Annotated in this window: 50 protein-coding genes; 24 read left to right on the top strand and 26 right to left on the bottom strand. The window is 69.6% G+C overall.

Features of this window, described 5'->3' with window-relative positions; all coding sequences use genetic code 11:
* Positions 1-67: 67 nt before the first annotated feature.
* A complete protein-coding gene (ygfZ, locus tag FHP25_RS27620) occupies positions 68-982 on the top strand; it encodes a CAF17-like 4Fe-4S cluster assembly/insertion protein YgfZ (RefSeq protein WP_147850211.1) in 915 nt (304 codons plus the stop codon).
* On the opposite strand, the gene FHP25_RS27615 is transcribed toward ygfZ, so the two are convergent.
* On the bottom strand, positions 979-1,764 hold the full coding sequence (locus FHP25_RS27615; protein WP_147850210.1) for an adenylate/guanylate cyclase domain-containing protein: 786 nt from the start codon (positions 1,762-1,764) through the stop codon (positions 979-981). The genes ygfZ and FHP25_RS27615 overlap by 4 nt on opposite strands.
* A gap of 44 nt (positions 1,765-1,808) precedes the next feature.
* On the opposite strand from FHP25_RS27615, the gene FHP25_RS27610 reads away from it, so the two are divergent.
* Positions 1,809-2,522: a DUF1028 domain-containing protein gene (locus tag FHP25_RS27610; protein WP_147850209.1), complete on the top strand. Its 714-nt coding sequence runs from the start codon at positions 1,809-1,811 to the stop codon at positions 2,520-2,522.
* A 183-nt stretch (positions 2,523-2,705) separates the two neighbouring features.
* Here FHP25_RS27610 and FHP25_RS27605 read toward each other — a convergent pair whose 3' ends face one another.
* The 7 genes from FHP25_RS27605 to FHP25_RS27575 all read right to left on the bottom strand — a co-directional run bounded on the left by FHP25_RS27605 (position 2,706) and on the right by FHP25_RS27575 (position 12,310).
* Positions 2,706-3,131, bottom strand: a complete 426-nt coding sequence (locus tag FHP25_RS27605) for an HIT family protein (protein ID WP_147850208.1) — start codon at positions 3,129-3,131, stop codon at positions 2,706-2,708.
* A 30-nt stretch (positions 3,132-3,161) separates the two neighbouring features.
* On the bottom strand, positions 3,162-4,136 hold the full coding sequence (locus tag FHP25_RS27600) for an ArgK/MeaB family GTPase (protein WP_231712499.1): 975 nt from the start codon (positions 4,134-4,136) through the stop codon (positions 3,162-3,164).
* A gap of 6 nt (positions 4,137-4,142) precedes the next feature.
* Positions 4,143-5,291, bottom strand: a complete 1,149-nt coding sequence (locus FHP25_RS27595) for an amidohydrolase family protein (RefSeq protein WP_147850207.1) — start codon at positions 5,289-5,291, stop codon at positions 4,143-4,145.
* A 147-nt stretch (positions 5,292-5,438) separates the two neighbouring features.
* Complete coding sequence (locus FHP25_RS27590; protein ID WP_147850206.1) at positions 5,439-8,639, bottom strand: error-prone DNA polymerase; 3,201 nt, start codon at positions 8,637-8,639, stop codon at positions 5,439-5,441.
* A complete protein-coding gene (locus FHP25_RS27585) occupies positions 8,636-10,321 on the bottom strand; it encodes a Y-family DNA polymerase (RefSeq protein ID WP_147850205.1) in 1,686 nt (561 codons plus the stop codon). Before FHP25_RS27585 ends, FHP25_RS27590 begins: the two co-directional genes overlap by 4 nt.
* Complete coding sequence (locus tag FHP25_RS27580) at positions 10,230-10,958, bottom strand: ImuA family protein (RefSeq protein ID WP_147850204.1); 729 nt, start codon at positions 10,956-10,958, stop codon at positions 10,230-10,232. Before FHP25_RS27580 ends, FHP25_RS27585 begins: the two co-directional genes overlap by 92 nt.
* Positions 10,959-11,230: 272 nt before the next feature.
* Complete coding sequence (locus tag FHP25_RS27575; RefSeq protein WP_178133823.1) at positions 11,231-12,310, bottom strand: acyltransferase family protein; 1,080 nt, start codon at positions 12,308-12,310, stop codon at positions 11,231-11,233.
* A 267-nt stretch (positions 12,311-12,577) separates the two neighbouring features.
* Between FHP25_RS27575 and recQ the strand changes: the two genes are divergently transcribed.
* On the top strand, positions 12,578-14,449 hold the full coding sequence (recQ, locus tag FHP25_RS27570) for a DNA helicase RecQ (protein ID WP_147850202.1): 1,872 nt from the start codon (positions 12,578-12,580) through the stop codon (positions 14,447-14,449).
* Positions 14,450-14,615: 166 nt separating this feature from the next.
* Positions 14,616-15,839, top strand: a complete 1,224-nt coding sequence (locus tag FHP25_RS27565) for an LLM class flavin-dependent oxidoreductase (RefSeq protein ID WP_147850201.1) — start codon at positions 14,616-14,618, stop codon at positions 15,837-15,839.
* A 138-nt stretch (positions 15,840-15,977) separates the two neighbouring features.
* Here the strand turns inward: FHP25_RS27565 and FHP25_RS27560 are convergent, their stop codons facing one another.
* The 4 genes from FHP25_RS27560 to FHP25_RS27545 form a co-directional block, all read right to left on the bottom strand.
* The gene (locus FHP25_RS27560) at positions 15,978-16,955 is read right to left on the bottom strand and encodes a Bug family tripartite tricarboxylate transporter substrate binding protein (RefSeq protein ID WP_147850200.1); all 978 of its coding nucleotides are present in this window, start codon (positions 16,953-16,955) and stop codon (positions 15,978-15,980) included.
* 3 nt (positions 16,956-16,958) lie between these two features.
* Complete coding sequence (locus tag FHP25_RS27555) at positions 16,959-17,891, bottom strand: BKACE family enzyme (protein ID WP_147850199.1); 933 nt, start codon at positions 17,889-17,891, stop codon at positions 16,959-16,961.
* Between the two features lie 81 nt (positions 17,892-17,972).
* Positions 17,973-18,869 carry an HpcH/HpaI aldolase/citrate lyase family protein gene (locus FHP25_RS27550; protein WP_147850198.1) on the bottom strand — a complete coding sequence of 299 codons (897 nt, stop codon included), beginning with the start codon at positions 18,867-18,869 and terminating at the stop codon, positions 17,973-17,975.
* Positions 18,866-19,321 carry a MaoC family dehydratase gene (locus FHP25_RS27545; RefSeq protein ID WP_147850197.1) on the bottom strand — a complete coding sequence of 152 codons (456 nt, stop codon included), beginning with the start codon at positions 19,319-19,321 and terminating at the stop codon, positions 18,866-18,868. Before FHP25_RS27545 ends, FHP25_RS27550 begins: the two co-directional genes overlap by 4 nt.
* Here FHP25_RS27545 and FHP25_RS27540 point away from each other — a divergent pair.
* Both FHP25_RS27540 and FHP25_RS27535 read left to right on the top strand, forming a co-directional pair.
* Positions 19,271-19,933 carry a MarR family winged helix-turn-helix transcriptional regulator gene (locus tag FHP25_RS27540; protein ID WP_218578630.1) on the top strand — a complete coding sequence of 221 codons (663 nt, stop codon included), beginning with the start codon at positions 19,271-19,273 and terminating at the stop codon, positions 19,931-19,933. The genes FHP25_RS27545 and FHP25_RS27540 overlap by 51 nt on opposite strands.
* Positions 19,934-19,984: 51 nt before the next feature.
* Complete coding sequence (locus tag FHP25_RS27535) at positions 19,985-20,986, top strand: Bug family tripartite tricarboxylate transporter substrate binding protein (RefSeq protein ID WP_178133822.1); 1,002 nt, start codon at positions 19,985-19,987, stop codon at positions 20,984-20,986.
* A 141-nt stretch (positions 20,987-21,127) separates the two neighbouring features.
* On the opposite strand, the gene FHP25_RS27530 is transcribed toward FHP25_RS27535, so the two are convergent.
* From FHP25_RS27530 to FHP25_RS27505, 6 genes are all read right to left on the bottom strand, one after another.
* Entirely contained in the window at positions 21,128-21,907 is a 780-nt protein-coding gene (locus FHP25_RS27530; protein WP_147850195.1) for an enoyl-CoA hydratase/isomerase family protein, read from the bottom strand.
* Positions 21,908-21,994: 87 nt separating this feature from the next.
* Positions 21,995-23,293, bottom strand: coding sequence for a TRAP transporter large permease (locus FHP25_RS27525; protein ID WP_147850194.1), 1,299 nt, complete (start codon positions 23,291-23,293; stop codon positions 21,995-21,997).
* Positions 23,294-23,380: 87 nt separating this feature from the next.
* Positions 23,381-23,893, bottom strand: a complete 513-nt coding sequence (locus FHP25_RS27520) for a TRAP transporter small permease (protein ID WP_147850193.1) — start codon at positions 23,891-23,893, stop codon at positions 23,381-23,383.
* A 16-nt stretch (positions 23,894-23,909) separates the two neighbouring features.
* Positions 23,910-24,932 (bottom strand): TRAP transporter substrate-binding protein, encoded by a 1,023-nt coding sequence (locus tag FHP25_RS27515; RefSeq protein ID WP_218578629.1) that lies wholly within the window; start codon positions 24,930-24,932, stop codon positions 23,910-23,912.
* 63 nt (positions 24,933-24,995) lie between these two features.
* Positions 24,996-25,529, bottom strand: coding sequence for a MarR family winged helix-turn-helix transcriptional regulator (locus FHP25_RS27510; RefSeq protein WP_147850191.1), 534 nt, complete (start codon positions 25,527-25,529; stop codon positions 24,996-24,998).
* Positions 25,530-25,714: 185 nt separating this feature from the next.
* Positions 25,715-26,947 (bottom strand): Zn-dependent hydrolase, encoded by a 1,233-nt coding sequence (locus FHP25_RS27505; protein ID WP_147850190.1) that lies wholly within the window; start codon positions 26,945-26,947, stop codon positions 25,715-25,717.
* A gap of 207 nt (positions 26,948-27,154) precedes the next feature.
* On the opposite strand from FHP25_RS27505, the gene FHP25_RS27500 reads away from it, so the two are divergent.
* Positions 27,155-27,829, top strand: a complete 675-nt coding sequence (locus tag FHP25_RS27500; RefSeq protein ID WP_147850189.1) for a nitroreductase family protein — start codon at positions 27,155-27,157, stop codon at positions 27,827-27,829.
* 14 nt (positions 27,830-27,843) lie between these two features.
* Positions 27,844-27,993, top strand: coding sequence for a hypothetical protein (locus FHP25_RS40955; protein WP_178133821.1), 150 nt, complete (start codon positions 27,844-27,846; stop codon positions 27,991-27,993).
* A 12-nt stretch (positions 27,994-28,005) separates the two neighbouring features.
* On the opposite strand, the gene FHP25_RS27495 is transcribed toward FHP25_RS40955, so the two are convergent.
* Together FHP25_RS27495 and phhA are read right to left on the bottom strand one after the other, a co-directional pair.
* Positions 28,006-31,557, bottom strand: coding sequence for a peptidoglycan-binding protein (locus tag FHP25_RS27495; RefSeq protein ID WP_147850188.1), 3,552 nt, complete (start codon positions 31,555-31,557; stop codon positions 28,006-28,008).
* Between the two features lie 131 nt (positions 31,558-31,688).
* The gene (gene phhA / locus FHP25_RS27490; protein ID WP_147850187.1) at positions 31,689-32,549 is read right to left on the bottom strand and encodes a phenylalanine 4-monooxygenase; all 861 of its coding nucleotides are present in this window, start codon (positions 32,547-32,549) and stop codon (positions 31,689-31,691) included.
* Positions 32,550-32,676: 127 nt separating this feature from the next.
* Between phhA and FHP25_RS27485 the strand changes: the two genes are divergently transcribed.
* A complete protein-coding gene (locus tag FHP25_RS27485) occupies positions 32,677-33,168 on the top strand; it encodes an Lrp/AsnC family transcriptional regulator (protein ID WP_147850186.1) in 492 nt (163 codons plus the stop codon).
* Positions 33,169-33,176: 8 nt separating this feature from the next.
* On the opposite strand, the gene FHP25_RS27480 is transcribed toward FHP25_RS27485, so the two are convergent.
* Together FHP25_RS27480 and FHP25_RS27475 are read right to left on the bottom strand one after the other, a co-directional pair.
* Positions 33,177-33,779 carry a gamma carbonic anhydrase family protein gene (locus tag FHP25_RS27480; protein WP_147850185.1) on the bottom strand — a complete coding sequence of 201 codons (603 nt, stop codon included), beginning with the start codon at positions 33,777-33,779 and terminating at the stop codon, positions 33,177-33,179.
* Positions 33,780-33,789: 10 nt separating this feature from the next.
* On the bottom strand, positions 33,790-34,311 hold the full coding sequence (locus tag FHP25_RS27475) for a MarR family winged helix-turn-helix transcriptional regulator (protein WP_178133820.1): 522 nt from the start codon (positions 34,309-34,311) through the stop codon (positions 33,790-33,792).
* Between the two features lie 188 nt (positions 34,312-34,499).
* On the opposite strand from FHP25_RS27475, the gene FHP25_RS27470 reads away from it, so the two are divergent.
* Positions 34,500-35,249: a tyrosine-protein phosphatase gene (locus FHP25_RS27470; RefSeq protein WP_147850183.1), complete on the top strand. Its 750-nt coding sequence runs from the start codon at positions 34,500-34,502 to the stop codon at positions 35,247-35,249.
* A gap of 30 nt (positions 35,250-35,279) precedes the next feature.
* On the opposite strand, the gene FHP25_RS27465 is transcribed toward FHP25_RS27470, so the two are convergent.
* The gene (locus tag FHP25_RS27465; protein WP_147850182.1) at positions 35,280-36,248 is read right to left on the bottom strand and encodes a threonine dehydratase; all 969 of its coding nucleotides are present in this window, start codon (positions 36,246-36,248) and stop codon (positions 35,280-35,282) included.
* 143 nt (positions 36,249-36,391) lie between these two features.
* Here FHP25_RS27465 and FHP25_RS27460 point away from each other — a divergent pair, with 143 nt between their 5' ends.
* From FHP25_RS27460 to FHP25_RS27445, 4 genes are all read left to right on the top strand, one after another.
* Positions 36,392-36,838, top strand: a complete 447-nt coding sequence (locus FHP25_RS27460; RefSeq protein WP_147850181.1) for a hypothetical protein — start codon at positions 36,392-36,394, stop codon at positions 36,836-36,838.
* Between the two features lie 99 nt (positions 36,839-36,937).
* Positions 36,938-38,104, top strand: a complete 1,167-nt coding sequence (locus FHP25_RS27455; protein ID WP_147850180.1) for a M20 aminoacylase family protein — start codon at positions 36,938-36,940, stop codon at positions 38,102-38,104.
* Positions 38,101-39,918 carry a glucan ABC transporter ATP-binding protein/ permease gene (locus tag FHP25_RS27450; RefSeq protein ID WP_147850179.1) on the top strand — a complete coding sequence of 606 codons (1,818 nt, stop codon included), beginning with the start codon at positions 38,101-38,103 and terminating at the stop codon, positions 39,916-39,918. The genes FHP25_RS27455 and FHP25_RS27450 overlap by 4 nt, the downstream gene beginning before the upstream one ends.
* Positions 39,919-40,110: 192 nt before the next feature.
* On the top strand, positions 40,111-41,313 hold the full coding sequence (locus FHP25_RS27445; RefSeq protein ID WP_147850178.1) for an EAL domain-containing response regulator: 1,203 nt from the start codon (positions 40,111-40,113) through the stop codon (positions 41,311-41,313).
* A gap of 121 nt (positions 41,314-41,434) precedes the next feature.
* On the opposite strand, the gene uraD is transcribed toward FHP25_RS27445, so the two are convergent.
* Positions 41,435-41,941 carry a 2-oxo-4-hydroxy-4-carboxy-5-ureidoimidazoline decarboxylase gene (gene uraD, locus FHP25_RS27440; protein WP_147850177.1) on the bottom strand — a complete coding sequence of 169 codons (507 nt, stop codon included), beginning with the start codon at positions 41,939-41,941 and terminating at the stop codon, positions 41,435-41,437.
* A 146-nt stretch (positions 41,942-42,087) separates the two neighbouring features.
* Between uraD and FHP25_RS27435 the strand changes: the two genes are divergently transcribed.
* The 3 genes from FHP25_RS27435 to FHP25_RS27425 all read left to right on the top strand — a co-directional run bounded on the left by FHP25_RS27435 (position 42,088) and on the right by FHP25_RS27425 (position 44,887).
* Positions 42,088-43,104 carry an ABC transporter substrate-binding protein gene (locus FHP25_RS27435; protein WP_147850176.1) on the top strand — a complete coding sequence of 339 codons (1,017 nt, stop codon included), beginning with the start codon at positions 42,088-42,090 and terminating at the stop codon, positions 43,102-43,104.
* 15 nt (positions 43,105-43,119) lie between these two features.
* Positions 43,120-43,917, top strand: coding sequence for an ABC transporter ATP-binding protein (locus FHP25_RS27430; protein ID WP_178133818.1), 798 nt, complete (start codon positions 43,120-43,122; stop codon positions 43,915-43,917).
* Between the two features lie 193 nt (positions 43,918-44,110).
* Entirely contained in the window at positions 44,111-44,887 is a 777-nt protein-coding gene (locus tag FHP25_RS27425; RefSeq protein WP_147850174.1) for an ABC transporter permease, read from the top strand.
* A gap of 52 nt (positions 44,888-44,939) precedes the next feature.
* Here the strand turns inward: FHP25_RS27425 and FHP25_RS27420 are convergent, their stop codons facing one another.
* Together FHP25_RS27420 and FHP25_RS27415 are read right to left on the bottom strand one after the other, a co-directional pair.
* The gene (locus FHP25_RS27420; RefSeq protein WP_147850173.1) at positions 44,940-45,167 is read right to left on the bottom strand and encodes a hypothetical protein; all 228 of its coding nucleotides are present in this window, start codon (positions 45,165-45,167) and stop codon (positions 44,940-44,942) included.
* A gap of 64 nt (positions 45,168-45,231) precedes the next feature.
* Positions 45,232-47,628 (bottom strand): transketolase, encoded by a 2,397-nt coding sequence (locus tag FHP25_RS27415; RefSeq protein WP_147850172.1) that lies wholly within the window; start codon positions 47,626-47,628, stop codon positions 45,232-45,234.
* A gap of 121 nt (positions 47,629-47,749) precedes the next feature.
* Between FHP25_RS27415 and FHP25_RS27410 the strand changes: the two genes are divergently transcribed.
* The 7 genes from FHP25_RS27410 (at position 47,750) to FHP25_RS27380 (ending at position 55,681) form a co-directional block, all read left to right on the top strand.
* On the top strand, positions 47,750-48,232 hold the full coding sequence (locus FHP25_RS27410; RefSeq protein ID WP_147850171.1) for an Lrp/AsnC family transcriptional regulator: 483 nt from the start codon (positions 47,750-47,752) through the stop codon (positions 48,230-48,232).
* A 73-nt stretch (positions 48,233-48,305) separates the two neighbouring features.
* Positions 48,306-49,127 carry a M91 family zinc metallopeptidase gene (locus FHP25_RS27405; protein WP_147850170.1) on the top strand — a complete coding sequence of 274 codons (822 nt, stop codon included), beginning with the start codon at positions 48,306-48,308 and terminating at the stop codon, positions 49,125-49,127.
* A 168-nt stretch (positions 49,128-49,295) separates the two neighbouring features.
* Positions 49,296-49,706, top strand: a complete 411-nt coding sequence (locus tag FHP25_RS27400) for a helix-turn-helix transcriptional regulator (RefSeq protein ID WP_231712498.1) — start codon at positions 49,296-49,298, stop codon at positions 49,704-49,706.
* 443 nt (positions 49,707-50,149) lie between these two features.
* Entirely contained in the window at positions 50,150-50,677 is a 528-nt protein-coding gene (locus tag FHP25_RS27395; RefSeq protein WP_147850168.1) for a hypothetical protein, read from the top strand.
* 212 nt (positions 50,678-50,889) lie between these two features.
* Positions 50,890-52,530 carry a mucoidy inhibitor MuiA family protein gene (locus tag FHP25_RS27390; protein WP_147850167.1) on the top strand — a complete coding sequence of 547 codons (1,641 nt, stop codon included), beginning with the start codon at positions 50,890-50,892 and terminating at the stop codon, positions 52,528-52,530.
* A 220-nt stretch (positions 52,531-52,750) separates the two neighbouring features.
* Entirely contained in the window at positions 52,751-54,445 is a 1,695-nt protein-coding gene (locus FHP25_RS27385; protein ID WP_147850166.1) for an AMP-binding protein, read from the top strand.
* Positions 54,446-54,865: 420 nt separating this feature from the next.
* Positions 54,866-55,681: a type III secretion system effector protein gene (locus FHP25_RS27380; protein ID WP_147850165.1), complete on the top strand. Its 816-nt coding sequence runs from the start codon at positions 54,866-54,868 to the stop codon at positions 55,679-55,681.
* The last annotated feature ends 166 nt before the right edge of the window (positions 55,682-55,847 follow it).

The following is a 55,847-nucleotide window of genomic DNA, read 5'->3' as shown; positions in this document are numbered from 1 at the left end:
CCTTGTGTGGGATGCCACCCTTCACCACTTCGGGGTATAGTGTGCCCGGATCAAGGCAAGAACGACCATGAGCGCGTTGAGGTTTTCCACTGTTGTGCATCGGGGCGCGCTGCGCATCGAAGGACAGGACCGGGTCCCCTTCCTGCAGGGCCTGATCTCCAACGATGTCACCCGCGTGTCGCCGACGCAGGCGATCTATGCCGCGCTGCTGACGCCGCAGGGCCGCTTCCTGTGGGATATGTTCGTCACCGCCACCGGCGACGCGCTGCTGCTGGATGTCGAGCGCGACCGCGCCGCCGAGCTGATGAAGAAGCTCGCGCTCTACAAGCTGCGCGCCAAGGTGGTGCTGCAGAACCCGGGCGAGGGCATCGAGATCGTCGTCGCCTATGGCGAGGGGGCGGCCGCGGCTCTGGGCCTGCCGGCGACGTCCGGCGCGGCCCGCGCCATCGACGATGCCATCGCCTATGTCGATCCGCGGCTGCCGGCGCTGGGCGTGCGCCTGATCGCGCCGGATGGCCATGCCGCGGCGCTGCTGGCGGCGGAAGGCTTCGCGGCGGCGCCGTTCGACGACTACGAGTCCCTGCGCCTGGCGCTGGGCGTGCCCGACGGCAGCCGCGACCTGCCGGTGGACAAGGCGCTGCTCCTGGAGAACGGCTTCGACGAGCTCAACGGCGTCGACTGGGCCAAGGGCTGCTACATGGGCCAGGAGCTGACGGCGCGCACCAAGTACCGCGCCCTGATCCGCAAGCGGCTGCTGCCGGTGACGGTCGAGGGTCCGCTGCCGGCCGCCGGCACGCCGGTGATGCTGGGCGACCAGGAGGCCGGCGAGATGCGCTCCGGCGCGGCCGGCCATGCGCTGGCGCTGCTGCGCCTGGAGGCGGTCGACAAGGCGGCGGCCGGTGCCGGCGCGCTCAAGGCGGGCGATGCCCTGCTGACGCCGCAGATCCCCGACTGGCTGCGGCGGCCCGAGCCGGCGCCCTAGCGCTGGAAGATGCGGCTGGCGCGCCAGGCCAGCAGGAACAGGATGCCCAGCGCCGGCCACTGGAACCAGAAGTGGCCGCGGCCGGTCAGCAGGTTGATCGCCAGCAGCAGGGCGATGATCGCGCCGCTGCGCATGGCGTCGGCGTAGAAGCGCTGCCAGCGCTCGTCGCGGCCCGGCGCCGGGCGGCCCGGTGCCGGAAAGCTCGCGTCGGGCGCCGGCGCGACGGGCGGGTCGGCCGACGGCGTCGACGCGGCGCCGGGCTGCAGCAGCACGCGGTAGGTCGGCACCTGGGCGGCGATGTTCTTCACCGATTGCGGGCCGAGATAGTCGAAGCCCAGGGTGAGCTTGTCCTTGACCTGGTCGAACACGGTGCCGGCGATCAGGATGCCGCCGGGCTCGGCCATCGACTGCAGGCGCGCGGCGATGTTCACGCCGTCGCCGTAGAGATCGCCGCTCTCCACCATCACGTCGCCGAGGTTGATGCCGATGCGGAACCGCATCTGGCGGTCGGGTGCCAGGGTGGCATTGCGCTCGGCCAGCGCCCGCTGGATCGCGACACCGCATTCGACCGCTTGCACGACGCTGGCGAATTCAGCCAGCAGGCCGTCGCCGGCCGTGCTGACCACGCGGCCGCGATGGTCGGCGATCATCGCGGTCATCACCTCGCGGTAGGTCTTCAGGGTCGCGAACGTGCCCGGCTCGTCGGCGGCCATCATGCGGCTGTAGCCGGCGACATCGGCGGAGAGGATAGTGGTCAGCTTGCGTTCGATCGACGCGGCCATGGCCTGTCCTTTGGGCGCCTCGCGGGAGCGGAGGGAGCAATAGCATGACCTGGTCCATCGTCGCACGCGATCCGGCAACCGGCGCGTTCGGTATCTGCGTCGCCACGCGGGCTTTCGCCGTCGGCGCCCGGGTGCCGCATATCGCCAGCGGCGTCGGCGCCATCGCCACCCAGGCCAACACCAACGCGCTCTACGGCACGCGCGGCCTGCGCCTGCTGCGCGCCGGCGTGCCGGCGGCGGATGCCGTGCGGCTGCTGACCGCGGCCGATGACGGGCGCGCGCACCGCCAGCTGCATCTGCAGGACGCCCAGGGGCGCAGCGCGGCGCATACCGGCGCGCGGTGTGTGCCGTGGTGCGGGCATGCCATGCATGACGGCTTCTCGGTGGCCGGCAACATGCTGGCCGGCCCGCAGGTGATCGAGCAGACGGCGCGCGCCTATGCCGCGGCGGCCTCGCTGCCTTTCCCGCGCCGCCTGATCGAGGCGCTGCGCGCCGGTGAGGCCGCCGGCGGCGACAAGCGCGGCAAGCAGTCGGCGGCGCTGAAGATCTGCTCGACCGAGGAGTATCCCGACTTCGACTTCCGCGTCGACGACCATGCCGAGCCGCTGGCCGAGCTGGCGCGGCTGGAGCAGGTCAGCCGCGAGCGCTTCGCTTATGCCCGCCTGTTCAGCCCGCGCCGCGACGATCCGGTCGGCCTCACCGACTTCGACGAGATCACGCGCCGTGTCGAGGCGCTGAAGGCGGCGGAGGGAACATGATCCGTCATCCCGGACTCAATCCTTCCCCCGGAGGGTAGGGCGCATATGGCACGAGGCCGAGCTGCCGCCCCTTCCGTCATCCCGAGCGCAGCGAGGGATCTCCTGCGGCAAGGCGCACGGTGCGCTTTCCGCAGGAGATCCCTCGCTGCGCTCGGGATGACAGATCTTTTGGGAGGCGTGATTTCACATGTTCTTCAGGATGCGCTCGTAGACGGCCTTGATCGCGGCCATGTCGCCGGGCCTGGGGTGCCAGTTGATCAGCAGCCCGTCGTCCTTCCAGCGCGGCAGGATGTGGATGTGCAGATGCGACACGCTCTGCGCCGCGCCCGGGCCGTTGGCCTGCAGCAGGTTGATGCCGTCGGGCGCCAGCGTCTTTTGCACGGCGGCGGCCACGCGCTTGGCCGTGGCGGCGACATCGCCGATCATCTCGGCCGGGATGTCGTGCACCGTCGGCCAGTGGCCCTTGGCGACCGCCAGCGCATGGCCCTCGTTGGCCGGGTTGATGTCCATGAACGCGATCGTCGTGTCGTCGTCGTGCAGCTTGAAGCACGGGATCGTGCCGGCGACGATCTTGCAGAAGACGCAGTCGGCGTCGGTCGGATGCGGCATGGCAGGCTCCTTGGCGCGTGTCGGCGCAGCCTAGCGCGCCGACAGCCGCGCGGCCACCTGGGCGATGCGCGCGAACGGCGAGGCGCCCGGCGCCAGGGCCAGGTCGCCGGCGCGGCGCAGGCCGTCGCGGCCGAAACGCTCGCGCACCGCTTCCTCGACCCAGAGCTGCGCCTGAACATGGCGCGCCTGCGCCAGCCGCCCGTCCTGCCGCAGATGGGCGCCGTGGGCATCGATCGCTTCAGCGAGCGCGGCGATGCCGGCGCGCTGCTGCGAGGAGACCGCCAGCACGCGCGGCTTCCAGACGCCGTCACCGCTCTCGCCCAGGCTCAGCGCGCCGGCGACGTCGGCACGGGCGCGCTCGGCCAGGGTGCCGAGATCGGCCTTGGTGACGGCCACGATATGCGGGATCTCGACGATGCCGGCCTTCATGAACTGCAGCGAATCGCCCGAGCCCGGCTGGACGCAGAACAGCACCGTGTCGGCGACGCCGGCGACGTCGGTTTCCGACTGGCCGACGCCGACCGTCTCGATCACCACCCGGTCGTAGAGGGCGCGCATGATCACCATGGCGCCCAGGGTCAGCTCGGCCAGGCCGCCGAGCCGGTCGCGCGCCGCCATCGAGCGCACGAAGATGCCATCGTCGGCGGGATCGGTGACGAGCCGCGCGCGGTCGCCCAGCAGCGCGCCGCCGGTGCGGCGCGACGAGGGATCGATGGCGATGACTCCGACGCGCTCGCCGGCGGCGCGCCAATGCTGGATCAGGGCCGACAGCAGCGTCGACTTGCCGACGCCGGGCGGCCCGGTGATGCCCACGACATGGGCGCGCGGCGTGGCGTAGGCGCCATCCAGCAGCCGGCGCACGTCGTCGGCGTCGGGCGTCCGCTCCAGCCGCGCCAGGGCGCCCGCCAGCGCCGCCTTGGCGCCGCTGCGCAGCGGCGCCAGTATGTCTTCCGTGTCACGCACGCATTGGAGATAAAGCACCGCGGCCGCGATGGCCACAGGCACGACGTCTCAGTTCAGCCCGTAGAGGCGCTGCACGTTCTCCTTGGTGATCTTGCGCCGCACCGCGGGCGAGAAATTGGCCAGGTTCTCGTCGAGGATCCTGCGCGATTCGGGCCACAGGCAATCCGGGTGCGGATAGTCGGCGCCCCAGATGATGGTGTCCTCGCCGATCAGCGGCACGATCGGCTCCAGGAACTGGTCCTGCTGATAGGTGACAAAGCCCTGGCGGCGGAAATAGTCGCTGGGCTTCATCTTGAAGCCCAGGCTCTTGGCCCGGTCCTCGTACTCGGTGTCGAGCCGGTCGAACACGTAGGGCAGCCAGGTCACGCCCGATTCGCCCAGCACGAACTTGAAGTCGGGGAAGCGCTCGCAGGCGCCCGAGGCCAGGATCGAGACCAGCACCTCCATGGTGTCGAGCTGGAACAGCGCCGAGCGCACCAGGCGGACCTCGGTGAAGTACTCCTTCTCCATCTGCGGGGTGTCGGCGGCGCGCAGCGCCTTGAAGCCGGTGGAGTGGAACGAGATCGGGAAGCGGCACTCGGCCGAGGCCTGCCACAGCGCGTCCCAGTCACGGTGCCACAGCGGCGGCGTCATGCGCTTGAAGGCGAGGTCGCCGCCCTTCAGGCCCAGCCTGGCGCAGCGCCGCACTTCGGCGGCGGCCGCCTGCGGATCGTGGTTGGGGATGATCGCCAGGGGAAAGACCCGGTTGGGATCGGCGCGCCTGGCGAAGTCGGCGACCCAGTCGTTGTAGATGCCGTCGCACCAGCCGCGCAGGTTGGGATCGTTGATCATCTCGTTGATCATCAGGCAGCCATAGACGACCTCGGCGTCGAGCCCGTCGCGGTCGAGATCGGCGATGCGCAGCTCGGGCGTGGTCGGCCGCGGCTTGGCGCCACGCCGGTAGTCCCACTCGAAGCCATGCGCGCGCATCTCGTCGACATGCTTGAACGAGCCCTGCTGGTACTTCAGGAAGCCCGGCCCGACGCCGTTCCACATTCCCTTGTCCTGCGCCTCGACGAACCAGTGCAGGCCGTCGTCGAGCTCCTCGGTGCGCGGCGCCAGCAGCTTCCATTTGCCCGGCGCGGCGGACGACCACAGATCCGGCGGGCAGTAGGTGAGATCGATATGATTGTCGCCCGAGATCAGGTTGTAGGCCATGCTGCGTTCCTCCCGTTCCTGCACGGAAGGCTAGGGCCTGCCCGGGAAGAGGGCAACGCGCGCCGCGGGAGCCTCGCATTCGATAGCGTCATGCCTCCCGCGCCGGAAGCGCGGGCAGCCGGGCTGCCCGATGACGCTGCGATGAGCTCAATGGAAGTCGCGGCTTTTGAGCAGGCGGGCCGCTTGCGGCTCGAGGTGCGGCGGCAAGGTGGATGGCGCGGGCGCTTCCCCGGCGGCCAGGCGCGGCAGCCAGGCGCTGAGGTCGACGAACGCCTCGGCCACGACATGGATCACGATGCCTTCGCGCTGGATCTTGCCGCGCACCAGCAGCAGCTGCGCGTTCATCACGATGCGGCGGTTCGCCTCGAAGACGTCGGGCCACACCACGGCGTTCACGATGCCCGTCTCGTCCTCCAGGGTCAGGAAGATCACGCCCTTGGCCGTGCCCGGGCGCTGGCGCACGAGCACCAGGCCGGCGACGGACACGCGCCTGTCCTTGAGGCTTTCGTCCCTGTGCTCATCGCTGGTGATGACGCCGCGCGCGCCCAGCTCGGCGCGGAAGAAGCTGCAGGGATGCGCCTTCAGCGACAGGCCGATCGCGGCATAGTCCTCCACCACGTGCTCGCCCAGCGTCATGGCCGGCAAGGCCACCGGCGCCTCGTCGAACAGATCGCCCATGCGCGTCGCGGTCAGCAGCGGCCGGCTGGAGGACGTCGCCTGGGCGGCGCGGTTCTGATGCGTGCCGCCTTCCAGGCCCTTGACCGCCCACAGCGCGGCGCGCCGGTCCAGGCCCAGCGAGCGCAACGCATCGGCCTCGGCCAGGCGCTCGAGCGTGGCGATCGACACGCCGCTCTGGATCCAGAAGGCGCGCAGGCTGGCATAGCCCTGGCCGCGCTGCGTCACGATCGCTTCCGCCTGCGCCTCGGGCAGGCCGTCGATCAGGCACAGGCCCAGCCGCACGGCGCGTCGCTGCGAGGCGTCGGTGGCCGGCTCGAGCGTGCAGTCCAGATCGCTGGCGTTGATGTCGGGGTGGCGCACCTCCACGCCATGGTCGCGCGCATCGCGCACCAGCTGCGCCGGCTGGTAGAAGCCCATCGGCTGGCTGTTCAGCAGCGCGGCGCAGAAGACCTCCGGGTGGTAGCACTTGAGCCACGACGACACGTAGGCCAGCAGCGCGAAGCTGGCGGCGTGGCTTTCCGGGAAGCCGTACTCGCCGAAACCCTCGATCTGGCTGAAGCAGCGCTGAGCGAACTCGCGCTCGTAGCCCTTGGCGACCATGCCATCGATGAACTTGTCGCGGTACTTGTGGATCGTGCCGTTGTGCCGGAACGTCGCCATCGCCTTGCGCAGACCGTTGGCCTCGTCGGACGAGAAACCGGCCGCCTTGATGGCGATCTCCATCGCCTGCTCCTGGAAGAGGGGGACGCCCAAGGTTCTCCCAAGGACGGCCTCCAGCTCCTCCGAAGGGAATTCCACCGGCTCGATGCCGTCGCGCCGGCGCAGGTAGGGATGCACCATGTCGCCCTGGATCGGGCCGGGGCGCACGATCGCGATCTCGATGACCAGGTCGTAGTAGGTCTTCGGCTTGAGCCGCGGCAGCATCGACATCTGCGCCCGGCTCTCGACCTGGAACACGCCGATCGAGTCGGCGCGCGACAGCATCTCGTAGACCGCCGGGTCGTCGGGCGACATGGCCAGCGTCAGCGTCCGGCCGTAGTGATGCCGGATGAGGTCGAAGCTCTTGCGGATGCAGGTCAGCATGCCCAGCGCCAGCACGTCGACCTTCATCATGCCCAGCGCGTCGATGTCGTCCTTGTCCCATTCGACGATGGTGCGGTCGTCCATCGCGGCATTGAGGATCGGCACGCTCTCGTCGAGCCGCTGGCGGGTGAGCACGAAGCCGCCGACATGCTGCGACAGGTGGCGCGGGAAATCGAGCAGGGTGCGGGCGATCTCGATGGCGAGCCTGAGCTGCGGATTGGCCGGGTCGAGCCCGACCTCGCGGATATGGCTGTCGGGGATGTCCTCGCCGCTGCCCCACATGGTGTTGGCCAGCGCCGCCGTCACGTCCTCCTTCAGGCCCATGGCCTTGCCGACATCGCGGATCGCCATGCGCGGGCGGTAATGGATCACGGTGGCGCAGATCGCGGCGCGGTCGCGGCCGTAGCGGTCGTAGATGTACTGGATCACCTCCTCGCGCCGCTCGTGCTCGAAGTCGACATCGATGTCGGGCGGCTCGCTGCGCTCGGCGGAGAGGAAGCGCTCGAACAGCACCTGGGTCTCGTCGGGGTTGACCGAGGTGATGCCCAGGCAATAGCAGACGGCGCTGTTGGCGGCCGAGCCGCGGCCCTGGCACAGGATGTCGACGCTGCGGGCGTAGTGCACGACGTCATGGACGGTCAGGAAGTAGCGCGCGTAGTCGAGATACCGGATCAGCGCCAGCTCCTTGAACAGCAGCGCCCGCACCTTGCCCGGGACGCCGTCGGGGTAGCGCTGTGCCGCCTTCTCCCAGGTCAGGTCCTCGAGGTGCTGCTGCGGCGTCTTGCCCGGCGGCACCGGCTCGTCGGGATATTCGTAGCGCAGCGCATCGAGCGAGAAGCGGATGCGCCCGGCGATCCCGCCGGTGCGGGCGACGGCCTCGGGATGCTGCGCGAACAGCCGCGCCATCTCGGCGCCGCTCTTGAGATGGCGCTCGGCGTTGGCCTCCAGGCGGAAGCCGGCATCGGCGATGGTGCATTTCTCGCGGATGCAGGTCAGCACGTCGGCCAGCTTCCGTCGTCCCGGCGCGTGGTAGAGCGCATCGCTGGTGGCCACCAGCGGCGTGCCGGCCTGCTGCGCCAGCTCGGCGAGCAGGCCCAGGCGGCGGCGCTCATCGCCGCGATAGGGGAAGCTGGCGCCGAGATGGACGCGGCCAGGCGCGGCGGCACCCAGCGCCGCGAGGCGCCCGGCCAAAGCCGGCGTCAGCTCGGGCGGCGGCATGACGATGAAGATCTGGCCTTCCTGGGCGTCGCGGATCTCCTCGAACGCGAGGTGGCATTCGCCCTTGGGCGCGCGCCGGTTGCCGGTCGTCAGCAGCCGGCACAGGCCACCATAGGCGGCGCGGTCGATCGGGTAGCAGACGGCCTCGAAGCCGTCGGTCGTGACCAGGCGCGCGCCGACCAGCAGCTTGATGCCTTCCTCCTTGGCCTGCGTGTGCGCGCGCACGACGCCGGCCAGCGTGTTGCGGTCGGCGATGCCGATCGCGCTCAGGCCCAGCGCCTTGGCGCACATCACGATCTCCTGCGGATGCGAGGCGCCGCGGCGGAACGAGAAGTTCGTCATGGCGACGAGCTCGGCGAAGCCGGTCATGGGAAGACTCCGTGGACGAACCAGGGCGGCGTGGGAGTGGCGTCGTAATGGCCGGCGCGGAAGAGCCAGAAGCGGCGGCCGGCGGTGTCCTCGACGACGTAGTAGTCGCGCTCCGTCGCGTCCGGGCCGGGGCGCCACCATTCCGGCGCGATGCGCTCGGGGCCTTCGGCATGCGCGACCTCGTGCAGCACGCCACGCCAGCGGAAGCGTCGCGGCGGTCCTTCGGGCACGCTGGCCAGGACGTCGTCCGTCTTCTCCGGCGGCGCCAGCAGGAGCGGCGGGCGCATGCCGAAAGGCGCCTCGATGCGCCAGTCCGCGGCCGGCGCCTCGGCGGCGGCGCGGGCCACGACGGCGCGCTCGGGGATGTGGCTCTGCTGCGGCTGCAGCCGCCGCACGGCACCGGCGCCCAGCCGGTGCTCCAGCCGGTCGATCAGCGGTGCCAGGCCAGCGGCCTCGCCAGCCTCGTCGGCAATGCCCAGCGATGCCTGCCGCTGGACGATGCGTTCGGCGGCCGTCACATGCAGGGCGGCAGCCTCGAAGCCGAAATCCGCCGCCAGGCCCATCGGCAGGCGTTCCAGGCGCATCGCGATCAGGCGCGCGACATGGGCGACGTCGCGGCTGGGGGCGGCCAGGCCGAGCTGCAGCGCCTGCACCTCGCCGTCGAGGCGGAACAGCAGCAGGCGCAGGATCCGGATGCCGACGCCATCGCGGGCGAGATCCGGCATCAGCCTGCGCAGCAGGCGGGTCGTCGCCTCGACGACATGCGCCTGCAGGGAGATCGCCTCGGCGAACACGGCATGTGTGCGATAGGAAGGTGGCGGCTCCAGCGGCGACAGCAGCTCGGCCTCGCGGCCCAGCGCCTGGTCCAGCCGCAGCAGCAGCGACGCGCCGAAGCGCGCCGCCAGCGGCGCCCGCGGCTGGCGCATCAGCTCGCCGATGCGGCGGAAGCCCAGCCGGCACAGGACAGCCTGCGTCGAGGCATCCAGACGCAGCGCCGCCAGCGGCAGGTCCCGCAGCGTATGCTGCTGTTGGTCGGGAGGGATGATGTGAATGTCTCTCCCCAGCGACAGCTGGGGAGGTGCCCCGCAGGGGCGGAGGGGAGCCGACGTGGTCTCGGTAACGGACATCTCGTCGGATCCCCCTCCGGCCTTCGGCCACCTCCCCCACTGCGTGGGGGAGGTGAAACGTGCCACGGCCCAGGCGGCGCCGGCGGTGTCGGCCACGGCCGGGCGCGGGTTCAGCCCGAAGCGGCGCAGGCGGGTGGCGAGGTCGGCGAGCAGGCCATCCTCGCCGCCGAACAGATGGGCGCAGCCGGTGATGTCGAGGAACAGGCCGCTGGCCTCGCCCGTCTCCCAAGGTGCCACCACCGGCGTGTAGCGCAGGCACCACAGCGCCAGCCGGCGCAGGGCATCGCTGTCGGCGGCGGGATCGGCATCGCGCACCTGGAGGTCCAGCACCTTGGAGCGCGCGTTGGACAGCAGGTCGCCCACCGCCAGGCCGCAGCGCCACGCGGCGGCGTTGAGCGCGACCAGGCGGGCGCCGCCCGTGCCTGATGCGACCAGCACCAGCGGCCGCTGCGGGTCGAGGCTGTCAGACGGCGCGGCGGAGGTTCGGGCGCTCCGGGCCCGCAGCAGACGCGCGATCGGCCACGACTTCAGCCACACCGAAACGATGCGCGACATGATCCCACTCCAGCTCCCATTGGCCGGCGCGACCGTTGCGGCAGCGCTCGAGCGCCACCTGCCAGCGCGTCCCTGCGATCGCACCGAAGCGATCGCGCCGGGCGGGCGCAGCGGCGATGCGCCAGCGGGTCGTGGCGGCGCTGATGCCGGTCGCGGCCGGCGGACGCAGCATCAGCAGGGGCGTGCCGGCCGCGGCAGTCGCCAGGTTCAGGCGCCGGCTCATGGTCAGGTCGAGATCGGTCTCGACCACGCCGGCCACGACGGCCGCGCCCGCGTCGCTGCGCAGGATTTCCTCCAGCGCCCACAGCGCGTCCTTGCCGCTGCGCGCCTCGACCAGCAGCAGCCGTCCGGCATCGAGGCTCAGCGCGCGCAGCCCGTGGCCATAGGGGGTGCCGAAATCCGCGGCCTGGCGCGAGACGACGAGCATGGCCGGACCGCGCCGCGCCCGCAGCGCACAGGCCATCACGGCAAGCGTGAAGCCTGTCGCGGCCGGCGTGTCGGCGTGCATCGCCGCGATCACCTCGTGCAGCGCGCCGCAAGGCAGGCCTGGGCCGGGAAGGTGCTCATGGAGATCCGGCAGGCCCAGCGACAGATAGGCCGGCGGCGCGCCCAGCCAGGTGTTCTCCAGCTGCGCCACGGCCTGGCGCAGGGCGGCGACCTTGTCTTCATTTTCGGACCGCGGGCGTCCACGCCCGCAGTTGCTCGGAACGGAGTGAAGAGCTGCGCCGATGCGCGCGTGGACGCGCGCGGTCCGAAGAAGGGAAAAGACGTTGCTGTTCCGGTCGGGCTGCATAGCCCTTCATAAGAACAAAACAGGAACAAGTCAACCGAGGCGAATCGCTTTCGCTATATTTTTCAATGTGTTAACAAGATATCGCCGGTCGCGTCCGCCGATCCCCAATATCTAGATCACGCCCGGCTCAGGCGACGGGCCAAGCGGCGCCCGGGGGCCTCGACGGCGTAGTAGGTGAGGCCGGCCACCAGCAGCAGCGCGCCATAGAGCAGCGGCACCGTCGCGACATGCGCCCACACCGCCGGCACACGCGCCTGCAGCCACTCGAACAGGCCGTTGCGCGGCCCGATCAGGTAGTCATGCAGCAGGTAGAGCGAATACGAGACCAGGCCCAGCCAGTAGACCGGAAAGCTGCCCAGCACCTGGCTGATCCGGCCGCGATTGCCGTAGAGGCCCAGCACCAGCGCCGCGAACAGCGGGTAGACGACGAGGTCGTGCGCGCCGGCGGCGAAGCCGATCACCAGCAGGGCGATCACCAGCCCCAGGACGCCGTCATGCGCGGCCCAGGCCACCACGCGCGGCGAGCGGCTCAGGCGATAGGTGAGCAGGCCGAGCACGAAGCCGCCGAAGCAGCGCAGCAGAGGCTGCACCGTCGTGCCGTCATAGGCGTCGAGCGGGCCGCTGTGATAGGCGCCGTCATGCATGGTGAGTCCGACCGTCCCCAGGATGACGGCGACGACCGCCAGCACGGCGATCAGCGCCGTGCCGGCGCGGCTGAACAGCGCGACGCCGACCAGGACCGGGAACACCAGATAGGCCGCCCATTCGGTGCTGATCGACCAGGCCGGCCCGTTGATGCTGCGCGTGATGCCCCATGACTGCACCATCAGGAGGTTCGCCACCAGGTCGCGAATGGGCACCGGCAGCCCCACGGCCGGCGCCGGATTGCCCGGATGCAGGTTGCCGTGCGCGACCAGCGTCAGCAGCACCGCGCCGAGGACCAGCACGATATAGAGCGGATAGATGCGGGCCAGGCGGCGGACCAGGAAGTCGCGCCAGCGGCGCAAGCTCCAGCCGCTGGCGAAGAGATGCGCGTAGTTCAGCGCCAGCACGAAGCCGCTCAGGATGAAGAACACGTCGACCCAGAGATAGCCCTTGCCGATGAAGCGGCTCAGCGCCGGCTGCGTGATCGCGTTCGGGGGATAATAGTGATAGGTGGCGACCAGGAGCGCCGCCACGCCGCGCAGGCCGGTCATGGCCTTGATCTCCGCGCCGTCGGCGGGTGCCGGACGATCCGTCGCACGTGAGGGAAATTGCGCGGGCTCTGCGTCGGTTCGTGGAACGGCATCAAGCGTCATGGTGTCGGCTTCGATCAAGGGCGTCGATGTGGGGGAGATGCCGGCGTACGGCCGGCCCGGGTGATGTTGAAACGCGATGCGGGCGTGTCAACCGACCGGCTGTGACCTTCATGCGACGACGGCTTTGGGTTGCGCTTCCTGCCGCTGGGCTGCACAAGGCTGGCCATGGATAATGCCGTCGCCCGTCTGACCGTTCCTGTTCCGATCGATGCGGCATGCGCGCTGCTGAAAAGCGTGTTCGGCTTCGATGCATTCCGGCCCGGCCAGGAAGAGATCGTGCAGGCGCTGCTGGGCGGCGAGGACGTGCTGGCGATCATGCCCACCGGCAGCGGCAAGTCGCTGTGCTATCAGCTGCCGGCGCTGGTGATGGGCGGCCTCACGGTGGTGGTGTCGCCGCTGATCGCCCTGATGCGCGACCAGGTGCGACAGCTGCGCGCGTACGGTATTGCCGCCGCCAGCCTCAACTCGAGCAACGACATCGAGCAGAACCGTCGGATCCACGACGCACTGATGGAAGGGGAGCTGCGCCTTCTCTATGTCTCGCCCGAGCGCCTGGCGCGCGCCGACATGACCGCGTGGCTGCGCGATGCGGGCGTGCGCCTGCTGGCGATCGACGAGGCGCATTGCGTCTCGCAATGGGGCCATGACTTTCGGCCCGAGTACATGGCGCTGGGCCGCGTCCGCGCCGAGCTCGGCGGCGTGCGCACCATCGCGCTCACCGCCACGGCCGACGCGCCGACGCGGGCCGATATCGTCGAGAAGCTGTTCGCGGTCCCGCCGCGCATCTTCGTGCGCAGCTTCGACCGGCCCAACCTGCGGCTGGCGATGGCGCCCAAGACCAGCACGCCGCGCCAGGTGCTGGATTTCGTGCGCACCCACCAGGGCATGAGCGGCATCGTCTACTGCCTCTCGCGCAAGCGCACCGAGGAATATGCCGCCATGCTGGTCGGTGCCGGCTATCGCGCGCTGCCCTATCATGCGGGTCTGGAGAAGCCCGAGCGCGAGGCGAGCCAGGACACCTTCCTGCAGGAGGACGGCGTCATCATCGTGGCTACCGTCGCCTTCGGCATGGGCATCGACAAGCCTGACGTGCGCTTCGTCTGTCATGCCGACCTGCCGCAGAATGTCGAGAGCTACTACCAGGAGATCGGCCGCGCCGGGCGCGACGGCCTGCCGGCCGACACCCTGACGCTCTACGGCCTGGACGAGATGCGCCTGCGCCGCGAGTGGATCGAGCAGGCCGAGGTCTCCGAGGAGCGCAAGCGCATCGACCGGCAGCGCCTCAATGCGCTGATCGCGCTGTGCGAGGCGCCGCGCTGCCGCCGCCAGACGCTGCTGGCCTATTTCGGCGAGCCGTCGGCGCCGTGCGGCAATTGCGATCTGTGCATCAACGGCGTCGAGTCTTTCGACGGCACCATCGACGCGCAGAAGGCGATGTCGGCCATCGTGCGCACCGGCGAGCGCTTCGGCACCGAGCATCTCGTGAACATCCTGATCGGCGAGGCCACCGAGGCGGTGCTGCGCTACCGCCACGAGGCCCTGCCCACCTTCGGCGTCGGCAGCGACCGCAAGGCGACGGAATGGCGCTCGATCTTCCGCCAGATCTACGCCGCCGGCCTGATCGCGCTGGACATCGTGCAGCATGGCCGCTGGACCGTCACCGATGCCGGCTGGCGCGTGCTGCGCGGCCAGGAGAAGATCGAGCTGCGCCGCGACGTGCTGGAGCCGGGCAAGGGCCGGCGCGGCAAGGTCAAGGCATCGACGGCGTCGTCGGCCGACGGACGGCCGGTCGACCAGGCCCTGCTCGACGCGCTCAAGGCGCTGCGCACGTCGCTGGCGCGCCAGCAGCAGGTCCCGGCCTACGTGATCTTCCCCGACCGCACCCTGATCGACATGGCCGCACGCCATCCGACATCGCTGGCCCAGATGCTGGAGGTAGATGGCATCGGCCAGGTGAAGCTGGAGCGCTACGGCACGGCGTTCCTCGAGGTTGTGCAGCGGCACGGCGCGCCGGGCCAGAACAATGCTGAACAATGAGCCGACCCTTCGGGCCGGTGCGCCACTGGAGTGGCGCGCTCCCTGCCAGGGCTCGCTGCGCTCGGGATGACGGGACGGTGACGCATGTCAGGTCGGCGTGGCGCGCACAGCGCTTTGGCCGTGCCGGTTCTATCGTGGGCGGGGTGGAACAGACGGAGCATGCGAGATGAAGTTCGGCATCTTCTATGAGCTGCAGCTGCCGCGGCCCTGGCAGGAGGGCGACGAGCACCGGCTCTACCTGAACGCGCTGGAGCAGATCGCGCTCGCCGACCGGCTGGGCTACGATCACGCTTGGCAGGTCGAGCATCACTTCCTCGAGGAGTACTCACATTCGCCGTCGCCCGAATCCTTCCTGGCGGCGGCCAGCCAGCGCACCAGGCAGATCCGGCTGGGTCACGGCATCGTCCAGCTCACCACCAACCATCCGGCGCGCGTCGCCGAGCGCATCGCCACGCTCGACCTGCTGTCGAGCGGCCGCTGCGAGCTGGGCATGGGCGAAAGCGCCTCCATCACCGAGCTCGAGCCGTTCGGCGTCGCCATGGAGAACAAGCGCGAGATCTTCGAGGAGGCGGTGCGGGCCCTCATCCCGATGTTCAAGGACGGCCCCAGCGAGCATCACGGCAAGCACTTCGACATGCCGCTGCGCATGGTGGTGCCCAAGCCGCTGCAGAAGCCGCATCCGCCCCTGTGGGTCGCCTGCTCGCAGCTCGAGACGCTGGCCAAGTGCGGCGAGTGGGGCATGGGCGCGCTGGGCTTCCAGTTCGTCTCCGCCGACGCAGCGCATGCCTGGGTGCACGCCTACTACAACGCCTTCGTGAAGCGGCAGAAGAAGCTCGCCGACTACCAGACCAATCCCAACATCGCCCTGGTGTCGTTCTTCATGTGCGCCAAGACCGACGAGGAGGCGCGCGAACGCGCCGACGGCGATACCTTCTTCCAGTTCGCGCTGCGCTTCTACGGCCAGTCGACGGACCGGCGGCGGCCGCCGGCCGGTACGGTCAACATGTGGGACGAATACAACAAGTGGAAGAAGGCCAACCCGGAGGCCCATGCCGCGTCCCTGCGCGGCGGCCTGATCGGCTCGCCCGAGACGATCCGGCGCAAGCTGCGCCGGTTCCAGTCGTCCAACATCGATCAGGTCGTGCTGCTGAACCAGGCCGGCAAGAACAGCCACGAGCATATCTGCGAGTCGCTGGAGCTGTTCGCGCGGGAGGTGATGCCCGAGTTCCAGGCCGCGCACCCCCAGCTGCTGCAGTGGAAGCAGCAGGTGCTGAACCGCGAGATCGAGCTCGAGGAGATCGACACGTCGGCCTTCACCGACCGCTACGGCGGCACGATGAAGGCGATCTCGCCGGCCGCAGACGCGCGGCGCGTGCAGGCAGCGGAGTAGGACAAACATCCTCCCCCAACGGAGTTGGGGGAGGTGGCCGAAGGCCGGAGGGGGAGCCGACGAGATCTCTGTTACCAACACCACGTCGGCTCCCCTCCGCCCCTTCGGGGCACCTCCCCACTGCGTGGGGAGGAAAGATCATTCCTTCTCGATCTTCGCGACCTCGACGATCCTGGCCCACTTCGCCGTTTCGCTGACGACGAAGCGGCCGAGTTCGTCGGGCGTGCTGGGGTCGGCAATGCCGCCGATCTTCTCGAAGTAGGCGGCCGCCGCCGGGCCCGAGGCCGCGGCCAGGAACGCGCGGTTCAGCCGCGCGACGATGTCGGCCGGCGTGCGCGCGGGCGCGAAGGCGCCGACCCAGGCCGTGAGCTCGAAGCCCGTCACGCCACTCTCGGCCACCGTGGGCACGTCGGGCAGGGCGGGCACGCGCGTGGCGCCGGTCACCGCCAGCGGCCGCACCGTGCCGGCCTGGATCAGGCCGAGGGCCGAGGACGGATCGGCCGCCACCATGTCGACCTGGCTCGCCACCAGGTCGGCCAGCGCCTGCGGCGTGCCGCGATAGGGCACGTGCAGCATGTCGAAGCCGGCCATCGCCTTGAGCAGCTCGGTCGTGCCGCGGCCGATGGTGTTGCCGCTGCCGAAGCTGAGCTTTCCGGGCTGCTGCCGCGCCGCCGCGATCAGGTCCTGCAAGGAGCGCATCGGGCTGTCCCGGCGCACCACGAAGACGACGGGGATGCGCATCAGGCGCGCCACCGGCGCGAAGTCGCGCACCGGATCGTAGGGCAGCTGCTTGTAGAGGTTGATGTTGGCGGAGTGGGTGGAGTTGGTGGTGACGAAGACGGTGTAGCCGTCCGGCGGTGATTGGGCCGCGGCCTGGGCGCCGACGATGCCGTTGGCGCCGGGGCGGTTGTCGATGATGATCGGCTGGCCCATCGCCTCGCTCATGCGCTGGCCCAGAAACCGCGCCAGCCCGTCGGTGGCGCTGCCGGCGGGGAACGGTGCGATGAAGCGGATCGGCTTGTCGGGATAGGCTTGCGCCGCCGCTGCGTGCGGCAGCAGGAAGGCGCCGGCCGTCAGGCCCGACGACAGCAGAAGGCGCCGTGTGATCGTGCTCATGGCTCAGAAGCCGACGTCGTGGGGGCCCTTGGTCTGCAGGATCTCGCGCGCCTCGGTGGGGCTGGCGATCTCCAGCGACAGCTCCTCGATGATGCGACGGATCTTGGCCACCTGCTCGGCGTTGGAGGTCGCGAGCTTGCCGCGGCCGGCGTAGAGGCTGTCCTCCAGGCCGACGCGGACGTTGCCGCCCAGGATCGCGCTCATGGTCACGAACGGCATCTGGTGCCGGCCGGCGGCCAGCACCGAGAGGTAGTAGTCGTTGCCGAACAGCCGGTCGGCGATGGTGCGCATGTGCAGCAGGTTCTCCGGATCGGCGCCGATGCCGCCGAGGATGCCGAAGATGCACTGCAGGAAGAAGGGCGGCCGCGCCAGGCCGCGGTCGGCGAAATGCGCCAAGTTGTAGAGGTGGCCGACGTCATAGCACTCGAACTCGAACCGGGTGCCGAGATCGCCGAGCTCCTTCAGCCCGCGCTCGATCTGCGCGAAGGTGTTGGAGAGGATGAAGTCCTTGGTCATCTCCAGATAAGGCTTCTCCCAGGCGTGCTTGAATGCCTCCACGCGCCCGCCGGCGCCCGAGATGTTGAAGTTCAACGAGCCCATGTTCATGGACGCGACCTCGGGCCTGGCCCATTTCGCCGCCGCCAGGCGCTCGTCCAGCGACATGCCCAGCCCGCCACCGGTGGTGATGTTGATGATGGCGTCGGACTGCTGCTTGATGCGCGGCAGGAACTGCGCGAACAGCGCCGGGTTCTGGTCCGGCTTGCCGGTCTCGGGATCGCGCGCATGCAGGTGCAGCATCGACGCGCCGGCCTCGGCTGCCGCCACCGCGTCGCGCGCGATCTCGTCGGGCGTGACCGGCAGATAGGGCGACATGCTGGGCGTGTGGATCGAGCCCGTCACGGCGCAGGTGATGATGACCTTCTTGGAGCGTCTCATGTCGGTTTCCTCCTGCGGCCGTCGGCCACGGCGTCATGGGCGCTTGCGCAACCATGTGGCCGTGGCACCGCGGCCATGCCCTCAAGCGTCCTTGTAGAAACGGTGCAGCGCAAGCACGTGCTGCGCCTGGGTCAGGTGCGGGATGTCCAGCATCTTGCCGTCCAGCCCGATCGTGCCGGCGCCCGGCGCAGCGGCAAAGGCGGCCAGGACCCGCTCGGCGAAGGCCACATCCTCGGGGCTGGGCTTGAAGCTCTCGTTGATGGCGGCGACCTGGTCGGGATGGATCGCGATGCGGCCCGTGAAGCCCTCGTGCCGGGCCGCGATCGAGCTGGCGCGCAGGCCCTCGGTGTCGCGGAAGTCGACATGCAGCGTCTCGATCGGCTGCACGCCGGCAGCCTTGGCGGCCAGCAGGCACAGCGACCGCGACAGCCGGTATGTCAGCGCCCAAGCGCCCGACGCGTCGAGGTTGGTGCTGGCGCCCAGCGCCGCGGCAAGGTCCTCCGCCCCCCAGGTCAGGCCGAACAGCCGCTCCAGGCCGGCGTCGGCATAGGCGCCCAGCGCGAAGGGGGCGCGGGCCGTCTCGGTGGCGACGGGCAGGATGCGGACCGTCCCGGCCGCGATGCCGGCGCGCGCCTCGAGCGCGTCGAGGTAGTGCGACAGGCGCTGCACCACCGCCGGCCCGTCGGCTTTCGGGATCATAATGCCGTCCAGGCCGCCGGCCACCACGGCGGCGACGTCCGGCAGGCCGTGCGGCGTCGTGAGCGGATTGATGCGCACCCACAGAAGCGGCCGGCGGGCGGCGCGCGGCTGCGCCAGGAAGCTGGCCACGGCGTCGCGCGCCAGCGGCTTGCGCGCCGGCGCCACCGAGTCCTCGAGGTCGAGGATCAGGGCGTCGGCGCCGGACTGCAGGCCCTTGGCCAGCTTGCGCTCGCTGTCGCCGGGAACGAACAGGAAGGAGCGGATCGGGGCCGTGGTCACGTCGGGGCCTTCATCATGAGGCCGGAGCGCTTGCAGTGGGCCACCAGCTCGTCCTTCTGATTGTAGGCCCGGTGCGCGAAGATCACGATGCCCTGGTTCGGCCGCGATTTGCTCGCGCGCATCTCCAGCACCTCCGTTTCGACCCGGATCGTGTCGCCGTGGAACAGCGGCTTGGGGAAGCGCACCTCGTCCCAGCCGAGATTGGCGATGGTCGTGCCCAGCGTGGTGTCGCCGACCGTGATGCCCACCATCAGGCCCAGCGTGAAGCCGCTGTTGACGATGCGCTGGCCGAACTCGCTCTGGGTGCGGCAATACTCCTCGTCGATGTGCAGGTAGGCGGGGTTGTGCGTCAGCGCGCTGAACCACACGTTGTCCGATTCGGTGATCGTGCGGCGGATGGCATGCTTGAAGATCTGGCCGACGTGAAACTGTTCATAATACAAGCCCGGCATGACGGCGTTCCTCCTTCAACGGCAGTGGCGTCATCTAGTATGGTTGCCTACGACTATGCCAGGGGCAAGTACGACATCCTTGACGGTCGTGCCATGCATGGCGATCAATCCGGCATGAGCGCCGACACCGCCGCGAAACGCACCACCGACCTCGATGCCGCCCTCCGCCAGCGGGACCTGCGTCTGGGCTTCCTCGTCCACGACGTGTCGCGGATGCGGCGCAGCGCCTTCGACCGGCTGATGCGCCCGCTGGGCGTGACCCGCGCGCAGTGGTGGGTGATCGCGCATCTTTCGCGCCAGGACGGGATGATGCAGATCCAGCTTGCCGACATCCTGGACGTCGGCAAGGCCAGCCTGGGCGCCGTCATCGACCGGCTCGATGCGGCCGGGCTGGTCGAGCGGCGGCCCGATCCTGTCGACGGCCGCGCCAAGCGCGTGTTCATGACCCGCAAGTCGCATCGCCTTCTCGCCAAGATGCAGGACCTGGAGCGTGCCTTCAATGCCCGTATCCTCAAGCATCTCGGCGAGGCCGATCGCGACACGCTCATTCGCCTGCTGTCGCTGATCCGGACCGAGCTCGTCGACATGCAGGACGACGATACCAGCGCGTGACACGGTTCTCCCAGATTTAGTATGGTACAATACTATTCTGGAAGGGAGGAGATGATGCCGGGTCCTGATATCGGCAGGCGGGCGGTCCTGAGGGCAGCGGGGGCGGCGCCGGCGGCGGCGTTGCTGGCCGGCGTGCCGGCGTGGGCCCAGCCGGCATGGCCGAGCAAGCCGATCCGCGTGCTGTCGGGCGGCGCGCCCGGTGGCGGCAGCGACATCTTCGTGCGTATCCTGGAGAGCCGGCTGCGCGAGAAGCTGGGCCAGCAGCTGTGGATCGACAACAAGCCCGGCGCCGGCGGCATGGTGGCGGCGGAGGCCGCGGCACGTGCCGCGCCCGATGGCCACACGTTCTTCGTCAGCAACCTGGCCACCAACGGCATCGGCGTGTCGCTGTACAAGCGCGTGCCGTTCGACCCGGCGACCGACCTGCCCGGCGTGGCACGGATATCGACGCTGTCCAACGTGCTGGCGGTGCGGGCCGACCGCGGCATCGGCTCGGTGGCCGAGCTGATCGCGTATATGCGGGCCAACCCCGACAAGGCGTATTTCGGCTCGGCCGGCGCCGGCACGTCGGCGCATCTCTCGGGCCTGCTCTTCGCCCAGCGCACCGGGCTTTCGGTGACGCACGTGCCCTATCGCGGCACGGCCGCCAACCTTGCCGCCCTGCTGGCCGGCGAGGTGCTGTTCTGCCTCGACAACCTGCCGGTCTATGCCCAGCACGCGCGGCAGGGCACGCTCAAGCTGCTGGCGGTCAGCGTCGCCAGGCGCCTGCCGGACCTGCCCGAGGTCCCGACCCTGCAGGAGGCCGGCGTGCGGGATTTCGACGTCTCGTCCTGGTACGGCCTGTCGGCGGCGACCGGCACGTCGCGGCCCATCATCGAGCGCATGAGCGCGGAGATCGTCGCGGCGCTGGGCGACCCCGAGATCATCAAGCGCGTCCGCGACGTCGGGGCCGAGCCGGCGCCGCTGGGGCCCGAGGCCTACGACGCCTTCATCCGCGCCGAGGTGGCGAAGTGGCAGCCGGTGGTGCGCGCCTCCGGCGCCGTGGTGGAGTAAACCATCTCCCCCAACGCAGTTGGGGGAGGTGCCCCGCAGGGGCGGAGGGGGATCCGACGTGGTCCTGGTTACCGAAACCACGTTGGCTCCCCTCCGCCCCTGCGGGGCACCTCCCCAGCTTCGCTGGGGAGGAAAAAATTTTTACCGCCCGGTCCACCGCGGCGGACGCTTCTCGAGGAAAGCCGCCATGCCTTCGCGGAAATCGGCGCTGGTGTAGCACATCGCGACGAGGTCATCGCCTTCGCCCGGCGACATCCGCGCGGCGATGCGGCGCAACGCCTCCTTGGTGGCGCGCAAGGTGAGCGGCGCGTGGCCGGCGAGGGTCCGGGCCAGCGCATCGGCGCGCGCCATCAGCGCGGCATGATCGGGCAGCACCTCGCCGACCAGGCCGATGGCCTGGGCTTCGGGTGCCTCGACGAGCCGGGCCGTGAAGATGATCTCCTTGGTGCGCGCGATACCGATCAATGCCGCCAGCCGCGCGTAGTTCGCCATCGACAGGCAATTGCCCAGCGTGCGTGCGATGGGAAAGCCGAAGCGGGCATTGGCAGCCGCGATGCGCAGATCGCAGGCGGCCGCGATGGCGGCGCCGCCGCCCGTGCAGGCACCCGATACGGCCGCGATCGTGGGCACGCGGCAGCGCTCCAGCGTGTCGATGACGCGGTCCATGCGCGCCTCGTAGGCAAGCCCGTCCTCGGCCGTCTTGAAGTCACGGAACTGCCCGATATCGGTGCCGGCGGCGAACGCCTTGTCGCCGGCGCCGGTCAGCACCAGCGCCTTCACCGCGCCGTTGCCCTCGACCTCGCCGCAGATCGCCGCCAGCCGTTCGTACATGGCGAAGGTCAGCGCGTTGCGCGCCTGCGGCCGATTCAGCGTGATGCGGCCGATGCCGTCGCGCACATCGTAGAGAAGCTCATCGCTCACGTCGAACCTCCGTCGTCTGGTCCCAGGCGCAGCAAGGGATGACACCTTCGCGCTTGCATGACGGACGGGACCATCAGGCGCAAGGCCTCACATGTGCGAGGGCAGGAACGTGGCCAGCACCGGCAGCGCGATGAGGATCGCCAGGCGCAGGATATCGGTGATCACGAACGGCAGCACGCCGTAGAAGATCGTGGAGATCTTGACGTCCTTCACCACGCTCTTGATGACGAACACGTTCATGCCGACAGGCGGGTGGATCAGGCCGAGCTCGACGGTCATGACGATGATGACGCCGAACCAGATCGGGTCGAAGCCCAGCGCCTTGATCACGGGGAAGATGATCGGGATGGTGAGGATGATCATGGCCATCGCATCCATGATGCAGCCCAGCACGAGATACATCACCATGATCAGGATCAGCACGCCGTAGCGGCCCAGCCCGAGGCCGGTCAGGAAGGACGTCACCTTCTGCGGTGTCTGGGTGATGGTCAGGAAGTAGCCGAACAGCAGGGCGCCGATCAGGATGGTGAAGACCGCGGCCGTGGTGCGCACCGTCTCGACGCAGGACTGCCAGAAGCCGGCGCGCGTCAGCCGGCCACGCAGCAGGGCGATGATGAAGGCGCCGCCGGCGCCGGCCCCGGCCGCCTCCGTCGCCGTGAACAACCCGCCGTAGAGGCCGCCGATGATGAAAAGGAACAGCAGGGTCACGGCCCAGATGTCGCGCAGCGCGGCGGCGCGCTCGGACCAGGAGCTGCGTGGCCCGGCGGGCAGGAAGGCCGGCCGCGCGGCGCCGATGATGTTGATGGTGATGATGTACATCGTCACCGCCACGAGCCCGGGAATGATGCCGGCCACGAACAGCTTGCCGATATCCTGTTCGGTGATCAGGCCATACACGGCCAGCACCGTGGAGGGCGGGATCATGATCCCCAGCGTGCCGCCGGCGGCGACGACGCCGGTGGCGAAGCTCTGCGGGTAGCCGTAGCGGCGCATCTCGGGATACGCCACCGACGAGAAGGTGGCGGCAGTCGCCACCGAGGAGCCGCAGATCGCCGCGAAGCCGCCGCAGGCGGCGATGGTGGCGATGCCCAGGCCGCCCTTGAAATGGCCGAGGAAGCTGTTGGCGGCGCGGAACAGCTCGCGGCTCATGCCCGAGGTGGATGCCAGCGCTCCCATCAGCAGGAACATCGGAATGACGGCGAACTCGCCGGACGTGGCGGTGCGGATCGGCGACTGCGCCAGCAGGTTCATCGCCGGCCCGGGGCCGGCGAGATAGCCGAACCCGACCAGGCCCACGAAACCCATGGCGATGCCGACCGGCACGCGCAGCAGCATCAGCGCGAACAGCGCCACGAAGCCGATGACGGCGACACCGTCGGGGCTCATGGCCTGCATCTCCCGGGCGCGCCACAATGCGTTGATGGGAAGAAGAAGGCTGGTGCGCGTCGGCTCGATGGCAGCATGCGCCCAGTCCTACTCCAGCGGCTGCGGGTTCGCGTGGCGCACCGCCCTGTCAGGGCGCAGCAGCAGCCGGACTGTCCGCACCGCCAGGAGCAGGATGGCTGCCGCCAGCCCGATCCAGGCGACGAAGTAGAATATCCAGACCGGCAGGCGCAGGTCGAAGGTCTGCACGTTGTCGTTCAGCGTGCTCAGCACCTTGACTGCCATCATCCAGGTGAAGGCGCCCAGGCAGGCAAGCGTCAGCAGGTCGGCGAACACGTCCATGGCGCGCTTCAGCGCCGGCGGCGCCACGCTCCACAGCAGGTCGACAGTGATGTGCTCGCCGCGGTAGCTCGCCCCGGCGATGCCCCAGAAGATCAGGATGCCCAGCAGCAGGCTGCCGAAATCGTAGCTGTCGGGAATCTGCCAGGCGAAGATGTAGCGCAGTATCACCGATACGAAGGTGATCGCGGTGACGACGGCAAGGAACACCGCCGCCGTCATCTCGATCGCGTCGATGAAACGGTCGACCGGACCGCGGGTCATGGCAACGCCTTGTCGCTCAGTAGGCCGCCTTGTATTTGGTCAGGCTCTCCTGCAGCTCCTTGAACACGGCGTCGGGGTCGAGCCGCACCTTGCGCACGCCGTCGGCCCAGTTCTTGTGCAGCGGCTCGGCCGCCTTGCGCCATTCGGCCAGCTGCTCGGCGCTGACGCCGTAGACCTCGTGGCCGGCCTCGGCCTTGATCTTGCCGCGGCCGGCGGCCTCGAAATCGGCCCATGGCGCCGCCACCTTGAGCGCCCACTCGTTGGTGCAATGCTCGTCGATCACCTTCTTCTGCGCCACCGACATCGAGTCGTAGCGCGACTTGTTCATCACCCAGGCGAAGGTGGTGACGTAGAGCGGTACGTCCATGTGGTACTTCACCACCTTGTCGATGCCGAACAGGGGCACCGAGCCCCAGGGGAAGGTGACGGCGTCGGCGACGCCCTTCTCCAGAACGTCGCGCACTTCAGGCGCGCCGGCCTGCACGTTGGTGCCGCCCAGCTGCGTGACGAAGGCCGCGATGGTGGCATGTGCCGGGCGGATCTTCATGCCCTTGATGTCGCCGGGCACCATCACCTTCTTGGTGCGCGAATGGATGGCGCCCGGGTCATGCACGAAGCCGAGGCAGAACTTCACGTCCTTCATCTCGGCGGCGGCATATTTGCGATACCAGGCGTCGAGCGCCTGCGAGCCGCCCTTGGCGTCGGCGATCAGGAACGGCAGCTCGCCGGCGCCGATCACGGGGAAGCGGCCGGGCTGGTAGCCGGGGTTGATGTAGGTGACGTCGGCGATGCCGTCGCGGGCCATGTCGTAGTGGTCGAAGGCCTTGCCCAGCTGCTGCGCCGGGAACACCTTGTACTTGATCGAGCCGCCGGAGGCCTTCTCGATCGAGGCGCCCCAGTCCTCCATCGCCTTCTGCAGCGGGTGCGACGGCGGCACCCAGTGCGACAGGCGCAGCTCGATCGGCTTGTCCTGCGCAGCGGCGGTGCCGCCCAGGCCCAGCGCCGCCAGCGCGCCCAGCATGATGGCTCGTAGCTTCATCGTTTCCCTCCCATCTGTCGCTCGGCAGTTCATCCGCCGATGTCGATCACCCCATTGCGTGTCTCAGCTGTCCCCCACGTCGTCGTTGAGCTCGGCCGCGATGCGGCGCAGCAGCCGGATCAGCCGCGGCTTCTCTGCCGCGCCCACGATGCGGTCAAGGCTGCGGTCATGGGCTTCGGCATGCCGGGTGAGGCCGGCCAGCACGCGCTCGCCGGCCGGCGTCAGGCTGAGCGCATAGGTGCGTCGATTGGTCGGCAGGCGCTGGCGCAGGATCAGGCCGCGCCGCTCCAGCGCGTTGAGCGCCGGCGTCAGGCTCGACTTGTCGCGGCCATCGGCGCGGCTGAGCGCCGTCTGGCTGATGCCGGGATTGTGCCGGATCAGCGTCAGGACGGCGAACGTGCCCGGGCTCAGCTCGGTCTGGCCGACACGCCGCGCGAAGGCCTGGAACGAGGCGTTCTGCGCCATGCGCAGATGGAAGCCGATATAGTCGGCGAGCGGTCCGATGGTGGCGGCATCGCCCGCGGCGCCAGCGCTCGGCGCCGCGACCACGGACTTGCCCGGAACGGCGCGCCGCGGCAGGCCGTTTGCTCTCGCCATCTCTTGCCCTTCGACCAGCGGACAGGCCCCGATAGTGGGCCCAAAGACAGTTTTATGTCCAACAATAATCGCAACTGTCCCGCAAGCGGCCCCTGTCATCCCGAGCGCAGCAAGGGACCTCCTGCGAATGACGCACCGTGCGCCGGGCCGCGGGAGATCTCTCGCTGCGCTCGGGATGACAGTGATCAGGCTTGCGCCAGCTCGAGCAGCACGTCCAGCAGCACGGCGGCGCCGGCCTCGAGGTCGGCCGGCGCCGTGTACTCGGCGACGTTGTGGCTGAGGCCCGTCACGCTGGGCACGAAGATCATGGCCGTGGGACACAGCCGCGCCATCATCTGCGCGTCGTGCCCGGCGCCCGAAGGCAGGCGCATCGGATCGTGGCCATGCGCCCGTGCGACGCGCTCGACATGCGCCACCATCGCGGCGTCGAACACCACCGGCTCGAAGCGCGCCAGCCGCCGGCGTTCGACGGCGGCACCCTCGGCCTGGGCGACGCTGTCGATCGCCGCGAAGGTGCGCTGCTCGGCCTGCCGCAGCAGCGCCTCGTCGGTGTTGCGCAGGTCGACGGTGAAGCGCGCATGGTTGGCGATGACGTTGATGAGGTTGGGCCGCAGCTCGCTGACACCCACGGTCCCGACCTGCGCGCCGCCCATGTCATGCGTGAGCTGACGCACATAGGTGGCCGCGGCGGCGGCGACGTAGCCGGCGTCGTGGCGCAGGCGCATCGGCGTCGTGCCGGCATGGGCAGCGGTGCCCGACACGACGAACTCGTGCCAGGAGATGCCCTGCACGCCGGTGACGGCGCCGATGGTGCGGCCGGCTTCCTCCAGCACCGGGCCCTGCTCGATATGCAGCTCCACGAAGGCGCGCGGCCGGATGGTGCCGGGCGCCGCCCTGCCGCGATAGCCGATACGCTCCAGCTCGTCGCCCAGGCGCAGGCCGGACGTGTCGGTCGCGGCATAGGCTTCCTGCAGGCTCAGGCCGCCGGCATGCACCAGGCTGCCCATCATGTCGGGCTGGAAGCGCGCGCCTTCCTCGTTGGTGAAGAACGCAACGCAAAGCGGGTGCCGGGTCACGAGGCCGGCGGCATCGAACGCGCGGCACACCTCGAGGCCCGCCAGCACGCCGTAGTTGCCGTCGAAGCGGCCGCCGGTGCGCACCGTGTCGATATGCGAGCCGGTCATGACAGGCGGCCCATCCTCGCGTCCGGCGCGGACGGCGAACACGTTGCCGATGGCGTCCACCGTCACCGCCAGGCCCTGCGCGCGCATCCAGCCGACGACCAGGTCGCGGCCGTCCTTGTCGGCGTCGGTGAGCGCCAGGCGGGCGCAGCCGCCGCCGTCGATGGCGCCGACGCGGGCCAGCGCGGCCAAGCGGGCATGCAGATGGATGCCGTCGATCACAGGCGTGGTGGTCATGGGACGAGGACGCTAGAGCATGTTCACGGCGAAGGCGATCGGTTCCTGCCGCCGGAGCACCACCGTTGGCCGGGCCGCGCCGCTCCAGCGGCGCTCTTCTCTTCTCTGCAATGGGAAGCTGAAGATGCGCCGCGGGAGCGGCGCGGCCCGACCGGCGCGTGATCTTCGCCTTGCCGAGGGGGATGGCCGCGGGCAATAAGCAGCCGCATGAAACGCGATTTCCCCCATGTGCCGCTGTCGTTCCACGAGCATCCGCCGGCGGAGATGTGCCGGCGGGCGCGGTCCTTCGCCGATGACCTGATCCGGCGGCGCACCGTGCGCGACTTCGCTGACCGGCCGGTGCCGCGCGACATCATCGAGGCCGCGATCGACGCCGCGCGCCACGCGCCCAGCGGCGCCAACCATCAGCCCTGGCATTTCGTGGCCGTCGCGGACCTGGAGATCAAGCGCCGGATCCGGGCGGCGGCGGAGACCGAGGAGAAGGCCTTCTATGCCGGCCGCGCCGCGCCGGAGTGGCTGGAGGCGCTCAAGCCGCTGGGCACCGACTGGGAGAAGCCCTTCCTGCAGGTCGCGCCGTGGCTGATCGTGATCTTCGCCGAGCAGTGGGGCCGTTGGCCCGATGGCCGGCGGCGCAAGAACTACTACGTGCCCGAATCGACCGGCATCGCTGCCGGCTTCCTGCTGGCCTGCCTGCACCATGCCGGGTTGGCGACGCTCACCCATACACCCAATCCGATGGGCTTCCTGGGCGAGACCCTGGGCCGTCCGAAGAACGAGAAGGCGATCATGATCGTGGTCGCGGGCTATCCGGCGGCGGATGCGGTGGTGCCGACGCACGCCCTGCAGAAGAAGCCGCTGCCGGCCGTCGCGACGTTCCTGTGAGCGGTGCATCTGCCATGAGCAAGAACACCTTCATCGTGATCGTCGGCGTGGCGATGCTGTCGAGCGCGATCGCGGTCTACTACGTCTACGGCGCCATTCCCGGCGTGCTGGTGCTGGTCGCGAACTCGTTCCTGCTGCGCTGGATCCGGCACAACGTGAAATAGACGGCGCCGCGGCTACATCGTGCCGGAGCGCCGCAGGGTCGCGGCCTGGGCGGCCGAGACGTCGTCGAACAGCTTGGAATCGACGGTGCCGGTGACCGGCAGCCCCTGCGCCGACTGGAATTCGCGCGCTGCCGCGACAGTGCGCGGGCCGACCACGCCGTCGGCCGGCCCCACGTTGTAGCCCAGCGCCCGCAGCCGGGCCTGAAGCTGCACCACCTCCTGGTACGTCAGGGCACGCGGCGGCGGCTGCGGCGCGGGCGGGACGTCGGCCTTCGGCGGTGGCGCGGCCGCGGCCTGCGGCGGCGGCGGCGGTGGCGCCGATACCGGAGGTGCCGGCGGCGCGGGGATGGGCGCAGCGGTCGGCACCGACATCGTGGTCCGCGGCTGCGGCGGTTCCGGCCACAGGCTTGGCGAGGTGGCTGCAACCGCGATGGCTACGGCTGCCGTTACGGCCACGACCCAGTGCCAGGCCTGCAGACCTTGCGGCTGCGCGCTTCTGGACAGCACCGACAGGCGCCGCGAGAGCTCTGATTGCGTGGAGCGGGCCGCTGTTGCGGTGTGCACGCCGCTCGCCTTCAGCCATCGGCCGGTGCGTCGCGTGCCGTGGGCGAGGGCGACGGCAGCCGCGCCAGCACCTGCGCCGGCCATGCGCAGGCCGGCTCGTGTCCCCGTGCGCATGCGGGCAAAGAACCATGCCGCGGCGGTCGCCATGGCCCGGCTGGCGGCCGGCGGCCGGGCCGGACGCGGCGGCGATGCTAGCGGTTCCGGCGCCTCGGCGCTCGGAATGAGCGGGCGGCCCCACTCCTGGGCCGGCGCAGCCGCGTCGGCGGGGCGGCGCATCGTGTCGGCCTGGCGCGCCGGCGTGGTGGCGAGCGGTGGTGGTGCCGCTTCCCGGGCCGGGGGCGTGGCAGACCAGACAGGGACCTTCGACAGCGCGACCGGCTCGGACCAATGCGCCGTCATCTCGTCATCGGCCGGCGCGCGGCGCGATCCCAATGGTGGCCATGCCGGCACATGCAGCCGCGACAGCGGCTCGGACCAGTGCGCGGCGCTGCCGTCATAGGTCGACTCGAAGCGGATCAGCGGCGCGCCGCCGCGATGGGCCGACAGCCGGGCCACGATATCGGCAATGGTTGCCAGAGCCGGTGCCGCCGGCGCCGCAGGCTCTTGCCGTGCCGGTGTGGGCGGCGCCGGCGGGGCGGCGTCGGTCGCCGGTGCAGCCTGTGCGATCGAAGGCTCGATCCGCGGCATCGTAGGCCGCGATGCCGGCGGGGCGGCTGGAGCCGTCCTTGCTGCGGGCTCGGGCTTCGGCGGCAAGGGTGCCACTGGCGGAGGCGGCGCAGCCTGTGGCGCTGTCTTCAGGGCCGGCGGCTCTTGCCGCGCCGATGCGGGTGGTGGCGCCGGCGGGGCGGCGTCGGTCGCCGGTGCAGCCTGTGCGATCGAAGGCTCGATGCGCGTCGTCGTGGGCTGCGATACCGGCGGGGCGGCTGGAGCCGTCCTTGCGGCGGGCTCGGGCCTCGGCGGCACGGGTGCCACTGGCGGAGGAGGCGGCGCAGCCTGTGGCGCTGCCTTCAGGGCCGGCGGCTCTTGCCGCGCCGATGCGGGTGATGGCGCCGGCGGTGCGGCTTCGGCCGCCGCTGCAGTCGTCGCGATCGAGGGCTCGATGCGCGGCGTCGTGGGCTGCGATGCCGGCGGGGCGGTTGGAGCCGTCCTTGCGACGGGCTCGGGCCTCGGCGGCAAGGGTGCCACTGGTGGAGGCGGCGGCGCAGCCTGTGGCGCTGCCTTCAGGGCCGGCGGCTCTTGCCGCGCCGATGCGGGTGATGGCGCCGGCGGTGCGGCTTCGGCCGCCGCCGCAGTCGTCGCGATCGAGGGCTCGATGCGCGGCATCGTGGGCTGCAGTACCGGCGGGGCGGCCGGAGCCGTCCTTGCGACGGGCTCGGGCCTCGGCGGCAAGGGTGCCACTGGCGGAGGCGGCGGCGCAGCCTGTGGCGCTGCCTTCGGAGGCTCATGCTGCGGCGCCGCCGGGGGCGGTGGGGCTTCGCCCACCGGCGTTGCCTTCGCGACAGGCGGCTCGAGTCGCGACGGTGCGGACGTCACTTCCTGCGATCGCGGCGCATCGATTGCCTGCGGGGTGGGGGCGGCTGGCGGTTCTTGCTGCGCCGGCACAGGGGGCGTCGCCGGTGGTACGGTCGCTGGGGTGGCCACCACCTGCGACAGCGGTAGAACCTTGAGCGGCGGCGGATCGCTTGCCGGCGCAATCTGCTGGGGCGCAGGTTGCGCCACAGCCGCAGGCGGATGGGCTGGCGCCGTTGGCTCGACTGGCGGTCGGGCTGTCGCCTCTGCTGCCGCCGGGCTCGGCGGCCGGTCGATCATCTTCGCCGGCGCCTCGACGGAAGCGGGGCTCGCGGGTGGTGGTGCCGGTGCGATCACGACGGGTGGCAGCGGCGCCGGCAGGGTATCCACGAAGCGGGTGAACGTATCGGCGACCGCTTCACAGGCTGCACGATCGCTGAACCGGTAGGCTTCATCGAAACCCGTCGGCAGGGTGACCAGCAGCTCGCCGTCTTTCGTGGCCAGCACACCGCCCGCCGGCGCACGCGCGGCGCGCGCCGACATGAACACGTCGCGCACGTCATGCAGCGCCAGGGTGCCCCGGCGCGCGGTGATCGCCACGAACCACGGGAAGATGAAAAGAGTCGCACCGTTGTCGTGACGCAGACGCACCGGTGCGATCTCGCTGACGATCGTCTCGAGTCCGGGGTCATGGCCGACGGGGTCGGTTGCCGGTGCATCGGCGCTGGTGCGCAAGGAACGGGCACGCATCGCGCCGTCCGCCGTGGCGGCATTGGCATGCGCGGCGTGCAGCGTATTGAAGCGCTGGGCAAACTCGCCGAACAATGTCCGCGCCCGGGCGTCGATGTCGAAAAGCGCATCGACCACGGTGTCGTCAAGCTGCCGCTGAAGCGAATCGATCTCCTCGACGAGGGCGTTCAGCCGGGCTTCGTCCATGTCAGGAGCACGGCGCGTGAGGCGGCCGAACACTGGCCAGGCGCGGCGGTCCAGCCCGCGCTCGATCTCATGGGCCATGCGCTCGCGTGTCGCGATCTCGCGGCGCAGGCCTTTGCGCTGCTCGTCCGTTTCCCGTGCCGCTGCGATGAGCGTCTGCAAGTCGAACTTGCCGCGCTGGCGTACTGCGGGCGTGCGCGGTGCCGGCGGGCGCGGCTCGACGGCGCGCCGCGGCGGCGGCAGCGGGGCGCGAACGGCGGGCGGCGTGGCTGTCTTCTCGCGTGTCGCAATCGGCCTGTCGCGCAGCGCGGTCGGCTTGGGCCGTGCCGGCGTCAATGGCGCGGCCGCGCCGGTGCGCAGCTGCGCTGGGCGAGCGGGCGCCGGCGGCGGTTCGGGTGGGCCAAGGTGCAGGATGCGGCCGCGGCGGACGCCGCCGATTTTCGCGTCGCCAGTGGCGCCCGGCGCCGCGGCAGGTTGTGCCGGGGCGGCTGGTGTCGGGCCGAGAGTGATCCGTGCGCCTGGATTGGATTTTTCCCGATCGCTCGATCTGAGCACCATCGCCTCTGCCCCTCGCGGTCAACACCGTGCCCGGCAGGATCGCGCCAACCGGACACAGGCTCGCAACGGAAACGATTAGCGCAGCTTCCAGTGAAGCACCGGGGGTCTTTCTGTGTCCGCTTTCCGGGCGATCAGGCGGCTTGCGGCAAAGCTGCGGCGGCGATGAGGCGCTCGTGTGGCAGCACGGTTCCCGTCGGGATCTCCGGTTGCCGGGCCAGCGCGGCATAGAGCGGCGGGAAGTCGACCTGCGTCGCGTCGAAAAGCTGCCGGAAGTCGTCGAGCACGAAGTAGGTGCGCTGCAGCTTGTCGATCTCGTAGGCGGTGCGCATCACGCGTCCGGCGTCGAACGCGATGCGCGCCGGCACCGGCGAGCCGATGGCGTAGAGGGTCTCCTTGGCCGACGAGATGATGCCGGCGCCGAACACCTTGACGCCTTCCTCGCTGCGGATCAGCCCGAACTCGACCGTGTACCAGTAGAGCCGCGCCAGGCGATGGATATTGGCCGCGCCGGCCTCGACGCCGCGCTGGCCATAGGCCTGCATGTAGTCGGCGAACACCGGGTCGGCGAGCAGCGGCACATGGCCGAAGAAGTCATGGAACAGGTCGGGCTCGACCAGGTAGTCGAGCTCGTCGCGCCGGCGGATCCAGACCGTCACCGGGAAGCGCCGATGGGCGAGATGGCCGTAGAAGACGTCGTCGGGGATCAGGCCGGGCACGCCCACGACCCGCCAGCCCGTGCGCCGCGCCAGCGCGTCGCTGACCTGGCTGAAATCGGGGATGCGCTCGTCGATGTCGAGCTGCGCCAGGCCGCCGAGGAACTGCGGGCAGGCGTGCTGGCGCGCCAGGCCGGATTGGCGGCGCAGCAGGGTGCGCCAGATGTCCTGCTCCTCGGCGCCGTAGCGGCGCGGGTCCTGCGGCACGGTCCAGTCGGCTTGCATCCGGCTGTAATCGCCGCGCAGGCCGGCAGTGGGCGAAGGTGAGGGCTGCAACATGGCGTGCTCCTTGACGGGCAGCACGATACGCTTGGCCTGCGGAGTGAATCCCTGCGAATTGATATCTCCCGAGGGCTATGGTGAGTTAAAACAACTCACGTGGGGCTTCGTCGGAGAGAAGTTTGCCATGCCCGATCTGGATGCCATCGATCATCGCATCATCACCGAGCTGCAGCGTGACGGGCGGCTGCCGATCGTCGAGCTGGCCGACCGGGTGGGGCTGTCGGCGACGCCCTGCCTGCGCCGCGTCAAGCGACTGGAAGCCGATGGCGTGATCGTGCGCTATGCCGCGCTGGTGGACACGCGCCGGCTGGGGCGCGGCGTGCAGGCGCTGGTCGAGGTGACGCTGGAGGATCATTCCGAGGCTGTCGTCGAGGCCTTCGAGGCGGCGATCCGCGATCGGCCCGAGGTGGTGGCCTGCTTCGCCATGACCGGCGAGATGGATTTCCTGATGCTGGTGCAGGTCGCCGACCTCGAAGCCTACAGCGCCTTCGCCTTGCGCACGCTGCTGCGCATGCCCGGCGTCAAGGGCAGCCGCTCCAGCTTCATCATGCAGACCATCAAGTCGGACCTCGCCTATGCGCCGATGCCGCCCGCCCGGGAGCGGCATCCGCGTTGAGGCAAAGGTCAGGCCGTCACATCACCGGCATGGCGGCGCAGCGCGCGGGCATAGCGCGGCATGACCTCGGGCATGAAGGTGCCGCCCGGCGGCGGTCGGCCGACGCCGAAGACATAGCCCGGGAAGTCCAGTGTCTTCTGTACTGCCCAGATCGCATCGTGCGCCTCCGGCGGCAGGATGCGCGGCGGATCACCGACAGCGACCCAGCCGATCGGCACCACGGAGTCCGGCGGCAGGATGGTGCGCAGATGCACGATGCCGTTGATGCGCACGGTTGTGCGGGCGCCGATCCGCGCCCCGTTGAAGACGCGCGTGCCGGCAGCCAGGAAGACGTTGTCGTCGACCGCGCAGCCCACGGCGTAGGCCTGCGGGCCGATCAGCACGTTGTCGCCGGCCATCATGGGATGGTGCGCCGTGGCGCGCACGACGGCGTTCTCCATCACCACGCAGTTGTTGCCCAGCCGCAGCGTGCCGCCGTCGGCCGTGACCACGGCGCCGAACAGGATCGCGGTGCCGTCGCCGATCTCGACATCGCCGCAGATGGTGGCATTGGGGGCGATGTAGACATCGCGCCCGATGCGGGGCCGCTTGCCCTGGTGCTCGACGATCATCTGTTCCTCCTCAGAGCTTGGGGCGGACGAATGGGCCGTCAATGGCGGTGGCGGCCGTGCCGACGGGGCAGCCGCCGTCGCGGCACAGCCCGTGATCGCAGAAGCGGCAGATGCGCCGGGCGGCGGCGCGGCCGGCGGTGAAGGCGGCGAGCAGGCCGGGCAGCGCTGCCTCCAGGCCGGCGCGCGCATCACGTCCCAGCGTCGCCAGCGCCGTGTCGAGGACGGTCAGCCGCCGGGCTTGCAGCGCCTTGGCGCGGCGGCGGCCCGTCGCCGTCAGCGCCAGGGGCACGGCGCGTCCCTTCTTCTCGAGCCGGCGCACCAGCCCGGCCGCCGCCAGCTCGTCCACAAGGCGCACGGCCGCCGACTGCGACAGGCCGACCACGGCGGCCAGCTCCAGCGCCGCTATCGGCTCCCATTGCGCGATCGTCAGCAGCGCCGCCGCCGCGCTGGGCGACAGGTCCGCCTCTTGCAGCGCATCGCCGACCGCCACCGCCAATGCCGCCAGCAGATTGGCTGTCCGTAATAAATGCATGCTGCATACATTAATATATCCAAGGCCGAACGCAAGCGGGGTTTCAGGCTTGTGCGGGAAACCCGGCATGATGCCGGCTTGCCGTTGCAGATTCGTGATGGGCGCGAGCCTGCAGCCCGTGGCGCGGTGGCAGCAGGCTTGCAGGCGTGGCTGTGGTGCTCGGCGACGCCCGGCGCCATCCTGGGGTCATGAAAAGTGTCCTTCCTCTTCCTCGCATCGTGTCGCTCGAGGGCTGCTCCAACTTCCGCGACCTGGGCGGCTACCGAACCGTCGACGGGCGGCGGGTGCGCCACGGACTGGTGTTCCGCTCGGCGCATCTGGGTGGCCTGACGGCGGCCGACCGCCGCACCCTGGCCGGCCTGGGCGTGCGCACCATCGTCGACCTGCGCGGCATCGCCGAGGCCGCCGAGACGCCACATGCCATAGACGGCCTGAGCGCCAGCGTGCTGGCGGCCGCCATCGAGCCGCGGGTCGGCGAGCGCATCCGGGCCGCGCTGGATGAGGGCCGCGCCACGCCGGAGCTGATCGCCGGCCTCATGGCTGATCACTATCGCGACTACCCGCAGCGCGGGTCGCCGGCCTATCGTACGCTGTTTGCAGCGTTGTCCGATGGCGTGCGCCGGCCGCTGGTGTTCCACTGCACAGCCGGCAAGGACCGCACCGGCTTCGCCGCGGCGCTGCTGCTGTCGGTGCTGGGCGTGCCATGGGAGACGGTGGTCGAGGACTATCTCCACACCAACGTGGTGTGGACCGGGCATGTCGGGCGCTATCCCGAGCTCGATGCGCTGACTCGCGCCGCGATGATCGAAGCGCGTGCCGATTACCTCGACGCCGCCTTCGCCGCCCTGCGGACCGATCACGGCGATGTCGATACGTTCCTCAAGGCGGCGCTCGGGGTCGAGGCGGCCCGCCTGCGCGCGGACCTGCTCGAGGACTGATTTTCCCGCCGTGCCGGGGCGGCGCCGCCATTAGGCGCCGCTGCCGATGATCTGCGCGTAGAGTGGCCGGTCGATGTTGCCGCCGGACAGGATCAGGCCCACGGCCTTGCCGCGCATCAGGTCGCGTTCCTGCAACAGGGCGGCCAGGGCGCAGGCGCCGGCGCCCTCGGCGAGCTGGTGCGTGTCCTCGTAATAGAAGCGCATCGCCGCCATGATGGCGCCGTCGCCGACCTGCACGATGCGCTCGGCGTTGGCGCGGATGATGTCCAGCGCCAGCGCGTCGGGGCCGCGCACCGCGACGCCGTCGGCGAAGGTCTCGGCGGCATTGGTGGCGACCGGCTTGCCGGCGGCGAAGGAGAGCGCGTAGGCCGGCGCGCCTGAGGCGACCACGCCGACGATGCGGGTCTTCAGCCCGAGCGCGTTGCGGGCCGCGATCATGCCGCAGATGCCTGAGCCCAGCCCGATCGGCACATAGACCGTGTCGAGGTCCGGCGCGGCCCGCAGCAGCTCCAGCGAGTAGCTGGCCACGCCCATCACCAGGTCCATGTCGAAGGACGGCACCATTTCCAGGCCGCGCTCGGCGGCCAGCGCCATGGCCGCTTCCTTGGCGGCGTCGAAATCGTGGCCACGCTCCAGCAGCTCGGCACCGAAGGCCCGCATGGCGGCGTTCTTCTCCACCGAGTTGCCATGCGGCACGACGATGGTGGCATGGACGCCGGCGCGCCCGGCTGCGAAGGCGATGCTCTGGCCGTGATTGCCGCGCGTGGCGCTGACCACGCCTTTCACGTGCGGGCGCTCGCGCTTGAGGCGATCCATGTAGGCCAGCCCGCCGCGCACCTTGAAGGCGCCGATCGGCGTGTGGTTCTCGTGCTTGACCCAGACCGTGCAGCCGGTGCGCCGGGCCAGCAGCGGCCAGGCGTATTGCGGCGTCGGCGGCAGCGCCGCGTAGACGATCCTGGCGGCGGCTTCGAGCTCGGCAAGGGACGGGAGAGCGACCATGGCATGACCTCCTGTGCCGGGCTTACCCGCGCACGCCGACGGCGATCAACCGCTACCTTGTGTCATGACAATCGCGGGAGCATGAGTCAGTCGCCGTTGCTACCCTGCGCCGGACAATCGTCTCGTTCCGTCGGGGGAGTTTAATGCGCCGGATCCAGGGCTTGCTGAGCGGGGTGTGGCAGGCAACCCGCATCTACGCGCTCGTCTTCGCCGGCGGCTGGGGCCGGCCGCGGCTCTACGTGTTTCTGCTCACGCTCTTCCTGCTGGTCGGCGTGGTGCTGGTACTGATCGGTGTCGATCTTGAGGATGCCGACCGCTGGCTCGACCGTCAGGGCGGCTGGCTGGCGGCCCTCGGCAGCGCCGCCCTGAGGGTTGTGTTCGGCCTCGTCCTTCTGGGATGCGCTGTAGCCGTGCTGGCGGGCCTGTATCAGCGCCTGCCGGGGCGGCGTCAGGTGCCGGTCTGGGACGGGAGGAAGGAGCGCCGGCGCACGCAGAGCCGGCAGGGCGATGGGCGGATCGGCTGGGGCATGATGATCCTGGCGCTGGTCATCGGCTATTTCGCATTCATCGGCACCTTCGGGCGCTATTAGGGCGCTGGAACGGGCTCGCACAGGGCAGCAGGCGTCCCCTATGATGGCCGCGTTTTGCCGGACGCGCCGTGCCTTCGGCAGGTTCATGGAGTCGCTGGGATGCCCGTGATCGGCCGTGTGCTTGAGATGCAGGAAGAGCTGTCGCGCATCCGTCGCGACATCCACGCCCATCCCGAGCTGTGCTTCGAGGAGCAGCGCACGTCCGACGTCGTCGCGGCCAAGCTGGCCGAATGGGGCCTCGAGGTGCATCGCGGGCTGGCCAGGACCGGCGTGGTGGGCACGCTGCGCAAGGGCAACTCGCCGCGCGCCATCGGCCTGCGCGCCGACATGGACGCGCTGCCGATGCAGGAGGCCAACGACTTTGCGCATCGCTCCACCCACGAGGGGCGCATGCATGCCTGCGGCCATGACGGCCACACCACCATGCTGCTGGGCGCCGCCAGGTATCTCGCCGAGACGCGCAATTTCGAGGGCGCCGTGCATTTCATCTTCCAGCCGGCCGAGGAAGGCGGCGGTGGCGGGCGGGTGATGGTCGAGGAGGGGCTGTTCGACAAGTTCCCCTGCGATGCGGTGTTCGCGATCCACAACAAGCCCGGCATCGGCATCGGCCAGATCGCCACCAGGCCGGGGCCGCTGCTGGCGGCGGCCGACCGCTACGACATCCGCATCAACGCCCGCGGCGCGCATGCCGCCTATCCGCATCTGGGCGTCGATCCGATCGTGATCGCCTCGCAGATCGTGCTGGCGCTGCAGGGGATCGTCAGCCGCAACGTCGATCCCGTCGATTCGGCGGTCGTCACCGTCGGCTTCATCAAGGGCGGCTCGGCCTACAACGTGATCCCGCCGGAGGTGCACCTGGGCGGCACCGTGCGCACCACGACGCCGGCCAATCGCGACCTCGTCGAGCGCCGCATCCGCGACATCTGCGCCGGCGCCGCCACCATGCACGGCATCGAGATCGCGGTCGACTACCGGCGCGGCTATCCGCCGACGGTGAACCATGCCGACGAGGCGGCGTTCGCGGCCGAGGTGGCGGCCGAGATCTGCGGCGAGGCCAACGTGCAGCGCAACATCAGGCCGGCGATGGGGGCCGAGGACTTCTCCTACATGCTGAACGCGCGGCCGGGCGCCATGGTGTGGCTGGGCAACGGCCCCGGCGAGGGCGGCTGCATCCTGCATAACCCGCGCTACGACTTCAACGACATGGCCATCCCCTTCGGCGTCAGCTTCTTCGTGCGCCTGGCCGAGCGGTTCCTCGAAGCATGAGCTTCCTTGCCGTCTATGCCCGCGTGCTGCGCCAGCTGGCGCCGGAGCGCTGGCTGGCGATCGCGCTGGCGGTGGCCAACATCGCCGTCGCCGGGCTGCAGTTCCTCGAGCCGGTCCTGTTCGGCCGCGTCATCGACACGCTGAGCAGCGCCGCCGGCCGGCCGGCCGAGGCGGTCTGGGCCGACGCGATGCACATCCTGGGCCTGTGGATCGTGATCGGCATCGGCGGCATCGTCGCCAACATCCTGGTGTCGCTCTACGCCGACCGCATGGCGCATCGCAACCGGCTGGCGGCGATGGCGCGCTATTTCGAGCACGTGCTGTCGCTGCCGTTCGCCTTCCACAACGAGCAGCATTCCGGCCGGCTGCTCAAGATCATGCTGCAGGGCGTCGACAACCTGTTCGGCCTGTGGCTCAGTTTCTTCCGCGAGCACCTGGCCACCGCGGTGGCGCTGTTCGTGATGCTGCCGCTGTCGCTGTTCATGAACTGGCGGCTGGGCCTGCTGCTGATCGCGCTGATCCTGTTCTTCGCCGTGACCAATGCCTGGATCGTGGCGCGCACCGACCGGCTGCAGCGCGAGGCCGAGGAATACCATTCGCAGCTCGCCGGCCAGGCCGGCGATGCGCTGGGCAACGTGCACCTGATCCAGAGCTTCGTGCGCCTGTCGCACGAGACGCGGATGCTGCACGAGACCATCCGCGGCCTGCTGTCGGTGCAGTTCCCGGTGCTGAACTGGTGGGCGCTGCTCAGCGTCATCACGCGCGCCGCCGCCACCGTGACGGTGCTGGCGATCTTCATGCTGGGCACCTGGCTCTACCTCGCCGGCCAGGCCACGGTGGGCGAGATCGTGAGCTTCATGGGCTTCGCCACCATGCTGATCGGACGCATGGAGCAGGCTTCCAGCTTCGTCGCCCGCGCCTTCTTCCAGATGCCGGCGCTGGGCGACTTCTTCAACGTGCTGGAGACCGAATCGACCATCCGGGAAAAGATCGGGGCCCAGGATCTGGGGCGCGTGTCGGGCGCGGTGACGTTCGACAATGTCAGCTTCTCCTATGACGGCCGCCGCCCGGCGCTGCAGGATTTCAGCCTCGCGGTCGCGCCCGGAACCACCGTGGCGCTGGTCGGACCCACCGGCGCCGGCAAGAGCACGTCCATGGCGCTGCTGCACCGGATGTGGGACCCGCAATCCGGCGCCATCCGCATCGACGGCATCGATATCCGCGACGTCACCCTGGCGAGCCTGCGCCGCAATATCGGCGTGGTGTTCCAGGACAACACGCTGTTCTACCGCTCGATCGCCGACAACCTGCGGGTCGGCAAGCAGGACGCCACCGACGCCGAGCTGGCCGAGGCGGCGCGCCTGGCCGAGGCGCATGACTTCATCGAGCGCCAGAGCGACGGCTACAGCACCCGCGTCGGCGAGCGCGGCATCACGCTTTCGGGCGGCGAGCGCCAGCGGCTGAGCATCGCGCGGGCACTGCTGAAGAACCCGCCGATCCTGATCCTCGACGAGGCCACCAGCGCGCTCGACGCGGTCACCGAGGCCCGCATCCAGCGGGCGCTGAAGACCTTGATGGCGGGGCGCACGACCTTCGTCATCGCGCATCGGCTGTCGACCATCCGCGACGCCGACCTGATCGTGGTCTTCGACCGCGGCCGCGCGGTCGAGATCGGAAGCTACGACGAGCTCGTGGCCAGGGATGGAACCTTCGCCCGGCTGGTGGCGACGCAGCAGTCGGGCCTGCTGCAAGGCACCGAGATCCGCCGCTTCCTCGACGATCCGGTGAGCGAGGCGGCGCCGGCCCGGCCGTGACACGCCGCCCAGGGCGATCCGCGCCGGTCCCGCTCGGCCGGGCAGGGCGATCGCATATGGAGGCATCGGTGCTGGCCTTGCGGAGACGCGGCACGGCCGCGGGAGAATCCGGCCCGGATCTCGAACGGTCATGGCCGGGTAGCACCGCTTGCGCTACGGTGCGCGCTCACGTCAAGCAAGGCTGATGGTTTGATGGCCAGCGCCTCCATGTCCGCCACAGCGCCGGTGAAACCCCAGATCGTCATCGTCGAGGACGATGACGACTTCCGGGAGCTGCTGGTCGAGCTGGCCGTCCGGCTGAACTTCACCGTCAGGGCGGCGGCTTCCGGTGAGGAGCTGTTCTGGCTGCTGCGCATGCACGCGCCCGACGCGCTGGTGCTGGACCTGCGCCTGCCGGATACGGACGCGATCGAGATCGTGGGCAAGCTCGGCGATTATTCGCTCAAGCCCTACGTCGTCCTGATGAGCGGCGAGGACGAGGCGATCCTCGATGCGACCGAGGAGCTGGCCAGGAGCAGCGGCCTGGAGGTTGTCGGGACCCTGGCCAAACCGTTCTCCGGGCGGGAGATGCAGCGGCTCCTCAACGCCATCAAGACGCAGATTCCCGACCGCGGCAGCTATCAGGACCAGAGCCTGATCACGCAGCTGAAGCTCGGCATCCCCAACGACGAGCTGGTCCTGCACTACCAGCCCAAGCTGAACTTCAGCGACCACTCGATCGAAGGCGTGGAAGCGCTGGTGCGCTGGAACCACCCCACCCACGGGCTGCTCGGGCCGCTGGCTGAGTACTCGGAGGTCATCATCCCGCTCACCTGGTCGGTGCTCAAGAACGCGATCCGCCAGCACGTGGCCTGGAAGCGCGACGGCATCGTCCTGCCCGTTTCGATCAACGTGTCTGCGTCGTTCCTCGACGCGGCGGAGACCGCCGATGTCATCCTGAAACTCCTGCGCACGCAGCGCTGCGCGCCGTCCGACCTGACGCTGGAGCTGACCGAGGCGGAGGTGGCCGGGAACCCGACCGCGGCGCTCGATATCCTGGCCCGACTGCGGCTCCACGGCATCCGCGTCGCGATGGACGACTACGGCATCGGCTTCTCGGACCTGGCGCAGCTCCATCGCTATCCCTTCACCGACATCAAGATCGACCGGTCGCTGGTCAACAGCCTGGAAACCGACCCCCGGGCGCGCCAGACCGTCGACAAGGTGATCGACGTGGCGCGCGGCCTCGGAGTCAAGATCACCGCCGAGGGCGTCGAGACCGCCGACCAATGGCGGCTGCTGCACGAGATCGGGTGCGACATGGCCCAGGGCTTCCTGATCTCCCGCCCCCTGCCGGACCGCCAGCTGCGGGCCTGGCTGGCCAACGGCATCCGGTGCCTGGCGCTGCCGCGCTGACCAGCTGACCGACGCAGGCCGCGTCTGGCTGCCGCCGGGCCGGCCGCACTCCTTCCGCAATGTCGGCGACTGCCCGGTGCACGTCACCGGCTTCATGTGCGTGACCGGCGCCGCCTGAGGCTCAATCCCCGAACAGGGCGTCCAGGCGCAAGCGCGTGATCAGCCCGACTTCCGCCAGCGCCGTGCCGATCTCGGTGGCGCGGTCGTTGCCCAGCCGCGCCTCGCAGGCGGCCAGGATCGACTCCTTGGTGTGGCGCTTCACCGCCACGATGAAGGGGAAGCCGAACCGCTCGCGGTAGGCCCGGTTCAGGCGGTCGAAGCGGTCGTATTCGGTGTCGCTGAGGCGGTCCAGCCCGGCGCCGGCCTGCTCGCGCGTCGAGTCGGCCGTCAGGCTGCCGGCCCGCGCCGCCTTGCCGGCGAGGTCGGGATGGGCCTGCAGCAGCGCCACCTGCTCGTCGGCGGACGCCGCCGCCACCACCGCCATCATCGCCTGGTGCAGGCCGGCCACGCCGTCGAACGGCCGCGCCGCCCAGGCGCGCTGCGCGATCCAGGGCGAGTGCTCGAACACCGGCCCGACCCGCGCCAGGAAGGCGTCGTGGTCGAGCGCGTTGATATCCGACATCGTCATGCTTGTGGACAGTTCCGGGAAGGGGACGCTGGCAGCATGTTTGCATAGCCTCCGGCGGGCGGCTAGTTTGGCCGCAACGGCGCCGCGTGAGAACGATCAAGGGGCAAGCGCCGGACGCAGGGGACTTTCGCGGGAGATCGTCGACGATGAGCATCACCTCGACCACGCGGCGCGCCGCCCTGGGCGCCCTGCTGGCCGCTGGGCTGGCGCTGCCGGCGCAGGCCCAGACCGCCATCAAGTTCACGCTGGACTGGGTGTTCCAGGGCCCGACCTCGCCGTTCCTGGTGGCGCTGGAGAAGGGCTACTACAAGGCCGAGGGCCTCGACGTCACCATGGACCCCGGCCAGGGCTCGGCCGGCGCCGTGCAGCGCGTCGCCACCGGCGCCTATCAGGTCGGCTTCGCCGACGTGAATTCGCTCATCGAGTACAACGCCAAGAACCCCGGCAAGGAGATCCTCTGCGTCTTCATGGGCTACGACTTCCCGCCGTTCGGCGTCTATGCCCTGAAGAAGAGCGGCATCAAGGGGCCCAAGGACCTCACCGGCAAGAAGCTGGGCGCGCCCGTGTTCGACGCCTCGTTCCGGCTGTTTCCCGCTTTCGCCAAGAAGAACGGCATCGGCAAGACCGACCACATCAACCTGACGCCGCAGCTGCGCGAGCAGAGCCTGGTGCAGGGCACGGTGGACTTCATCTCCGGCCACTACTTCTCGTCGGTCCTCGACCTCGAGGCGCGTGGCGTCAAGCTCGAGGACCTGGTGGTGATGCGCTATGTCGACTACGGCATGGACGTCTACGGCAACGGCATCATCGTCTCGCCCGAGATGCTGAGCAATCCCAAGGCGGTCACCGGCTTCCTCAGGGCGACGGTCAAGGCCTGGAAGGAGGTCATCGCCGATCCCAAGCTCGGCATCGCCGCCGCCAGGAAGCGCGACCCGCTGATCGACGAGGCGCTGGAGACGCGGCGCCTGGCGCTGTCGCTCGATACCAACATCCTGACGCCCTACGTGAAGGCCAACGGCATGGGCGATGTCGATCCGGCGCGGTTCGCGCGCGCGGTGGTCGATGTCGCGGAGGCCTTCGGCCTGCCGGCGGCGCCCGACCCGGCCAAGGTCTTCACCAACAAGTTCCTGCCGCCGCAGGCCGACCGCATGGTCGCGAAGTAAGGGCTGATCGTCGTCGTGCCGGCGAACGGGCCAGCCCTTGTCGACCTGCGGCAGGTGTCGCTGACCTACCGCGTCGGCAAGGAGGAGACGCTGGCGCTGGCCGACGCCACGCTCAGCATCGCCAAGGGCGAATTCATCGCCGTGGTTGGTCCGTCCGGCTGCGGCAAGTCGACCCTGATGAAGCTGGTGACCGGCCTGCTGCCGCCCAGCTCGGGCGAGGTGCATGTGCGTGGCGAGAAGGTGGTGCGGCCCATCAAGGGCGTCGGCATGGCCTTCCAGAACCCCACCCTGATGCCCTGGCGCACGACGCGCGACAACATCCTGCTGCCGCTGGAGATCGTCGCGCCGCACAAGCAGCAGTTCCGGCGCAAGCGGGCCGAGTATGCCGCCCGGGCCGAGCGCCTGCTGGCATCGGTCGGCCTGGGCGGCTTCGGCGACAAGTATCCCTGGCAGCTGTCCGGCGGCATGCAGCAGCGCTCGAACCTGTGCCGGGCGCTGATCCATGAGCCCGAGATCATGATGCTGGACGAGCCGTTCGGCGCCCTCGATGCGTTCACCCGCGAGGAGCTGTGGGGCATCATGCAGCTTCTGTGGCTGGAGCGGCGCTTCACCGCCGTGCTGGTGACGCACGATTTGCGCGAGGCGGTCTATCTCGCCGACACGGTCTACGTCATGAGCCGCCGGCCCGGCCGCGTGGTGATGACCAAGCGCATCGACATCCCGCGCCCCCGCACCCTGGAGACGACCTTCGAGCCGCATTTCGTCGATATCGTGCACGCGCTGCGCGAGCGCATCCACCAGGAGCATGCGTGATGTTCGCTCTCCGGCGCTCGAAAAGCATACCTTCCCCTGCCTGCGGGGGAAGGTGCCCCGAAGGGGCGGATGGGGGGAGGTTCGAACGTAGGCGGCGTATCAATCGAGCGTCGCCTCTGTTGCGGCACCCCCCATCCGGTGCTTCGCACCACCTTCCCCCGCAAGCGGGAGAAGGTAAACGCGGACCGCAGCCATGACCGCCGGCACCGAGCGCGCCCTGCGCGTGGCCATGCCATGGCTGGCGATGGCGGTGTTCCTGGTGGTGTGGGAGCTCGCCTGCGTCGCCTTCGACATCGCCGAGATCATCCTGCCGCGCCCCAGCCGGATCTTCGCCGTGACCCTGCAGCGCTGGGACATCCTGCTGGCGTTCTGCGGCGAGACGCTGTGGACCACCGTCCTGGGCTTCCTGCTGGCGATCGCCGGCGGGCTGGTGATGGGGCTGGCGATCGGCGCCTCGCCTTTCATCTATTCCGGCCTCTATCCGCTGCTGATCGCCTTCAATGCCATCCCCAAGGTGGCGATCGTGCCGATCCTGATGATCTGGGTCGGGGTCGGCGCGACGCCGGCGGTGGTGACCGCCTTCGCCATCAGCTTCTTCCCCATCGTGGTCAACGTCGCCACGGGGCTCGCCACCATCGAGCCCGAGATGCGCGACGTGCTGCGCAGCCTGGGCGCCACGCGCACCGAGATCCTGACCAAGGTCGGCATCCCGCGCGCCATGCCTTACCTGTTCGCCAGCCTCAAGGTGGCGATCACGCTCGCCTTCATCGGCTCCGTGATCTCCGAGACCGTGGGCGGCAACCGCGGCATCGGCTTCCTGATGCTGTCGGCCAGCGCCCGCAACGACGCCGCCACCACCTTCGCCGGCCTGTTCGCCATCGCCGTGATGGGCGTGCTGATGTACGCCGTCTGCGCCCTGGTCGAGAAGCGCATGACCCGCTGGGCATTCCGCGGCGAGCTGGTGACTTAGTTAGGCGTAGGGACCCAGGTTGCACCGCACCCGGGTCGGGGCGTTGGGCCCATCACTTGAGCTGCTTCATCTCGTCGATGCGCAGGCCGTGCTCGGCGACGTTCTCGTCCGAGAGCCAGTCGCCCAGCACCGCCTCCTGGTGATCCAGGAGGGTGACGCGCCGCTTCACCTCGGACAATGCCTTGTCCGGATTGTCGATGGCGATGGCGTAGAGGGAACGCACCGGCAGGCTGCCCGGGCGTCCCTTGGTGATGATCTCGACCGTCCAGCCTTTCGCCATGACCGGGTCTCCCTTCGTGCCGCGATAGTGGGCAAGGCAGGCTGGGTCCTGTCAAGCGGCCTGTCTACCAGCTTTCGGTGACGGCCTGCGCCACGGCGTCGATGATGGCGGCGCTGTCCAGGCCCAGCTTGCGGTAGAGGTCGGGGATGTCGCCGGACTGGCCGAAGCCCTCGACGCCCAGCGGCACGGTGCGATGCTGGGCGACGCCGCCCAGCCAGGAGAGCGCGAGCGGATGGCCGTCGAGCACGGTGATCAGGCGCGCGTTGCGGCCCAGCGGCGCCAGCAGGCGCTCGACCGGGCTGAGCGCGCCGGCGGCGGCGCGGCTGCTGGCCGTGCGCCGCGCGCGGCGGCTGGCGATCCAGTCGCGGTGCAGGCGGTCGGCGGACGTCACCACCAGCAGGCCGGCGCCGGCGAAATCCCGGGCCACGCTTTCCCAGGCGGCGAGCGCATCGGGCGTGACGGCGCCCATGGCGACGATGGCGATCTCGGCCCCCGGCGCCGGCTCGCGCAGCCAGTAGCCGCCCTCGACGACGGCGCGGGCGAGATCCGCCGTCAGCGCGCGCGCCGGCTGCTCGACGGGGCGCGTCGAGAGCCGCAGGTAGAGCGCGCTGCCGTCCGGCTGCTGGATGTGCTCCAGGCCGAAGCGCAGGATCGCCGACAGCTCGTCGACATAGGCCGGCTCGTAGCTCAGCAGCCCGGGCTGGCCGATGCCGATCAGCGGCGCCGACACCGACTGGTGCGCGCCGCCCTCGGGCGCCAGGGTCACGCCCGATGGCGTCGCCGCGACGATGAAGCGCGCATCCTGGTAGCAGGCGTAGTTCAGCGCATCGAGCCCGCGGGCGATGAAGGGGTCATAGAGCGTGCCGATCGGCAGCAGGCGGGCGCCGAACAGCTCGTGCGCCAGCCCCAGCGCCGCCAGCTGGATGAAGAGGTTGTTCTCGGCGATGCCCAGCTCGATGTGCTGGCCCTTGGGATCCAGGCTCCAGCGCTGCGCCGACACCACCTTGAGCTCGCGGAACACGTCCTCGGCCGGGGTATGCGCGAACAGCCCCTTGCGGTTCACCCAGCCGCCGAGGTTGGTCGACACCGTGACGTCGGGCGACGTCGTGACGATGCGCTCGGCCAGGGCGCCGCCGGCCGCGGCGATCTCGTCCAGGATGCGGCCGAAGCCGGCCTGGGTGCTGGTGCGGCGGTCCTTGGGCAGCGGCAGGGACGCCGGCACCGGCACCGCCGGCGCCGCGAGCCGGCGCGTGCCCTGGGCGTGGAATGGTGCTGTGTCGATGAAGGCCTGCAGCTCGCGCGCATCGGCGTCGAGCCCGGCGAAGCGGTCCCATTCGGCGCCGGCCGGCACACCCATCTGCTGCTGCCACTGCGCCATCTGCTCGACGTTCATCAGGCCGGCGTGATTGTCCTTGTGGCCGGCGAAGGGCAGGTCGCGGCCCTTGATGGTGTAGGCGATGAAGCAGGTCGGCCGGTCGTCGGTGACCGACTCGAAGGCGTCGAGCACGGCCTGCATGTCCAGGCCGGCGAGGTTGGTCATCAGCGCATGCAGGCGCGCATCGTCGTGCGTCTCGAGGACGCGGCGGATGCCGGGATGCTGGTTGAGGTCGCGCGTCAGCGCCTCGCGCCAGGCGGCGCCGCCCTTGTAGACCAGCGCCGAGTACAGCGAGTTCGGGCAGTCGTCGATCCACTGGCGCAGGTGCTCGCCGTCGGGCTGCGCGAAGGCGGCCTCCAGCGTCTTGCCGTATTTCAGCGTCACGACGCGCCAGCCGACCAGCTCGAACATCTCGGCGACACGGCCGAACAGGCGGTCGTTGACCACCGAATCCAGGCTCTGGCGGTTGTAGTCGATCACCCACCACAGGTTCCGCACGTCGTGCTTCCAGCCCTCCAGCAGCGCCTCGAAGACGTTGCCTTCGTCGAGCTCGGCATCGCCGACCAGCGCCACCATGCGGCCCACCGGCCGCTCCGGCGCCAGCGCCTTGAGCCGCACGTAGTCCTGCACCAGCGACGAGAACAGCGTCATCGCCACGCCCAGCCCGACCGATCCGGTCGAGAAGTCGACGTCGTCGCTGTCCTTGGTGCGCGACGGATAGGATTGCGCGCCGCCCAGCGCGCGGAAGCGCTCGAGCCGCTCGCGGCTCTGCTGGCCGAACAGGTACTGGATGGCGTGGAACACCGGCGAGGCATGCGGCTTCACCGCGACGCGGTCCTGCGGCCGCAGCACGGCGAAGTACAGCGCCGTCATGATCGTGGCCAGCGACGCGCAGCTCGCCTGGTGGCCGCCCACCTTGAGCCCGTCGCGGTTGGGCCGGATGTGGTTGGCGTGATGGATGGTCCAGGCCGACAGCCACAGCACCTTGCGCTCCAGCGCGCGCAGCAGCCGCAGCCGGCGCGTGCGCGCGGCTTGCGCCGGCGCGTCGGGTGTGGCGGCGAGCAGGGCAGGCGAAGTGTCGGGCATGGCGCTTCTCCGGGCGGCCGAAGACCGGAAGCTACGCGGGATTGGCCGGTAAGTCCTTGCGTTCACACCCGAATTCCGTGCCAAATTGGCAGGTTCTTCCTCCAAGAAGCCGGATCGAGCAATGACCAACCCCGTTTCTGCCCTCGACGGCATCGACCGCCATATCCTCGAAAGCTTGCAACGCGACGGCCGGCTGAGCAATGCCGACCTGGCGGAGAAGGTCGGGCTGTCGGCCTCGCCGTGCTGGCGGCGGGTGAAGGCGCTGGAGGAGACGGGCATCATCAGGGGCTACGTCGCCGTGGTCGATGCCAAGGCGGTCGGGCTGCCGGTCAGCGTCTTCATGAGCGTCTCGCTCACGACCCAGGTGCAGAGCGCGCTGCAGCGCTTCGAGAAGGCCGTGCAGCAGCGGCCCGAGGTGATGGAGTGCTACCTGATGACGGGTGACAGCGACTACCTGCTGCGCGTCGTGGTGCCCGACCTCGAGGCCTACGAGCGTTTCGTGATGGATTTCACCCGCATCGCCGGCGTCGGGCAGATCCGCTCCTCCTTCGCGCTGCGGCCGGTGAAGCAGGGCACCGCCCTGCCGATGGGCCACCTGGCGTGACAGGCGCGGCATCGCCGGCGGCGCAATCCAGCCATATTGTCATGGACGATGGAATGCGCGGATAGTGCCGACGATGATGGATCTGCGTTTCTACAACCTGGCGATCAGTCCGCTCGGGCTCGTCGGTCCGGCGCAGGCGCAGTATGTCCGCCAGGTGCAGGAGCACCTGGGCTGGATCCATCGCACCATCAGCGGCCGCCTGCTTCTGGACTGCATCCGCCGTGCCGCCGTTGCGGTCGAGATCCGTCCGTTCCGCAGCCGCGCCCGCAGCCATGCGACCGGCGGCGGCGAGCTCAAGCCGGGAGCCGGCGCGCCCACCGGCTTCGTGTCCTTCTCGCCCGCCGCCGCATCCAAGCAGGCCGCGTTGCGGCTGCTGCCCGAGAACGACAGGAACGGGCGCCTGCCGGACGAGATCCTGTTCCATGAGCTGGTGCACGTCATGCGCAACGTGACCGGCACCTGGGACCCGGCGCCGCCGCTGTCGGCCGCGATGCGGCACTACGGCAACAACGAAGAATTCATCGCCGTGCTGTGCACCAACATCTACATCGCCGACGGCAGCAACCAGCTCAAGAGCGGCCTGCGCGCCGGCCACCTGGGCTATGCCGCGATGGATCCGGGTGACGCCATGCGCTTCGGCCTCTTTGCCAGCTCCCGCAGCGCGTTCGCCCTGGTCGGGAAGTTCTGCGCCGACAACCCGGTCTTCACGAAGGCGCTCGGCGAGCAGCTTGCGGACATCGCCTACAATCCCGTGGCCGAGTACTACGCCCACCGCGAGGTCTGCGCGGCGCTGTCGGTGCTCGGCGCCATCAGGGACGGGCTTCCGGAGATGCGCCAGGCGGCGGCGTCCGCGCGGACTGCAGCGCGCGAGCCCTGCGGCAGCCCGGTGCCTTGATCGTTCAAAGAACCGCTTATGGCCGCGATCAGAAGATGCAATGCGACCGGCAAGGAGGTTGCAATGTAATAAAGTGGTCTTCCGCCCACTGGTGCCGCCGACAGCTATCTGGACACGCTGTGCACGGCCGGCGCCGCGGGCCGGGACCGCGCCAACATGGGGGGACGTATGGCCGACCTGGCCGCCCTGGCGCTGGGCGCCGGGGCTGTGACGAGCCATGGCGCCGCGCGCGCCGGCTTGCGCGCAGCGCGGCGTGAGTCCGTGCTGCGCGCGATCGATGCCCATGGCGGCGATCCGGAATTGAGCGCCGCGTCGGTGGCGGCGCGGCTCGGTGTCACGCCCCGCTATGTCCATCTCCTGCTGGAGGAAACCGGGCAGACATTTTCGCAGCATCTGCTGGCGCGGCGCCTGGACCGGGCCTTGTGGCTGCTGCGCGATCAGCGCCAGGGCCATCTGCGCATCGGCGACATTGCCGGCGAGGCGGGCTTTGCCGACCTGTCGTACTTCAACCGCAGCTTCCGCCGCCGCTTCGGCGATACGCCCTCGGCGGTGCGTGCCCGGCTGCGCAACCTCTCATAGGCGCGCGTCCAGACCTGGGATCGGCCGTTCGCCCCGAGCCCAACGCGCTTCATCCTGGTCCGGGATGGCGGGTTGAAGGATCGGTTGCGCTGGCGGTTGTCTCGAACCCTGGGAGCGATGGCGCGCGGTGCGCCGTCGGTGATCCTCTTCAATCCGCCAGCGCAACCGATCCTTCTTCGCGTCATTCGTTACTCTGAGCACGGCGAAGGATCTCTTAGCCCGTCAGTCATCTGGAATCTGACGGCGGACGTGTCGGTGCGACGCCGGCGGCACTCAAACCGATCCTTATGGATCGGCAAGAGACTCTCATGGATGGAACCGTGGGCATGCGCCGTCTTTCCGGCAGCGGCATCCGCGGCCGATCGGCGCGCGGGTGGCGCAAGAGCGCACCGGGCCGGGACGTGATGTTGGGGCCGGTCCTGCGCGCAGCAGGAGAGAATCGCATGTTCACGTCGTGCAAGATCATTCTGAAGCAGAACCCCAATCCGGGAAACCTGAACGCCGAGAAGTACCTCGAGGTCAACTTGTTGCGGCCGCATATCCCGGTCTTTCCCAAGGATGACAAGGACATGACCAATCTCGACCTGATCGAGTGGGCGGGAAAGTTCGGCGACAGGGTCAAGGACTTCACATGGTGGGGGCGTTGGCGCGTCGGCGCCAACAGCGTCACCAGCATGGCGGACGATGCCTACTCGATCGGCACCAGCGCCCATCCGCGCTACAAGTACTGGATGTACTCGATCCGGAAGATGGAGCTGAACTTCATCGAGAACTGGACGGCCGAGCATGGGCTTCGGTTCGGTGACGAGGGCGGCTCGGACACGACCACGACGCTCACCCTGCACAAGGTGATGATGGTGGGCAAAGGGCTCGAGCCGTTCGGCAAGATGGGCTCCGGCACCGTCAGGGTGAACTCCAACACGCACATCCTCGAAACCGGCTATCCCGTGTTCTGGGATCGCATCATATGAATAGCCGATACCGGGCGGCCCGTCGGGCCGCCCGGTATCGGCGATGTGCCCGGCGGCAGCTCGATTTGGCCTCCGGCCTGCGAAGATTGGGCGTGACTGCCGGTTATGGCCATGCGATAGTAGTGATCGCTCGCCTGTTTTTGCATACTGGTCGAGAGCGTCATCCTCGAATCGGAGCCGGCGCGCTCGCCTGCGCCTGACGAGATCCATCCATGCGCGCCGTCATCCTCGCCGCTGTTGCCGTTGCCTTCTCTTGGCCCGCGCTTGCCGCCGATATCGAGGCGACATCGCGGATCGACACCGTGACCGTGTATCCGGACGGTGCCAGCGTGACGCGGCGGACCAACGTCACCCTGCCGGCCGGTGCGTCCAGCATCGTGCTCAAAGGGCTGCCGGCGTCGATCGACCCGGCGTCGATCCGCGTCGCCGGCGAGGGGACAGCCGCTTTCGCGATCGGATCGGTCGAGACCCGCAATGTTCCCGGCGATCCGCGGCCGGTGATCGACGCCGCCCTGGAGGAGAAGCTGCGGGCCCTGCGCGACAGGCGCGATGCGGCCGCCGCGCGCTTCGAGGCCATCGATCGGCGACGGGCGATGATCCGGCGCTACGCCGAAGCGGGACCGGAGAAGCTGTCGCCGCAATCCAGGCCGCTTGACGTCGCGCAATGGCCCGGCGCCTGGGATGCCGTCGGCGAGGCGCTGGCCAAGGCCAACGAGGATCTGCGCCTGATCACGGTCGAGCTGCGCGGCCTCGACGAGGAGATCGCGGCGCTCGAGCGCGCACGGCCGCAGCCGCGGTCGCCGGGCGCGCCGCGCCTGGACGTCACCATTGCGCTCGATGCGCCTTCTGCGCTGAGCGCGGCGCTGACCGTGACCTATCGTGTCGGCGGCGCGCTGTGGCGGCCGCTCTACGACGCGCGGCTGGACACGGGCGGCAAGGATCGCAAGCCGTCGCTCGAGCTGGTGCGGCGAGCCGAGATCGTGCAGCGCACCGGCGAGACCTGGAGCGACGTCGTGCTCGTCGTGTCGACCGTGCGCGTGGCGCGCAGTGGCGGCGCGCCCGACCTGGCGTCCTGGCGGGTGGACTTCGCGGAGCCGGTCATGTCCCGGCGCGCGCCCTCCGGCGGCGCGCCGCCGATGTCGGCGCCCAGCCCGCAGCCGGCCGACGCGCAGCCCAAGCTGGCAGAGGAGGCGCCCGCCGGCGAGCGGGAGGCCCGCCTCGACGCCGGGGCGTTCCAGGCGGCTTTCGCCGTGCCGGGGCGCGTGACGATCCCCCAGGACGGCTCGCCCAAGGCGTTCCGTATCTCGAGCGTCACCGTCAAGCCGGCGCTGTCGTTGAAGACCGTGCCGGTGCTGGATCCGACCGCCTATCTCGAGGCGTCGTTCGTCAACGAGGAGGAGGCCCCGTTGCTGCCCGGCCAGGTCGCCATCCACCGCGACGGCGCCTTTGTCGGCCGCGTGTCGCTGGCCATGGTCGCGCCCGGCGACAAGGTCCAGCTCGCCTTCGGGGCCGACGACCGGGTGAAGGTGGCGCGGGTGGCGGTGGCGCGGCGCGAGGAGGAGCCGGGCTTCCTGGGCTCCAGCCGCACGGATCTGCGCGAGTTCAAGACGGTCGTGAAGAACCTGCACGATTTCCCGGTGCGGATCACCGTCCTCGACCGCGTGCCTGTCGCCGACAACACGGCGATCACTGTCGAGACGCTGTCGCGCTCGACCCCGCCCACCGACAAGGTCGTCGACGACAAGCGCGGCGTGATGGGCTGGAGCTATGACTACGCGGCCGGCGAGCAGAAGGAGATCCTGCTTGCCTACCGCCTGAAGTGGCCCGCCGACCGCGAGATCCGCCTGCGCTGAGGATCGGCCGGGAGCGCGCCACTCCAGTGGCGCACTGGCGCGTGGCGCCGGATCGTAACGGGTGCAACACCATCAGCCGGCCCTCCGGGCCGGTGCGCCACTGGAGTGGCGCGCTCCCGGCGACGCCGCCTGCATTGTGTTCCTCGCATCATGCACCTGCGCTATGGTCGGGTGACGGCCGCGCCCAGGCGCGGCCTGTAAAGACCGGAGCGCGACGCCTATGACATCGACCCTGCCGTCCTATGACCACGGCACGTCCACCACCAAGCTGATCGGCGAGACCATCGGCACGTTCTTCGACGCGGCGGTGGCGCGCTGGCACGACCGCGACGCGCTGATCGTGCGCCACCAGGATATCCGCTGGACCTACGGCGAGCTGGGGCGGCGGGTCGATGCGCTGGCTGCCGGATTGCTGGGGCTGGGGCTGGAGCCGGGCGACCGTATCGGCATCTGGTCGCAGAACAACGCCGAGTGGGTGCTGACGCAGTTCGCCACGGCCAAGGCCGGCCTGATCCTGGTCAACGTCAACCCGGCCTATCGCAGGGCCGAGATCGAATACGCGTTGAACAAGGTCGCGTGCAAGGCGCTGATCACCTCGCCGGCGCTCAAGAGCAGCGACTACATCGCGATCCTGAACGATCTAGCGCCCGAGATCGCCACGTCGCAGCCCGGCCAGCTGAACGCCAAGGCATTGCCGCACCTGCGCACCGTGATCCGGCTGGGCAAGGACAAGACACCGGGCATGCTGAGCTTCGACGACATCCCGGCCCGCGGCGGCAACGCCGAGCGCAGCCGGCTGGCCGAGCTGGCCGACCGCCTGCAGTTCGATGATCCCATCAACATCCAGTTCACCTCGGGCACCACTGGCTTCCCCAAGGGCGCCACGCTCAGCCACCACAACATCCTCAACAACGGCTACTTCATCGGCGAGGCGATGCGGCTGACGCCGGAGGACCGGCTGTGCATCCCCGTGCCGCTCTACCACTGCTTCGGCATGGTGCTGGGCAACCTGGCCTGCGTCACGCACGGCGCTGCGATGATCTATCCCGCCGAGGCGTTCGATGCGCTGTCGGTGCTGCAGACGGTGCAGGCCGAGCGCTGCACGGCGCTGCATGGCGTGCCCACCATGTTCATCGCCGCGCTCGACCATCCCGACTTCGCCAAGTTCGATTTCTCGACCCTGCGCACCGGCATCATGGCCGGCTCGCCCTGCCCGATCGAGGTGATGAAGCGCGTCGTGGCCCAGATGAACATGCAGCAGGTGACGATCGCCTACGGCATGACCGAGACCTCGCCTGTGTCGACGCAGAGCTCGACCGACGATCCGCTGGAGCGGCGTGTGTCGACGGTCGGCCGCGTGCAGCCGCATATCGAGATCAAGATCGTCGATACCGAGGGCCGTATCGTGCCGCGCGGCGCCACCGGCGAGTTCTGCACCCGCGGCTACTCGGTGATGACGGGCTACTGGAACGACGAGGAGAAGACGCGTGAGGCGATCGATCCTGGCCGATGGATGCATACCGGCGACCTCGCCACGATGGATGACGACGGCTACGTCAACATCGTCGGCCGGCTGAAGGACATGGTGATCCGCGGCGGCGAGAACGTCTATCCGCGCGAGATCGAGGAGTTCCTCTACCGCCATCCCAAGGTCCAGGACGTGCAGGTGATCGGCGTGCCCGATCCGCGCTTCGGAGAGGAGATCTGCGCCTGGATCAAGCTGCGCGAGGGCGAGGCGGCGACGGACGAGGAGATCCGCGACTTCTGCCGGGGCCAGATCGCGCACTACAAGATCCCGCGCTATGTCCGCTTCGTGGACGAGTTCCCCATGACCATCACCGGCAAGGTCCAGAAGTTCGTGATGCGCGAGCAGACCATCAAGGCGCTGGACCTGAAGGAGCAGAAGACGGCGTAAGCCGGTATCTTCGGTCCGCCTTGCTCAGGCAGGGCGCTCGCATATGGACGCACCGCTGCTGTCTCCTCGTCCGGCTACCTGCTGCATTCACACATCCAGTCTCAGAGAGCTTGCGTCTCGAAAAAGAGGACTGTCATCCCGAGCGCCAGCGAGGGATCTCCTGCGAAGGGCGCACCGTGCGTCTTTCGCGGGAGATCCCTCGCTGGCGCTCGGGATGACAGTGACGATGTGTGAATGCCGTAGCCCCGCTGCCGCGGGGCGAGGGGTGAACGGCGGCGATCTCCGTCTTTTTTAGAAGACGAGGGAATACCTAAAATTTGTGAGTGTTCGCTCATCAATGGTGGGCGATCAGGTGAGTTGCGAAGCCCACCCACAGCATCGGTTGGGACTCTCGTATTTCCCCTGGGAGCGGAGCTCACAATGGACCTCGCCTTCTACAATTTCACGATCAATCCCGTTGGCCTGGCCGGCGCGACAGCGCGCCAGTACGTCAGCCAGGTGCACGAGCACCTGCGATGGATCTACCGCACGACCAGCGGCCGGATCCTGCTCAACGTCATCCGCCGGCCGACCTTCCCGGTCGAGATCCGCCCGTACACGGGCACCGACTGCAACTCGGTCGGCGGCGGCGAGTACAAGACGCCGGGAAAGCTGACCGGGTTCGTGGCCTATTCGCCGTCGACCTTCTCCAGCCACGGCGTCTGCTCGGCCCTGCCGGCGGCGGAGAACCGCGGCCGGCTGTGGGACGAGATCCTCTTCCATGAGCTGGTGCACGTGTTCCGGAACGCGACAGGCAAATGGAACAAGGGTCCAGCCTTGTCCTACGCGATGCGCCACTACGACGACAACGAAGAGTTCATCGCCGTGCTCTGCACCAACATCTACGTTGCCGATCGCACGAACAAGATCAAGACCGGCCTGCGTGCCAGCCACCAGGGCTACAAGGCGATGGACCCCGCCGACGCCATGCGGTTCGGGCTCTTCGCCAGCTCCAGGAATGCCTACGCCCTGGTCAAGAAATTCTGCGATGACAACCCGATCTTCACCAAGGCGCTGAGCGACAAGCTGCCGGACGTCATCTACAACCCGATCGCCGACTATTACCGCTTCCCGAAGATCTGCGAGGCGCTCTCGATCTTCGGCACCATGAAGGACCGGGCGGCGCTGGCCGCCTCGCTGACCGCGGCCGGGCTGCCCAAGTCCGTCGTCGACCTGCTCGTCTCGCTCGCCACGTGATCGCCGTCATGCCCAGGGCGATCGCATGCTGCCGCTCACCCCTCGCCCCGCGAGAGCGGGGAGAGGGAGGGGTGTACAGACCGATTAGATCGGTGACGGAATAGACCGGATACATCGGTAACAGTTTTGGCATGGAGGTGAGCATGCCGTGGCTGGAGACCGATGC

Source organism: Vineibacter terrae, assembly GCF_008039615.1.
GTDB classification, from domain to species: domain Bacteria; phylum Pseudomonadota; class Alphaproteobacteria; order Reyranellales; family Reyranellaceae; genus Vineibacter; species Vineibacter terrae.
The sequence above is the reverse complement of the archived record's forward strand: the minus strand, read 5'-3'. Positions and strand labels throughout refer to the sequence as shown.

Excerpts from the sequence above, each read along its gene's own strand:
- ygfZ (WP_147850211.1), top strand. The coding sequence starts at position 68 with ATGAGCGCGTTGAGGTTTTCCACTGTTGTGCATCGGGGCGCGCTGCGC.
- FHP25_RS27615 (WP_147850210.1), bottom strand. The coding sequence starts at position 1,764 with ATGGCCGCGTCGATCGAACGCAAGCTGACCACTATCCTCTCCGCCGAT.
- FHP25_RS27610 (WP_147850209.1), top strand. The coding sequence starts at position 1,809 with ATGACCTGGTCCATCGTCGCACGCGATCCGGCAACCGGCGCGTTCGGT.
- FHP25_RS27605 (WP_147850208.1), bottom strand. The coding sequence starts at position 3,131 with ATGCCGCATCCGACCGACGCCGACTGCGTCTTCTGCAAGATCGTCGCC.
- FHP25_RS27595 (WP_147850207.1), bottom strand. The coding sequence starts at position 5,291 with ATGGCCTACAACCTGATCTCGGGCGACAATCATATCGATCTCACCTAC.
- FHP25_RS27590 (WP_147850206.1), bottom strand. The coding sequence starts at position 8,639 with ATGACCGGCTTCGCCGAGCTCGTCGCCATGACGAACTTCTCGTTCCGC.
- FHP25_RS27585 (WP_147850205.1), bottom strand. The coding sequence starts at position 10,321 with ATGTCGCGCATCGTTTCGGTGTGGCTGAAGTCGTGGCCGATCGCGCGT.
- FHP25_RS27575 (WP_178133823.1), bottom strand. The coding sequence starts at position 12,310 with ATGACCGGCCTGCGCGGCGTGGCGGCGCTCCTGGTCGCCACCTATCAC.
- recQ (WP_147850202.1), top strand. The coding sequence starts at position 12,578 with ATGGATAATGCCGTCGCCCGTCTGACCGTTCCTGTTCCGATCGATGCG.
- FHP25_RS27565 (WP_147850201.1), top strand. The coding sequence starts at position 14,616 with ATGAAGTTCGGCATCTTCTATGAGCTGCAGCTGCCGCGGCCCTGGCAG.
- FHP25_RS27560 (WP_147850200.1), bottom strand. The coding sequence starts at position 16,955 with ATGAGCACGATCACACGGCGCCTTCTGCTGTCGTCGGGCCTGACGGCC.
- FHP25_RS27555 (WP_147850199.1), bottom strand. The coding sequence starts at position 17,891 with ATGAGACGCTCCAAGAAGGTCATCATCACCTGCGCCGTGACGGGCTCG.
- FHP25_RS27540 (WP_218578630.1), top strand. The coding sequence starts at position 19,271 with ATGCTTGAAGATCTGGCCGACGTGAAACTGTTCATAATACAAGCCCGG.
- FHP25_RS27545 (WP_147850197.1), bottom strand. The coding sequence starts at position 19,321 with ATGCCGGGCTTGTATTATGAACAGTTTCACGTCGGCCAGATCTTCAAG.
- FHP25_RS27535 (WP_178133822.1), top strand. The coding sequence starts at position 19,985 with ATGATGCCGGGTCCTGATATCGGCAGGCGGGCGGTCCTGAGGGCAGCG.
- FHP25_RS27525 (WP_147850194.1), bottom strand. The coding sequence starts at position 23,293 with ATGAGCCCCGACGGTGTCGCCGTCATCGGCTTCGTGGCGCTGTTCGCG.
- FHP25_RS27520 (WP_147850193.1), bottom strand. The coding sequence starts at position 23,893 with ATGACCCGCGGTCCGGTCGACCGTTTCATCGACGCGATCGAGATGACG.
- FHP25_RS27515 (WP_218578629.1), bottom strand. The coding sequence starts at position 24,932 with ATGAAGCTACGAGCCATCATGCTGGGCGCGCTGGCGGCGCTGGGCCTG.
- FHP25_RS27510 (WP_147850191.1), bottom strand. The coding sequence starts at position 25,529 with ATGGCGAGAGCAAACGGCCTGCCGCGGCGCGCCGTTCCGGGCAAGTCC.
- FHP25_RS27505 (WP_147850190.1), bottom strand. The coding sequence starts at position 26,947 with ATGACCACCACGCCTGTGATCGACGGCATCCATCTGCATGCCCGCTTG.
- FHP25_RS27500 (WP_147850189.1), top strand. The coding sequence starts at position 27,155 with ATGAAACGCGATTTCCCCCATGTGCCGCTGTCGTTCCACGAGCATCCG.
- FHP25_RS40955 (WP_178133821.1), top strand. The coding sequence starts at position 27,844 with ATGAGCAAGAACACCTTCATCGTGATCGTCGGCGTGGCGATGCTGTCG.
- FHP25_RS27495 (WP_147850188.1), bottom strand. The coding sequence starts at position 31,557 with ATGGTGCTCAGATCGAGCGATCGGGAAAAATCCAATCCAGGCGCACGG.
- phhA (WP_147850187.1), bottom strand. The coding sequence starts at position 32,549 with ATGTTGCAGCCCTCACCTTCGCCCACTGCCGGCCTGCGCGGCGATTAC.
- FHP25_RS27485 (WP_147850186.1), top strand. The coding sequence starts at position 32,677 with ATGCCCGATCTGGATGCCATCGATCATCGCATCATCACCGAGCTGCAG.
- FHP25_RS27480 (WP_147850185.1), bottom strand. The coding sequence starts at position 33,779 with ATGATCGTCGAGCACCAGGGCAAGCGGCCCCGCATCGGGCGCGATGTC.
- FHP25_RS27475 (WP_178133820.1), bottom strand. The coding sequence starts at position 34,311 with ATGCATTTATTACGGACAGCCAATCTGCTGGCGGCATTGGCGGTGGCG.
- FHP25_RS27470 (WP_147850183.1), top strand. The coding sequence starts at position 34,500 with ATGAAAAGTGTCCTTCCTCTTCCTCGCATCGTGTCGCTCGAGGGCTGC.
- FHP25_RS27465 (WP_147850182.1), bottom strand. The coding sequence starts at position 36,248 with ATGGTCGCTCTCCCGTCCCTTGCCGAGCTCGAAGCCGCCGCCAGGATC.
- FHP25_RS27460 (WP_147850181.1), top strand. The coding sequence starts at position 36,392 with ATGCGCCGGATCCAGGGCTTGCTGAGCGGGGTGTGGCAGGCAACCCGC.
- FHP25_RS27455 (WP_147850180.1), top strand. The coding sequence starts at position 36,938 with ATGCCCGTGATCGGCCGTGTGCTTGAGATGCAGGAAGAGCTGTCGCGC.
- FHP25_RS27450 (WP_147850179.1), top strand. The coding sequence starts at position 38,101 with ATGAGCTTCCTTGCCGTCTATGCCCGCGTGCTGCGCCAGCTGGCGCCG.
- FHP25_RS27445 (WP_147850178.1), top strand. The coding sequence starts at position 40,111 with ATGGCCAGCGCCTCCATGTCCGCCACAGCGCCGGTGAAACCCCAGATC.
- uraD (WP_147850177.1), bottom strand. The coding sequence starts at position 41,941 with ATGACGATGTCGGATATCAACGCGCTCGACCACGACGCCTTCCTGGCG.
- FHP25_RS27435 (WP_147850176.1), top strand. The coding sequence starts at position 42,088 with ATGAGCATCACCTCGACCACGCGGCGCGCCGCCCTGGGCGCCCTGCTG.
- FHP25_RS27425 (WP_147850174.1), top strand. The coding sequence starts at position 44,111 with ATGACCGCCGGCACCGAGCGCGCCCTGCGCGTGGCCATGCCATGGCTG.
- FHP25_RS27420 (WP_147850173.1), bottom strand. The coding sequence starts at position 45,167 with ATGGCGAAAGGCTGGACGGTCGAGATCATCACCAAGGGACGCCCGGGC.
- FHP25_RS27415 (WP_147850172.1), bottom strand. The coding sequence starts at position 47,628 with ATGCCCGACACTTCGCCTGCCCTGCTCGCCGCCACACCCGACGCGCCG.
- FHP25_RS27410 (WP_147850171.1), top strand. The coding sequence starts at position 47,750 with ATGACCAACCCCGTTTCTGCCCTCGACGGCATCGACCGCCATATCCTC.
- FHP25_RS27405 (WP_147850170.1), top strand. The coding sequence starts at position 48,306 with ATGATGGATCTGCGTTTCTACAACCTGGCGATCAGTCCGCTCGGGCTC.
- FHP25_RS27400 (WP_231712498.1), top strand. The coding sequence starts at position 49,296 with ATGGCCGACCTGGCCGCCCTGGCGCTGGGCGCCGGGGCTGTGACGAGC.
- FHP25_RS27395 (WP_147850168.1), top strand. The coding sequence starts at position 50,150 with ATGTTCACGTCGTGCAAGATCATTCTGAAGCAGAACCCCAATCCGGGA.
- FHP25_RS27390 (WP_147850167.1), top strand. The coding sequence starts at position 50,890 with ATGCGCGCCGTCATCCTCGCCGCTGTTGCCGTTGCCTTCTCTTGGCCC.
- FHP25_RS27385 (WP_147850166.1), top strand. The coding sequence starts at position 52,751 with ATGACATCGACCCTGCCGTCCTATGACCACGGCACGTCCACCACCAAG.
- FHP25_RS27380 (WP_147850165.1), top strand. The coding sequence starts at position 54,866 with ATGGACCTCGCCTTCTACAATTTCACGATCAATCCCGTTGGCCTGGCC.